Origin of the sequence: Persicitalea jodogahamensis, from assembly GCF_014651615.1 — a bacterium.
GTDB classification, from domain to species: Bacteria; Bacteroidota; Bacteroidia; order Cytophagales; family Spirosomataceae; genus Persicitalea; species Persicitalea jodogahamensis.
In genome coordinates this window covers 173,014-230,684 of the sequence record NZ_BMXF01000004.1, presented here as the reverse complement: position 1 = coordinate 230,684, position 57,671 = coordinate 173,014, and the positions used below count along the sequence as shown (strand labels likewise).

At 50.1% G+C, this 57,671-nt stretch carries 48 protein-coding genes (2 of these 48 only partly in view); 13 read left to right on the top strand and 35 right to left on the bottom strand.

What is annotated here, in order from left to right; all coding sequences use genetic code 11:
- The 5 genes from IE117_RS19315 to IE117_RS19295 form a co-directional block, all read right to left on the bottom strand.
- Window positions 1-275: the start of an NAD(P)/FAD-dependent oxidoreductase gene (locus IE117_RS19315; RefSeq protein WP_189566207.1), read on the bottom strand. Its footprint begins 1,084 nt before the window's first position; only the first 275 of its 1,359 coding nucleotides appear in the window; the start codon lies at window positions 273-275; the stop codon falls past the left edge of the window.
- Window positions 276-416: 141 nt separating this feature from the next.
- Complete coding sequence (locus IE117_RS19310) at window positions 417-818, bottom strand: OsmC family protein (RefSeq protein ID WP_189566205.1); 402 nt, start codon at window positions 816-818, stop codon at window positions 417-419.
- A gap of 93 nt (window positions 819-911) precedes the next feature.
- Window positions 912-1,934 carry an AI-2E family transporter gene (locus tag IE117_RS19305; protein WP_189566203.1) on the bottom strand — a complete coding sequence of 341 codons (1,023 nt, stop codon included), beginning with the start codon at window positions 1,932-1,934 and terminating at the stop codon, window positions 912-914.
- Between the two features lie 65 nt (window positions 1,935-1,999).
- A complete protein-coding gene (locus IE117_RS19300) occupies window positions 2,000-3,454 on the bottom strand; it encodes a DUF5723 family protein (protein WP_189566201.1) in 1,455 nt (484 codons plus the stop codon).
- Window positions 3,455-3,513: 59 nt separating this feature from the next.
- Window positions 3,514-4,269 (bottom strand): OmpA family protein, encoded by a 756-nt coding sequence (locus IE117_RS19295; RefSeq protein WP_189566199.1) that lies wholly within the window; start codon window positions 4,267-4,269, stop codon window positions 3,514-3,516.
- Window positions 4,270-4,473: 204 nt separating this feature from the next.
- Between IE117_RS19295 and IE117_RS19290 the strand changes: the two genes are divergently transcribed.
- Window positions 4,474-4,635, top strand: a complete 162-nt coding sequence (locus IE117_RS19290) for a DUF1328 domain-containing protein (RefSeq protein WP_189566197.1) — start codon at window positions 4,474-4,476, stop codon at window positions 4,633-4,635.
- Between the two features lie 115 nt (window positions 4,636-4,750).
- Here the strand turns inward: IE117_RS19290 and guaA are convergent, their stop codons facing one another.
- The 3 genes from guaA to IE117_RS19275 form a co-directional block, all read right to left on the bottom strand.
- A complete protein-coding gene (guaA, locus tag IE117_RS19285) occupies window positions 4,751-6,280 on the bottom strand; it encodes a glutamine-hydrolyzing GMP synthase (protein WP_189566195.1) in 1,530 nt (509 codons plus the stop codon).
- A gap of 145 nt (window positions 6,281-6,425) precedes the next feature.
- On the bottom strand, window positions 6,426-7,811 hold the full coding sequence (locus tag IE117_RS19280; protein WP_189566193.1) for a Gfo/Idh/MocA family oxidoreductase: 1,386 nt from the start codon (window positions 7,809-7,811) through the stop codon (window positions 6,426-6,428).
- Window positions 7,812-7,840: 29 nt separating this feature from the next.
- Window positions 7,841-9,133 (bottom strand): M16 family metallopeptidase, encoded by a 1,293-nt coding sequence (locus IE117_RS19275; protein WP_189566191.1) that lies wholly within the window; start codon window positions 9,131-9,133, stop codon window positions 7,841-7,843.
- A gap of 82 nt (window positions 9,134-9,215) precedes the next feature.
- Here IE117_RS19275 and IE117_RS19270 point away from each other — a divergent pair, with 82 nt between their 5' ends.
- The 3 genes from IE117_RS19270 to IE117_RS19260 all read left to right on the top strand — a co-directional run bounded on the left by IE117_RS19270 (window position 9,216) and on the right by IE117_RS19260 (window position 12,717).
- A complete protein-coding gene (locus IE117_RS19270) occupies window positions 9,216-10,211 on the top strand; it encodes a glycosyltransferase family 9 protein (RefSeq protein ID WP_189566189.1) in 996 nt (331 codons plus the stop codon).
- A 105-nt stretch (window positions 10,212-10,316) separates the two neighbouring features.
- On the top strand, window positions 10,317-10,844 hold the full coding sequence (locus IE117_RS19265; RefSeq protein WP_189566187.1) for a GNAT family N-acetyltransferase: 528 nt from the start codon (window positions 10,317-10,319) through the stop codon (window positions 10,842-10,844).
- A gap of 307 nt (window positions 10,845-11,151) precedes the next feature.
- Complete coding sequence (locus tag IE117_RS19260; RefSeq protein ID WP_189566184.1) at window positions 11,152-12,717, top strand: GH3 family acyl-acid amido synthetase; 1,566 nt, start codon at window positions 11,152-11,154, stop codon at window positions 12,715-12,717.
- A 31-nt stretch (window positions 12,718-12,748) separates the two neighbouring features.
- On the opposite strand, the gene IE117_RS19255 is transcribed toward IE117_RS19260, so the two are convergent.
- The 18 genes from IE117_RS19255 to IE117_RS19170 all read right to left on the bottom strand — a co-directional run bounded on the left by IE117_RS19255 (window position 12,749) and on the right by IE117_RS19170 (window position 31,165).
- Window positions 12,749-13,351: a hypothetical protein gene (locus IE117_RS19255; protein WP_229581166.1), complete on the bottom strand. Its 603-nt coding sequence runs from the start codon at window positions 13,349-13,351 to the stop codon at window positions 12,749-12,751.
- 43 nt (window positions 13,352-13,394) lie between these two features.
- The gene (locus tag IE117_RS19250) at window positions 13,395-14,423 is read right to left on the bottom strand and encodes a Gfo/Idh/MocA family protein (protein ID WP_189566182.1); all 1,029 of its coding nucleotides are present in this window, start codon (window positions 14,421-14,423) and stop codon (window positions 13,395-13,397) included.
- The gene (locus IE117_RS19245; RefSeq protein WP_189566181.1) at window positions 14,420-15,703 is read right to left on the bottom strand and encodes a four-carbon acid sugar kinase family protein; all 1,284 of its coding nucleotides are present in this window, start codon (window positions 15,701-15,703) and stop codon (window positions 14,420-14,422) included. Before IE117_RS19245 ends, IE117_RS19250 begins: the two co-directional genes overlap by 4 nt.
- The gene (locus IE117_RS19240; RefSeq protein ID WP_189566179.1) at window positions 15,700-16,329 is read right to left on the bottom strand and encodes a cyclase family protein; all 630 of its coding nucleotides are present in this window, start codon (window positions 16,327-16,329) and stop codon (window positions 15,700-15,702) included. The genes IE117_RS19245 and IE117_RS19240 overlap by 4 nt, the downstream gene beginning before the upstream one ends.
- Window positions 16,330-16,336: 7 nt before the next feature.
- Complete coding sequence (locus IE117_RS19235; RefSeq protein WP_189566177.1) at window positions 16,337-17,395, bottom strand: isocitrate/isopropylmalate dehydrogenase family protein; 1,059 nt, start codon at window positions 17,393-17,395, stop codon at window positions 16,337-16,339.
- Between the two features lie 51 nt (window positions 17,396-17,446).
- Entirely contained in the window at window positions 17,447-18,700 is a 1,254-nt protein-coding gene (locus IE117_RS19230; protein ID WP_189566174.1) for an MFS transporter, read from the bottom strand.
- Between the two features lie 128 nt (window positions 18,701-18,828).
- Window positions 18,829-19,926, bottom strand: a complete 1,098-nt coding sequence (locus tag IE117_RS19225) for a hypothetical protein (protein WP_229581164.1) — start codon at window positions 19,924-19,926, stop codon at window positions 18,829-18,831.
- Between the two features lie 157 nt (window positions 19,927-20,083).
- A complete protein-coding gene (locus tag IE117_RS19220) occupies window positions 20,084-20,998 on the bottom strand; it encodes a VOC family protein (protein ID WP_189566172.1) in 915 nt (304 codons plus the stop codon).
- A 29-nt stretch (window positions 20,999-21,027) separates the two neighbouring features.
- A complete protein-coding gene (locus IE117_RS19215) occupies window positions 21,028-21,462 on the bottom strand; it encodes a DoxX family protein (RefSeq protein WP_189566170.1) in 435 nt (144 codons plus the stop codon).
- A 92-nt stretch (window positions 21,463-21,554) separates the two neighbouring features.
- Window positions 21,555-22,154, bottom strand: coding sequence for a Crp/Fnr family transcriptional regulator (locus IE117_RS19210; RefSeq protein WP_189566168.1), 600 nt, complete (start codon window positions 22,152-22,154; stop codon window positions 21,555-21,557).
- Window positions 22,155-22,184: 30 nt separating this feature from the next.
- Window positions 22,185-23,336, bottom strand: a complete 1,152-nt coding sequence (locus IE117_RS19205) for a glycoside hydrolase family 5 protein (RefSeq protein WP_189566166.1) — start codon at window positions 23,334-23,336, stop codon at window positions 22,185-22,187.
- A gap of 106 nt (window positions 23,337-23,442) precedes the next feature.
- The gene (locus tag IE117_RS19200) at window positions 23,443-25,188 is read right to left on the bottom strand and encodes an FG-GAP-like repeat-containing protein (RefSeq protein WP_189566163.1); all 1,746 of its coding nucleotides are present in this window, start codon (window positions 25,186-25,188) and stop codon (window positions 23,443-23,445) included.
- Window positions 25,189-25,222: 34 nt separating this feature from the next.
- Complete coding sequence (locus IE117_RS19195; protein WP_189566161.1) at window positions 25,223-25,813, bottom strand: HD domain-containing protein; 591 nt, start codon at window positions 25,811-25,813, stop codon at window positions 25,223-25,225.
- Between the two features lie 26 nt (window positions 25,814-25,839).
- Window positions 25,840-26,604, bottom strand: a complete 765-nt coding sequence (map, locus tag IE117_RS19190; RefSeq protein ID WP_189566159.1) for a type I methionyl aminopeptidase — start codon at window positions 26,602-26,604, stop codon at window positions 25,840-25,842.
- Between the two features lie 179 nt (window positions 26,605-26,783).
- A complete protein-coding gene (locus IE117_RS19185) occupies window positions 26,784-27,383 on the bottom strand; it encodes a hypothetical protein (protein ID WP_189566157.1) in 600 nt (199 codons plus the stop codon).
- Window positions 27,380-28,219 (bottom strand): DUF4365 domain-containing protein, encoded by an 840-nt coding sequence (locus tag IE117_RS19180; protein ID WP_189566155.1) that lies wholly within the window; start codon window positions 28,217-28,219, stop codon window positions 27,380-27,382. The genes IE117_RS19185 and IE117_RS19180 overlap by 4 nt, the downstream gene beginning before the upstream one ends.
- Window positions 28,220-28,435: 216 nt before the next feature.
- Window positions 28,436-28,846: a hypothetical protein gene (locus IE117_RS19175; protein ID WP_229581161.1), complete on the bottom strand. Its 411-nt coding sequence runs from the start codon at window positions 28,844-28,846 to the stop codon at window positions 28,436-28,438.
- A gap of 105 nt (window positions 28,847-28,951) precedes the next feature.
- A complete protein-coding gene (locus IE117_RS19170; protein ID WP_189566151.1) occupies window positions 28,952-31,165 on the bottom strand; it encodes a S9 family peptidase in 2,214 nt (737 codons plus the stop codon).
- A gap of 51 nt (window positions 31,166-31,216) precedes the next feature.
- On the opposite strand from IE117_RS19170, the gene IE117_RS19165 reads away from it, so the two are divergent.
- The 9 genes from IE117_RS19165 to IE117_RS19125 all read left to right on the top strand — a co-directional run bounded on the left by IE117_RS19165 (window position 31,217) and on the right by IE117_RS19125 (window position 41,378).
- Window positions 31,217-31,708, top strand: coding sequence for a CinA family protein (locus IE117_RS19165; RefSeq protein ID WP_189566149.1), 492 nt, complete (start codon window positions 31,217-31,219; stop codon window positions 31,706-31,708).
- 120 nt (window positions 31,709-31,828) lie between these two features.
- Window positions 31,829-32,281: a RidA family protein gene (locus tag IE117_RS19160; protein WP_189566144.1), complete on the top strand. Its 453-nt coding sequence runs from the start codon at window positions 31,829-31,831 to the stop codon at window positions 32,279-32,281.
- Window positions 32,282-32,446: 165 nt separating this feature from the next.
- Window positions 32,447-33,694, top strand: a complete 1,248-nt coding sequence (locus tag IE117_RS19155; RefSeq protein ID WP_189566143.1) for an efflux RND transporter periplasmic adaptor subunit — start codon at window positions 32,447-32,449, stop codon at window positions 33,692-33,694.
- A gap of 92 nt (window positions 33,695-33,786) precedes the next feature.
- Window positions 33,787-35,190, top strand: a complete 1,404-nt coding sequence (locus tag IE117_RS19150; protein ID WP_229581237.1) for a TolC family protein — start codon at window positions 33,787-33,789, stop codon at window positions 35,188-35,190.
- Window positions 35,191-35,326: 136 nt separating this feature from the next.
- Window positions 35,327-35,989, top strand: coding sequence for an ABC transporter ATP-binding protein (locus IE117_RS19145; protein ID WP_189566142.1), 663 nt, complete (start codon window positions 35,327-35,329; stop codon window positions 35,987-35,989).
- Window positions 35,990-36,039: 50 nt separating this feature from the next.
- Entirely contained in the window at window positions 36,040-37,281 is a 1,242-nt protein-coding gene (locus tag IE117_RS19140) for an ABC transporter permease (RefSeq protein ID WP_189566141.1), read from the top strand.
- A 65-nt stretch (window positions 37,282-37,346) separates the two neighbouring features.
- On the top strand, window positions 37,347-38,534 hold the full coding sequence (locus IE117_RS19135) for an ABC transporter permease (protein WP_189566140.1): 1,188 nt from the start codon (window positions 37,347-37,349) through the stop codon (window positions 38,532-38,534).
- A gap of 100 nt (window positions 38,535-38,634) precedes the next feature.
- Entirely contained in the window at window positions 38,635-40,032 is a 1,398-nt protein-coding gene (locus IE117_RS19130; RefSeq protein WP_189566139.1) for a sigma-54-dependent transcriptional regulator, read from the top strand.
- Window positions 40,029-41,378 carry a sensor histidine kinase gene (locus IE117_RS19125; protein ID WP_189566137.1) on the top strand — a complete coding sequence of 450 codons (1,350 nt, stop codon included), beginning with the start codon at window positions 40,029-40,031 and terminating at the stop codon, window positions 41,376-41,378. Before IE117_RS19130 ends, IE117_RS19125 begins: the two co-directional genes overlap by 4 nt.
- Before the next feature lie 75 nt (window positions 41,379-41,453).
- Here the strand turns inward: IE117_RS19125 and IE117_RS19120 are convergent, their stop codons facing one another.
- The 9 genes from IE117_RS19120 to IE117_RS19080 all read right to left on the bottom strand — a co-directional run.
- On the bottom strand, window positions 41,454-42,914 hold the full coding sequence (locus IE117_RS19120; protein ID WP_189566135.1) for a sulfatase family protein: 1,461 nt from the start codon (window positions 42,912-42,914) through the stop codon (window positions 41,454-41,456).
- Between the two features lie 185 nt (window positions 42,915-43,099).
- Complete coding sequence (locus IE117_RS19115; RefSeq protein WP_189566133.1) at window positions 43,100-44,578, bottom strand: RagB/SusD family nutrient uptake outer membrane protein; 1,479 nt, start codon at window positions 44,576-44,578, stop codon at window positions 43,100-43,102.
- Between the two features lie 37 nt (window positions 44,579-44,615).
- Window positions 44,616-48,095 carry a TonB-dependent receptor gene (locus IE117_RS19110; protein WP_229581159.1) on the bottom strand — a complete coding sequence of 1,160 codons (3,480 nt, stop codon included), beginning with the start codon at window positions 48,093-48,095 and terminating at the stop codon, window positions 44,616-44,618.
- A gap of 96 nt (window positions 48,096-48,191) precedes the next feature.
- Window positions 48,192-49,307, bottom strand: a complete 1,116-nt coding sequence (locus IE117_RS19105) for a FecR family protein (RefSeq protein ID WP_189566132.1) — start codon at window positions 49,305-49,307, stop codon at window positions 48,192-48,194.
- A 41-nt stretch (window positions 49,308-49,348) separates the two neighbouring features.
- On the bottom strand, window positions 49,349-49,945 hold the full coding sequence (locus tag IE117_RS19100; protein ID WP_189566131.1) for an RNA polymerase sigma factor: 597 nt from the start codon (window positions 49,943-49,945) through the stop codon (window positions 49,349-49,351).
- 143 nt (window positions 49,946-50,088) lie between these two features.
- Window positions 50,089-52,014, bottom strand: a complete 1,926-nt coding sequence (locus tag IE117_RS19095; protein WP_189566130.1) for a heparinase II/III domain-containing protein — start codon at window positions 52,012-52,014, stop codon at window positions 50,089-50,091.
- A gap of 40 nt (window positions 52,015-52,054) precedes the next feature.
- Window positions 52,055-53,983: a heparinase II/III domain-containing protein gene (locus IE117_RS19090; RefSeq protein ID WP_189566129.1), complete on the bottom strand. Its 1,929-nt coding sequence runs from the start codon at window positions 53,981-53,983 to the stop codon at window positions 52,055-52,057.
- A gap of 8 nt (window positions 53,984-53,991) precedes the next feature.
- Complete coding sequence (locus IE117_RS19085) at window positions 53,992-55,878, bottom strand: heparinase II/III domain-containing protein (protein WP_189566128.1); 1,887 nt, start codon at window positions 55,876-55,878, stop codon at window positions 53,992-53,994.
- Window positions 55,879-56,026: 148 nt separating this feature from the next.
- A protein-coding gene (locus IE117_RS19080; RefSeq protein ID WP_189566127.1) for a RagB/SusD family nutrient uptake outer membrane protein crosses the window boundary here: on the bottom strand, window positions 56,027-57,671 show its 3' portion. The gene runs 134 nt beyond the window's last position; the window shows 1,645 of its 1,779 coding nt (coding positions 135-1,779); its start codon lies beyond the right edge, outside the window — the gene reads right to left on this strand; it ends in the stop codon at window positions 56,027-56,029.

Here is a 57,671-nt window from a genome sequence, read left to right as displayed (position 1 = left end):
CCTTCGTCGAGGGTGATGGATTTGTTATCAAAGTCAAAGTGGCTTACCCATGCCTGGCGGAGTTCAATGCGGTTTTTCTCCCAAAAATAGTCCTCGTAAGGTTTGGTGTGTTCGTACTTCATGTGACCCATGTAAATGTACATGAGGGCCGTACGGGAGAAAAAATGTTCAGTCTCAGAAGAAATTACGGTTATCCGGTCGTCGGAATGCTTGCGAATATGCCGGGCGGCGGTGATACCGCTGATGCCGTTACCTAAAATGACTATATGCCTCATTGAATTTGTTCAGGATTCCATTCAGTTCGTCCAGATCAATTTGCCCCAGGCAGACTTGAAGTACCTGCCTGCGTCACTCTAATCTATTGGCTTTTCAGAAAAAGTAATTCACCGATTGCAGCCACACCCCAATCCCTCCGCCTAAATTTCGTAAAGAGCACTTTCAATATCGATCGGATGAGTTAATAAGCGGTGTGCGGGACAATTGTTTGCGATTTGAAGAAGCCGGTCGCATTGCTCGCTATCCAGTTTGCCCCTAACCTTGATCCGCCTTGTGATGACTGGTGTTTGCCCTTTTTCGATGGCCAGCTCAAGCCTGACATCAATGTCGTCTACCTCCCAGCCTTTGCGCTGTGCGTACATTTTCAGGGTGACACTGGTACATGCCCCCAATCCGCCAAGAATCAATTCGTAAGGGGTGAGCCCCTGGTCTTTCCCACCGAGTTCTTCGGGTTCGTCAGCCAGTACCTCATGCCGTCGGGCTTGCAGGGAAACAACGTAGTCTTCTTCACCCAGTACGGCAAATAAGGTAGTAATGCTCATAAAATCGGAGGTTGGATTCCTGAAATGTACGGATTTGACCCGTATCAAACAATCCCGCCAAATCAAATACGGCAAATTTTACACCCAGGTTGCTTAACTGTCCTCCCCCATGAGATCGACCATCGGTTGAGTATGGGGAGACAGCTTGAAGGCTACTCTGATGATACCAGTCAGGGGTAAGGCGATGATTGCGCCACCTATCCCCCAGACTGCCCCAAACACTATGATCGAGACGATGCTGAACATTGGATTGAGGCCCACTGCGTTGCCTACTAAAAATGGAGAAAGTGCATAATTTTCGATGATCTGAGCAAGAGTCATTACCCCGACCACTATCAGAAATGAGGACGGATCACCCGATAACATGGCCAGAATTGCCGCCAGACCGCCGCCGATGATGTTGCCTATATAGGGCAGAAAAGAAAATAGTGCGGCAATAACTGCCAGCAGAATGCTGTACTTAATTCCGCCGATCAGGAACCCGATGGCGTATACCACCGCTAGCGCGGAAATGTCTTTCAGCATACCCCACACATACATGCTTGCGGTGTCGCGTGCCTCGTAGATCAGTTTGTGCGCTTTTTGTTTTTTATCGGGATCAACACTACGGACAATGAATTTCTCTATTTCGGTGCGATGCGACAGCAACAACACGAAATAAACAAACATCAAAATAAAGTTAGTGATCGTACTAGTAAACGAACCGAAAAACGCAGCTGCGTAAGTACCCATCCGGCTTGCAACCTGGCTTACCTTTTCGGTTTGCTCTTTGGGAGTCACCCCAAATTTTTGGTTAACGAAACTTTGGGCCTTATCAAAAATATCCATAGCCTTTTGCTCCATCCGGGGCAAATCTTCCGACATCAGGCTCATCTGAAAATACAGCAAACCGGCCATTCCAGCGAAGAAAAGAATCAGTATCAGCGTGCTCACCATGACAGCCCAGCCTTTGCCAAGGCCTTTGTCCATCAGCCAGTCCATCACCGGACTGAACACCATCGCCAAAACTATGGACACAAAGAAGGTAACCAGAAATGTTTTGCCCAGAAACATGGCTGCCGGAACGCCAATGAGCACAATAATCCAGCGGGAGAAGGTAGCGATATTTTCTTTCATATAGTTTTTTTAGTCCTGGGGAGTTGGACTGTAAAAACCATGCCGTAAATTGACATAAGGGCTGTTTATCGCTGGTTTTTCTTATTCAGCGCAATACTCAACCCACCGTAAACATCCACACCCTGAGCCTTGAACCGGCCGTTTCTGGAAAATACCCCCAACAGATTGTCAGAACCAAGCACAAAGGGTCCGGCGCGCAGCCCGGCTCCTACCGCCCAGCCCCCGTTCTGCCGGATGATCGGAAAAGCCAAACCAACCTGTTCTGACTCAAACCGGGGCGTTACAGCGAGCAACCCTGTTTGTCTGAACTGTGGGGTCGACGACCTTTCCAGTCCCTGAATCACCGTAGTGTTAACATAGATGTTTTTCATGAGCCGGAAGTCGGCTCCCAGGTTGAAAGCAGCGGGCGTGGCAATTGTAAACTGTCCGGAATTATCCGCCTCCGTCAAACCAAACTCATTTTCCAACACCCGACCGAAAGCATTCAGTTGATTTTCGCCCTCGCGCGGTGAGCTGTAGCCCCGCCACTCCTCTTCTGTGATTTGCCGGTTGGCAGCATCGATCTGGTAGTTCTTGACCTTCGCCCCCTGGTACTTGATGAGCCCAATGTCCGTTACTGACGCGCTCAGGCGCATCCGTGGCATTCCTTCTCCCCCGTCCAAAAGCTCAAGCACCAGGCCCGCATCCCATCCCCAGCCCTTACCGCTGGAATTTCGGCCAAAGATCCATCCCGGCGACAGGAACGAGGCCCGGGAGGCATCGGTGTATCCCATTGTCGCTGCGAAGCGATCGATCTGCATGTAGGCGCTATTGACTTTGGTGGAGTCAGGAAGCACACGGTAGTTTAGCTCCTGATTTTCCACATAACCGCCCGCGTACCCAAAGTACCTTTTCACCGTAAAGCCTCCCTTCAATCGGATGGCGTCTGTCTCAGCAAGTACCTGCCCGAGCGATGCCGCCCATTCTGAGTAGGCCTGACTGGTAAGATTGAACTTGTTCTCGGATTGCGAGGCAAAAAGAGCCAATATCCCAAAGTCTTCCAAACTTTGCGCATTGGCTAACCCCAGGCGGGCAATGGCCATCAGGCGTTCGGAGGCGTCAGTAACCTGAACCCCGCTACGCACCCTCGTCATTAAGGCCAGGTTGGTTCGGTCGCCGAGCCGGAATGATACGGCGGGACCACGCAATTCGCCGGAAAGGGTTCCGTTTTTGGGTTTTCCGTTTCGGATTTCCACCAGATCGTACGGGTCAAGGGGTCGGTCGTTTTTCTGCCGCAACAAGTCGAACATTGAAAATGGCGCGGCGTACCGCACATAGTTGTTGTCCAGATGGATACCGCCTGACAAAATATGCAGTTGGGTGGAAAACCGGTTATCCGCCACAAAGGCCGGATTTTGGTAGACCGAATAAAAACCACCGTTATACTGCGAGGACAAGCCCAAAAACTTTTGCGCGAGGGTAGTTTCTGAATCGAAGAGGCATGCTATTCCAGCAAAAACCAGGATGGGAAGCTTTTTCATATGTATGGTTTATTCGGACAACGACCCAGTTTTTGACACTGGATTCTGTTTTGTGTGTATTAATTTTCCAACACCTGGAATTCCACCCGCCGGTTCAGCGATTTGTTTCCTTCGGTGTCATTAGGGGCAACCGGCTTTTCCTGACCATAGCCGCGATGGCGTAATCGACTCGATGCGATATCTTTCCGCAGTAAATACGAGTAAATGACCTTCGCCCGGTTTTCGGACAAGTACTGATTTAATCTTGGGTCTCCGACATTATCGGTATGTCCGGCAATTTCAATTTTCAGCCTGGGGTTATCGCGAAGCGTTCTATAAAGTTTCTGTAGTTGTTCGTACGACTCAGGCCGGAGCTCATATTTGCTCTGATCAAAATAAATTTTATCCAGCCTGATGACATCGTTGACTTTTAAGTCTGTGAAAACGGAATCCATTCGCTTTTCGAGCAGCGCCGTGTACTGATAAAACCCGCAGGTGTCGCAGGAAACCAAGAGCACCTCCTCGATTGTGTAATAGTCTTTCGACGCAGTCTCAACGGTTACGGTATCGGAATGGTACATTTTCACATTGAAATCCGGTGCCCCGCTACGGTTGGCCCCCTGAAATTTTTCATTGGCTATGTGCAGGTATACTTCAAAATCAGCGGGTACTTCACGGCCTGTTTTATCGTCCACAGCGCGTAAGGTGAATAAAGTAACAGGTTTTGAAGGGGAGACGACCTGACCGTACGCTTTTTGTATTACCAGGAATGTGAAAAGTAAGAAACTAAACGAGGGTAGTTGCATGGGTCGGTAGTTGATGCGGCATTCCGACATTTAACGATTTTATGAATTAATAATTTATCGAGCCTTGATTAATTATCGCCAAATTGTAGAAATAAATACTCACGTTTCGATATTCTACGGGATTTAGAGGAGTGTGGCTGATATAATATTTCCTCAACACCCGGAATCGGTGCACTGGAATGGGCTTTTACGTCCATAACCTAGTTCCCCATTTTTAACTAACCCCTGTAAGTCATGCTCAAATGGTCAATTATTCTCTTAGTCGTAGCGATTATCGCCGGTGTTCTTGGATTCGGTGGAATTGCAGCCGGTGCTGCTGAAATCGCCAAGATTCTATTCTACATATTCATAGTACTCTTCGTTCTCAGCCTGATTTTTGGAAGATCGAGATTGTAGCCCAGAATGTACTTTTCAAGAAAAAAGCCGGGAGGAGGTGCATGCACCTCCTCCCGGCTTTTTTCTTGTACAACTACCTTGAATTGTCTTTCTGCGTCATGAAGGTTTCAGTGCCTTACTCCCATTCAATCGTAGCGGGCGGCTTGGATGAAATATCGTAGACAACGCGGTTAACGCCTTTGACCTTATTAATGATGTCGTTGGAGATTTCTGCCAGAAAATCATAAGGTAAATGTGCCCAGTCCGCAGTCATACCATCTACGGAAGTCACAGCCCGGAGGGCCACTACCCGCTCATAAGTGCGTTCGTCGCCCATTACCCCAACGCTTTGGATAGGAAGGAGCATGGTTCCGGCTTGCCACACTTCGTTGTATAATCCATGCTTTTTCAGTCCTTCAATAAATATGGAATCCACCTCCTGCAAAATGGCCACCCGCTCCGCGGTAACATCGCCCAGAATTCTGATGGCCAGACCGGGCCCCGGGAACGGGTGACGTCCGAGGATGCTGCCGGGCAGGCCAAGGGTCTTGCCTACTTCCCGCACTTCGTCTTTGAATAAAGTGTTCAGCGGTTCCACCACTTTCAAATTCATGAAGTCGGGCAAGCCACCCACGTTGTGGTGAGACTTGATAGTAGCAGAAGGGCCCTTCACCGAGACCGACTCGATCACATCAGGGTAGATAGTCCCCTGCCCCAGCCATTTGACGTCCTGAATTAAATGTGCCTCCTGATCAAAAACCTCGATGAAAGTTCGGCCAATGGCCTTGCGCTTGTCTTCCGGGTCTTCGAGTCCTTTCAAAGCGGTGTAGAACTGCTGTACAGCATCCACACCTTTGATATTCAGACCCATGTCCTGATAAGAATGCAGGACTTCCTCGAATTCGTTTTTACGCAGCAGGCCGTTATCCACGAAAATACAGTACAGCTGCTCGCCGATGGCGCGGTGCACCAGCGTGGCGGCGACGGTAGAATCCACCCCGCCCGAAAGCGCCATAACTACCTTATCGTCGCCTATTTTAGTTTGGAGCGCCTGAATGGTGGATTCCACAAACGACTCGGTGGTCCAATCCTGCTTACAACCACAGATTCCAACCACAAAGTTGTGCAGCAACTTCTTGCCCTCGGTCGAGTGGGTCACCTCAGGGTGGAACTGAATGCCGTAGGTGAGCTCGTCAGCAATTTTGAATGCCGCCACCTCCACTGAGGGGGTCGAAGCGATTACACGAAAATTGTCCGGTATGCGTTTGATGGTGTCGGCATGAGACATCCATACCTGAGAGGTCTCAGATATTCCGGCCAACAGGGAGGAGTCCTCATCGACGATTTCAAGTCGAGCGCGGCCGTACTCGCGGTTTTCGGATGGCATTACGTCACCGCCCATCATTTGGGCCATGAGCTGCGCGCCGTAGCACACTCCCAGCACGGGTACCTTATGCCGAAACTGATCGAGGTCGATTCGTGGTGCGTCGAGATCACGCACCGAGCATGGGCTGCCTGATAATATGACGCCCTTGGTACTCGATGTGATTTCGGGAATATGATTAAAGGGATGGATTTCGCAATACACATCGAGCTCGCGAACACGGCGGGCGATGAGTTGGGTATACTGCGAACCAAAGTCAAGGATGAGGATTCTTTCGGTCATGGTCGTTTTTTGGAAACCGCGAAGTTAGGTAGAAGCGACAAAGCCACAAAACCGCAACGCGACAAAGTTCCAGAGTACCTGACCGGCGATTAACATTGCATGGGGACGGCGTACGCCCAAAAGAGCCAAACGCAGCACCGGAAACTCATTTTCTCCTCTTCATGGCCACGGGGTCCCAATACACTGTTTTCTGGTCAAAGTAGCTCTCGTTGCATGCCAGTACGGGAGCAGCAGCGCGAAACGCAAACACAGGATCCTCGATGGTTCCCTGACTACCCTTGCGCATATTTTCAAAGAAATTGGCAAAGTGGTTGGCGTGCTCGTCCTCCTTATCGGGTTTCGAGAATTTCACTTCCTTCACAGGTTCCGCCTTACGTGTCTCAGGGGGGTACTTTGCGTCGTAATTCTTTACGAACTCTTTCTGAGTCTCTTCGGGAAAGGTGAAATAACTGTCGTAGTTGCCATAGCCGGGCGCTTCGGGTAGTTTTTTCTTTGTCAGGATGATCCCCTGATTGTCGAATTCGATCTGGCCTTCGGTCCCTATGATCCGGGTATTGTTCTTGATGGCCCCGGCATTGGCAAAATTAACCCGCAGCACCATCTGGAACTTCTCATGAATATCCGTTTTTGGATATTCAAGAATGGAAACAAGCACATCCGGAACATCACGCCCGTCCTTCCAGTAGCTCAGCTCACCCGACGAAAATATTCGTTGCGGCCCCATTGACCCCGTCACGTAGTGAACCCCCGTGATCAGGTGGACAAATAAGTCTCCCGCCACGCCGGTGCCATAGTCGCGGTAGTTCCGCCAGCGAAAAAACCTTTTGGCGTCGAAGGGTACTTTGGGCGCATCGCCCAAAAAGCGATCCCAATCGCAGGTTTCAGGCGAGGCATCAGGGGGAATCGAGTAGTTCCAGGCACCAATGGCGCCAAAACGGTCATTATTAGATTCCACGTAATTGATTTCGCCGATGTCGCCCGCCGCAATCATTTTTTTTGCCTCTTCGTAGGCTGCGCTACTGATCCGCTGACTACCCACCTGCATCGTTTTACCCGATTTTTTCCAAGCATCGATGACCGACAACCCCTCATCGATATGATGGACCATTGGTTTTTCGCAGTAGACGTGTTTTCCGGCTTTCAGGGCGGCCTTTGTGATGTGATCGTGCCAGTGGTCAGGCGTCACGATCAGCACGGCGTCGATATCCGGACGGGCCAGAATTTCCCGGTAATCGCGGGTCGTGATTATTTCCTTCCCAAACGTTTCTTTGACCCGCTGAAGACGTCCGTCGTACAGGTCGGCGACGGCCACCAGTTCGGCGTCAGGCGCTGACCGCAGGGCAGCCTGGGTATCAAAATTTCCCTGAATCCCCATGCCGATCGTGGCAATACGAATCTTATCGTTCGGACTCACCTTTTTCAGATTCTTGATGTAGGAATAGGTCGGCCGGGCCTGCGCCATACCACCCACAGCCAATAGGGCGGACGCTGCCGTTGCATTTTTCAGGAAAGTTCTGCGGTCTGGTTTCATAACGTTCGGGAATTAAAAATTTAGCAAAATCATGCTTCAGGCAGGAAAGTCAGGTAGCTAAAATCTTTCTCGTCAAACATCTCGACTGCCATTTCCTGCAATTGCTTGGCTTCAAGATTCTGAATTTCGTTAAAAATCGCTGGCAATGTCTCCACTCGTCCGGTATCGAGCAGGCTTTTAGCCATCATGAGCATAAAACTGTTGTTGCTCTCCTCCGACATGGCGAGTTGTCCCATAAGCTGTACCTTGGCCCGGTGCAGTTGCGTGGGTGTGAGCGGCTGCTCTCGCAAGCGCCTCAATTCCTTGTGAATGAGATTTATACTCCGATCCAATTGCCTTGGTTCGGTCCCAAAATAGATTCCCAGATAACCTGCATCGAGATAGGCCATATAGCTGGCGTCAATGGAATACACGAATCCATAGCGCTCCCGCAGCGACATATTGAAGCGGGAATTCATTCCCGGCCCTCCCAGCAGATTGACAAGGGCAAAAAACGGTAGTTTACGCTCGTCGGTGAGCGGGTAGGCCGGCCGGCCCATTGCGCATTGCGCCTGGGTCAGGGACCGCTCCACTTTTTGCTGAACCGGTTGGTACGACAGAGGCGGGTGGCGTAACCGGGTACTTTCCTGACGAGGTACTTCGCCAAGGTACCTTTCGGCCAGTTTGACCACTTTGGCGAAAGGCAGACGGCTCACGGACGATACGATGACGCGTTCCGTGTCCAGATTTTCCAGAATGAATGCGCGCAAATCTTCTCTGGTAAATCGATTCACCGTTTCCTGATTGCCGAGGATGTTAAATCCCAGGGCGTGGTCAGGAAAAAGCAGGGCATCGAAGTCGTCCTGAATGGCATCTTCGGGAGAGTCGTAGTACATCGACATCTCTTCCAGAATCACATTCCGCTCACGTTCAATCTGTTTCTCCGGAAAGATAGAGTGAAACGAGATATCGGCCAGTAGTTCCAGTGCTTTGTCGAAATGGGCGTCAAGTACCGAGGCGTGGAAGCAAATCTTCTCTTTGGTCGTGTACGCGTTCAACTCACCGCCTACGGTTTCAAGCCGGTTGATAATATGGTGGGAACGTCGTTTTTCGGTGCCCTTAAAAGCCATATGCTCCCAAAAATGAGCCAGCCCCTGCTGATCGGGGCGCTCATCCCGGCTTCCTATGTCGAACATTATTCCGCAATGCGCAATTTGCGTGTGCAGTACCTGCTTGTGCGCAACCCGAATGCCATTGGGCAGTATATGCAGCTGGTATTCCTCCTGCAGTTTGGGCAGATTTGCTTCGGTAGTCCTTCGATTGCGGGTGATGGTTTCTTTCATTTAGAATTAACACAAAAACCTACCGGATAATTTTCGGTAGTACGAACAAAATTACGGATTTTTGCCAGATACCCCCTTCCCGATGCCAACCCGTAAAATCCTCATTATCCAAACGGCCTTCCTGGGTGATGCCATTCTGGCGACCTCCCTTTTGGAGAGTTTGCACCGCGCATGGCCTGAGGCCCACCTGGATTTGCTTGTGCGCAAAGGGCATGAGGCCCTGTTCGATGGGCATCCGTACCTACATGAAGTCCTGACATGGAATAAAAAAGAAAACCGATACCGCAACCTCTGGGCGCTTTTAGGAGGCATACGCGAGCGGAGGTATGATCGGGTGATTACTTTGCAACGCTTTGCTTCCACCGGACTCCTGACCGCACTTTCAGGGGCAGAACATCGTATGGGTTTTAAGAAAAATCCATTCTCTTTTACGTTTACCCACGCCCAAAAACACATTTTGCAAGCCGGAACGCATGAGGTAGAACGTAATTTCTCACTAATAGAAGAATGGATAGCGGGAAATTTGCAAAAACCCCGCCTCTACCCTACTCCTGCCGATTACGCCAGGGTGAAGGCCTACCAAAACGTCCCCTACATTTGCGTTGCCCCGGCTTCGGTATGGTTCACCAAGCAGTATCCGGCAGAACGATGGATAGAACTACTTCAAAACTTGCCTTCCCGGTTTGCAGTCCGGATGCTGGGCAGTCCGGCGGATTTTGACTTGGGGCAAAAACTTATTGAAACGTCGGGCCTGAATGAGCGGGCGCTCAACTTATGCGGCCAATTATCGTTTCTGGAATCGGCCGCCTTGATGCAGGGCGCTGCCATGAATTACGTCAACGACTCGGCGCCCATGCACATGGCCTCGGCCCTGAATGCTCCGGTCTGCGCGGTCTATTGCTCCACAGTGCCTGCTTTCGGCTTTGGCCCGCTGTCAGATGAGTCTTTTGTCGTCGAAAGGAAAGGAAACCTGAGTTGTCGCCCCTGCGGCCTGCACGGCCACCGTGCCTGCCCGGAAGGGCATTTCCGTTGCGCCCTCGAGATAAAAACATCTCAGCTGACAGGCATAATTCAGTAAAACTAGTGTATCGGTTGATTTCTGCCGGCACACACCACGTTCGGTGTTCTTCGCCCCGGAAATCGCCAATCAGCCGGCTGGTATTTAATTCGAAAAATTACACCCATGAACTACATCCTGGAAACCGAGCGACTCAGATTGCGGGAGTATGCTTTGAGCGATTCACCGTTTATCCTCGAACTACTGAATACCGCCAGCTGGCTGGAATTTATCGGCGACCGCAATGTAAGGTCAGAAACCCAAGCCGTTGATTACCTGAACAATGGGCCATTGAACAGCTACCGGTCGCACGGTTTTGGGTTGTGGCTGGTGGAGAAAAAGACCGACGGTCATGCCATTGGCTCTTGTGGTCTTCTCAAACGCGAAAACCTGGATTACCCAGACATTGGTTATGCTTTTCTACCAGAACACACCGGATACGGATTTGCCTACGAAATAGCCAGTGAGGTATTGACTTATGGTTTCGATAAACTTAACCTTCCAAAAATTCACGGCATCTGCAAATCCAATAACAATCGTTCCATCAATCTATTGGAGAAATTAGGGTTGCATTTCGAGAGCCATTACTGTTTGCCTGATACCACTGAAAAGTCTGTTTTGTACACTTTGAAAAACGATGAAATGGATAGATAACTACTTTTTGCGTCAGGGAGAATCCAACCGAAGTTCTCTGCTTGTTTGACACAGCCAAAGTGGATGGCAAGCAACCGGATCATCCAGTGTAGCTGGCCGGAAAACGAATGTTATGTACCTTGCCGATCAACCTGTACAAGGGATTATCCATTGAACCAATTGAGGCCATTTTGCAAGTGGCAATTCAGCTTTAAATTGATTGAATAAAAATACTACGCTGCCCATCCAATTGAAATTTAATTGGGTGGGCATACTTTTTTCATCCCAAAAAAAATATCAATTGTCAATGCTAATTACCCAAACATAAATGTCCCTATTAGGAAGTTTCATCAAAAAGGCCGTCGATCTCGGCGAAGCCCTCACTGCGTACGACTCGCCCGTCGAAGAGCAGGAAAAAGTTCTCCGCCATTTGCTGGAAAAAGCAAAAGATACGGCCTTCGGCAAACACTATAATTTTGAGTCAATTCTGAAAAGCGATAACCTTTTCCAGACTTTTGCCGAGCGGGTGCCCTCGCACGATTACGATAAAATAAACAAGAACTGGTGGCACCGCACCCTGGCTGGTGAAGCCGATGTTGCCTGGCCCGGCAAACCCAATTACTTCGCCGTGAGCTCGGGCACCACAAGTACCAGCAAACACATCCCGGTGACCGACGACATGCTGGCGGCGATTCGCCGGGCAGGCATCGGCCAGGTACTTGCGTTATCGGAATACGATCTGCCGCCGGAGTTTTTTGAGAAGGAAATTTTGATGTTGGGTTCCAGCACTGACCTGAAAAAAGTGGACGACCACCTGGAAGGTGAAATCAGCGGGATCAGCGCCAGCAATATTCCCGGCTGGTTTGAATTCTACTACAAACCGGGAAAAGAAATTTCGGCCATACAGGATTGGGATGCACGGGTAGAACGCATCGCGCAGGAAGCACCCAACTGGGATATCGGCAGCCTCTCGGGTATCCCGTCGTGGATTGAGCTCATGCTCAAGAAAGTGATTGAATACCACGGCCTGAATACTATTCACGAGATCTGGCCCAATCTGCGCGTATACACCTCAGGTGGTGTTGCTCTGGCCCCGTACGTCGAAAGCCTGAATAAACTGATGGCTCATCCGCTCATTTACATCGACACTTACCTGGCATCCGAAGGATTCCTGGCCTTCCAGTCCCGTCCCGAGACTAAGGCCATGAAGCTGGTGCTCAACAACGGGATCTACTTTGAGTTTGTACCGTTTCAGGATCGTTTCATGGCCGAAGACGGCACAGTAAGGCCGGACGCCCCGGTCCTGAACAGCATGGAAGTTACCGAGGGCGTTGACTACGTGTTGCTGATTTCAACCGTTTCGGGTGCCTGGCGCTATATGATTGGCGATACGGTTCAGTTTACCGATGTCTCGCGTGGTGAGATCATCATCAGCGGCCGCACGAAGTTTTACCTCAATGTGGTGGGCGAACAGCTTCCGGTCAATAAAATGGCTCAGGCCGTGCAAAAGTTGGCCGAGAAAAAAGGAATCTCAATCAAAGAATTCACCGTGGCCGCGGTACGCCGGGAAGATGGCGAATACATCAACCGCTGGTACCTTGGTGCAGATGGAGAAACCGCCGACTCATCGGATGCTGCCGCGATTCTTGACGAGGTCTTGCGGGAATCCAATAAAAACTACGATGTGGCCCGCACCAAAGCGCTGAAAGGCGTGGAAGCCGAGATCATTTCCTGTGATCTTTTCACCCGGTGGAACGAACGGACCAAGAAAAAAGGCGGACAGGTAAAGATGCCGAATGTAATGAAGGAAGAGGATTTTCTGGAATTTGAGCGTTTTATTGAAGGGGAGTCGGCATTGGGCGGTCAGCAATCTGCCCTTTCAGGCAAGTTGTAAAATCCTTCAAGGCCGTTGGCTGATAGCAAAGTCACAATTTTGCCTTATACTCATCTATCAGCATTAGCGTTTCTTCCGGCGACACATAGAGTCGCCGGATTTTTTCTTTGTAGCGGTTTGGCAAATGGGCGTGGTCGAGGATGAAATTCTTGGTGGCCACGATCTTATCTCCCAGACCGTGGCTGATTGCAAACAGATCGGCGGTGCGCTCGGCCTGCATCAGGTAACGTCTGGAAAACAAATAGCCCAGCCCAAATTTGGCCATTTCCCAGATTGAGCGGTCAAGGTAATCCATGACATGACCCAGCTCATGCCCAATCCAACCAATAAGTACCTCCCGGGGTATCTTTTCGATGGGAAGTGCGTGGGTTTCGTCTTTGAAGTACCTGCTTATTTTAATCACATACCCCCGCTTCGCCCTTGTGTTCAGAAGTGTCCCAATTGCGGGCTGTGCCAGCATTACCGATTTTTTTATTGACGGATCGAGTATGCGAAATTCAATTGGCGTGGCTAGCAGTTCGGGGTAGTAGGACAACGAAAGCAGAATTTCCTCTTTCAACAGATCGGGTATGATTTTATTTTGCCCGAATCGTTCCAAGGTTGAGCCTGAGTCCTTTATTTCATTATTCATCATGGATAAAAATTTCGGATTCCTGTCCAGAAAGTACCTACTATTTTCAGGCCATGTGAATCACTTTTTGATTCGAACTGGACTCGTAAATTGCTTCCTGAACAATTATATTTTTCAAGTATTCCCGGCCGGACGTTTCAAACTCCAAGCCACTGAGCATACACCCGGTAAAGTGTGTCTGAGTAGTGAACACGCAATCTCCCGCAAAGTTGTGGTTTTGGTGCACGTAGTTGTGTGACTTTTCAGATTCACCAAGCAGTTGAAGGGTCAAACCACCATCATTGTACAGCCGGATTGAGCCCCCGGAACCTTCCAGCAAAAATTCTCCAAAAGTGTACCGGGCATTCACAGATTTGCTTTCGTTGTACCGGTTGGCATCGTACACACCGCTTGCGCCTGATTCAAAAGTGAAGAAAACCATGCCGTCATCTTCGCCCTCGATGTCTTTATTCAATTTTCTCAACCTGGCGTATACCGTTTCGACTTCTCCGGCCAGGAAACGAAAAGTGTCGATAAAGTGAATGCCCGTTTCGTAGATCAGCAACCTGGGCATGGTGCGGAAATAAGGCTGCCGTGCCAGGTAGGCATCCGGCTGCCAACCGTCTCCCATGCGCATCCGGAAATTGAGACTGAATAACTCCCCGATTGACTGGTCGTCCAGTAGTTTTTTGATTTCGCGGTGCCAGGGCTGAAAGCGAAAATTTTCGTGTACCATCAGGCGGACGCCCTTGGCCTCACAATAATTCACCAGTTCTTCGGCTTCCTGGTAAGTGGGAGCAAGCGGCTTCTGAACGATAATATTCACGCCCAGGTCGGCCGCTATTTTGCAGAATGTAAGGTGCGTGGCAGGAGGCGTAATGATGTCCACAAAATCGGGCCTTTCGATCCGTAGCATTTCCGCGAATTCCGGATATACATTGTGGATTCCGAATTTGGTAGCCACGGCTTTGGCAACAGATGTGTCGGTGTCGGCAAGAGCCACAATCTCTACCTCCGGTATGCGCTGCCAGGCTTCATAATGAAACTGCGCAAAGTAGCCCGCACCCACACAAACGCCTTTCAGTACTTTTGTCATCTCAGCTTTTCATAGATTTCCCGCAAAGTACCTTCATCGCCCACGTTGCCGGGGAAGACGACGTACGATAAGCCGGGGAATTTGGCTTCGTCGCCCAATTTCCATACCGGTATTCCAGCGGCGATTTGCCCTGATACCATCGCACGCTTGACGCCCAAGCCTTTCGTCGCCAGATCGCTGGAAGTGATCCCCCCTTTGGCGATGAAAAATTTGGGAGGTTCGGTCAGGTTTTGCACAAGTTTTATCAACCCTGCTGACACCAGAACGCTGATGGCAAGACTATCCTTTTCATCGGCCCCCGCCACCAAGGTTCTGCTGGTAAAGAGTACCACATCCTGATTATCAGCCAATAATTCATTAAGTTTTTCGGAAACAGCTGTCAGGTAATCGTCCTGCCTCAAAAACGCTTCGACTTCAAATTCAACCCTCGCGATCCCCGAATCGAGTAGTCTTTTCAGCTGCGTCGTAGTTTTTGGAACGTGGGAACCCACGACGATAACCCCACCCGTTTGGGAGGCATCTGCCAGCACTTCGCTTCTCGTCAGATACGCTTTCTCGGAAATTCGTCCGAAACTCGCCACAAAAGAGGCCGCCGTGCGGAAAATCATTTTCCGTTTTGCAGCCATTGCGGCTCCTGAGAATTTAGCAAGATGCCCATCGGTCAATGCATTGACGATTAGTACTTTATTGGCTTTGTTCAATCTTGCCAGAATCTCCGCTTCGGGTTCGTTGTCCAGGTGTTCGATCGAAATAGAATCCACCTCGAAAGCCGGGATTCGGCCTTTTGTCTTTTCCTCGACCCAGTCTTTGAGATTGGAATTGCCATAGCCGAAAGTCTTATCCTGCGCATAGGGTGTTTCGGCGGCCGGAATCCAGGTATCACCTTCTTTCAGATAGTGGATGTCGTCTTTTGTGAAACGGTTGCCCGCAAAAAAGGCGGGCAGTAAAATGGTCAGGTAGTCATCGCCCCAGCCAAGCCCTTCGGCCAATGCGTCGACTTCGGTGGGAAAATGCCCCCTCAAAGTGGAATCGCTGCGGCTAATGAGCCAACACTCTTGATTCAGGCTTTTAATGGTTTTTCCAATCTGACTAGCCAGTTGCTCAGCCTCTTCGGGATGTAAGGCCCGCGAATTGGTCAGGATGTAGAAAAGCGGGGTTCGCTGCGAAAATTCTTGACGCAGGACGTCTTCACTCCATTCCGTCAGTACCGGAATTCCGTGGACTGTCTGGGTGCCGGTCGGGTCGTCGTCAAGAACGATTATGGGTTTGTATTGACTCATTCTTCGATGGCGATTACCCGGCAGGGAGCCCCGTCGCCGCCTTTGATTTTTAGCGGGAGGGCAATCAGTTTGACTGAGAGACCCGAAATTTTGTCGAGATCGCACAGTCCTTCTACAATGATTACTTTCCCCAACAGAATTTTATGGATCAGCGTGACTTCCGCCATGTTGTTTACGTCGGCCACCGAAGGAGGCTCCACACCCAGAATTTTGACCCGATTGTCAACGCACCAAACCGCAAGTTCCTCGCTGATTCTGGGCAAGGCATTACGGTAGGCGTCGGTGCCCAACCTTTTGTACCAGTTGGTTTTGAACAGCAAACTATCACCCTGCCGGAAGAATGGAGCGATCCCGCGAAGGTCTTCAACGGTAATGAGGTACTTTTCTTCACAATCGGCAACATTGACCACCCAGGCCCGGTCGGCCATGAAATCCTCCGGCCGGAACTGATCGATGGAAAAATCGCTCACTCCAAAGTGGAGCGGTGCGTCCATGTGGGTTCCCGCGTGCGAATAGATCTGCAGCGCACTGGCATTCCAGCCGTCTGTGTCCAGCTTTCGGGCCGGAGCAGAACTGAACCCGGCAATCGTTTCCGAATAGGGTAGCGTGAGGTCGACAATTTTCATGTACCAATCAACCCTTCAAATTTTCAATAATGGCCTGTGCCACTTCGGTAGTGGAGTTTTTTCCGCCTGCATCGCCCGTCAGGATACCCTGCGCGGTGGTGGCGTTGATCGCCTTCACGATGGCCTCGGCAGCGGCTGTCTCGCCGATATGTTCCAGCATGATAGCCCCCGACCAGATTTGCCCGATGGGGTTAGCGATGCCTTTACCCGCGATATCAGGCGCCGAACCGTGAATGGGTTCAAACATGGAAGGAAAGTTCTTCTCCGGATTGATATTACCGCTTGGCCCAAAGCCCAGACTACCCATAATGGCTCCGCCAAGGTCCGAGAGAATATCGCCCAACATATTGGTGGTAAGCACGACATCGAATAGCTCAGGCCGGAGAACGAAATTGGCCGTGGCGGCGTCGATGTACATCTTGCCATACTGCACGTCGGGATAATGCTCGGCCACTTCGGCGATCACCCTATCCCAGTAGGCCAGCGTATTGATCATCGTGTTGGACTTGGTCACGTTGGTTACCTTCTTGCGACGTTTTTGCGCCAGTTTGAAAGCATAGTGCGCGATGCGCTCGATCCCTGGACGGGTGAACAGGCTGGTGTCGGTTGCAAATCCGTAAGGTTCATCGGGGTACATCTGCCGGCCATTCTGCACAAATTCGCCCTCATTGTTTTCCCTGATTACCACAAAATCAATATCCTTCTGAGTTTTGGTGCGTAGTGGGCTGTCGATGCCATCCAGCAGTTTCACCGGGCGGTAGTTGACGTACTGCTTGAACGCCGTGCGTACTTTATTGGTGAATAGTTTGAAGGGAAGTGTGTCGTCTACGGCGGGTAGGCCCACGGCTCCGAACAATATCCCATCGAAATTTTTTAAATCCTCCAAGCCGGTTTCGGCCATGAAATCGCCGTGTTCCAGGTAGTAGCCCGCCCCATAGGCATACTCGGTGGTGTCAAGATCAAAGCCAAATTTTTCAGCGGCGGCTTTGAGTACTTCAACGCCCATTGGGACGATTTCGTGACCAATGCCGTCACCGTTTACTACGGCAATTTTGTAAGAAGTCATTTTTTAGGAATGATGAATTATGAGTGAAAAAGATTGAGTGGGTAGATTGAGTTAAATCTTGGTCAAAAGTATTTTCTCTGTGGGTTTTATGCCGAACCAGCAAAGGATTCCAAATAGGTTTAGTGCCACACCAATGTAAAAAAACGGTTCATCGGAGCCGAACCAAGCCTGCAAGTAAGGAAATGAAAGGGCGGTAAAGAAAGCGCCCAAATTACCAAACATATTCATTGCGCCCGACACGGTGCCCGAGAATATACCGCCGATGTCGGAGCACGCCGCCCAGGATGGGCTGAGCGTCATGTCAGCCCCAAGTACCGCCAGGGCCAGGAAGAAGGTGGCCATACCCGCGGTTTCGCTACCGATACTGAAAAACAATCCGATGGCTGCCAGCAGAAATCCAAGACCCGCCGTGAAGGTGCGGGATCGGCCGAAGTACCCACGCCGATACAGGCCATCGACCAGGCCGCCCGCCAGAATATTGCCGACTGCGCCAAAAACGAGCGGCAGCGAACTGTAAAATGCCGCTTCGACGGGTTGGAGCTGAAAACGAGCCATCAAGTGGGGAAAAAGCCAGGTCAGGCAGAAGAAAAACGTAAAGTTGCTGGCAAAGTACTGCCCCATCAATAGCAGTACGTTACGGTCACTCAACATTCTGGCAATCGGGAGGCTTTGTCCGCTGACTCTTTCCTGCGGTTGCCGGTGCGTGAGAATGTAGGTCTGCTCCTGTGATGAAATGGAAGCAAGCTGAGTGGGTTCATCACGAAAATAAAAGTACCAGACCAGGGCCCAACCAAAGCCAACTACCCCCAGCGTAGCAAAACTCCACTGCCAGCCGATGGCAACGATAAGCCAGGCTACCCCCGGCAGGGCAAGGGCGGCGCCAATGCGGCCCGCCGAGAAATTAATGCCATTGACCATACCCCGCTCCTGCACCGGAATCCAGGAAAACACGGTTCGGTTAATACTGGGATAAGCCCCCGCCTCCCCTGCCCCGAACAAAAAGCGGATGATGAGCATGCTGGCAAAATTCCAGGCCAGGCCCGTAAAGAAGGTAAACGCCGACCAAAAACTGACAATCAGCGTCAGCGTTTTTCGAGGGCCGATGCGGTCGGCCAGCATCCCGGAGGGTACCTGAAACAATGCGTATCCCAGCGAAAAAATAGAAAGTACCCAGCCCATCTGTTTGTCACTGAGCGATAACGACGCGGAAACTTCCGGCTTGGCAACCGAAATCAGAATACGGTCTACGTAGAGCAACATGGCCAGTAAAAAGGTACCGACAACGACCCAGTAGCGTTTTGGCATATTGGAATTAGGAATGGCTTTTCCTGAAAAGCATGTTCCTGACGGTCCTTACTTGTCACGATAGCCTGAGCGCAGGTTTTTAGCCACTTTCTGTAAAGCACTCTTCGAAATCCGCCCCAGCAGTACGCTTACTTCACACCGGTTATTTGCTTGATTTTGTTGAAGAAAGCCTTTTTATTCTCAGAGTTTATGCCCCAGTCGACCGGGATGCTCTGGTACCCTTCTTTCAAGTCCGTTATTCCTTTCTTCCGGTAGTCGAAGTAGCCCCAGGAGATATAGTTTTGGAGGGCAAGAGCCAAATGGCTCGAATCACTGTCGAAATCAAAATTGTCATCTTCATTGATCACAATAGGCATTTCCCGGTTCCCGACGGCTTTTTTCACCTTCGCGATGTGCTCTATGTACTTCTGTGTATCGCGAAGGGCATTGGCATGAAAGAGGACGAAATCCGCTGAATTGAGCACGTTTTGGGTCGGGGGGATCTGAGCAGGGAAGCTGGTACTTACCAGATAACGGTATCCATTCCGCTCGATGCCTTTTACCAAATCGATAAGTTCATGAACTCTCTGGTAAAGCAGTATTTCGTGATCGTACTGTTTGATCTGGCCCAGGGTCTCGTTGTTGATTTCGATCAGCACATGGCGATAGCCCTTGTCAAAAAGCCAGTGGGTCATGTTCCGGGTTGCGGCTATGATGGCCGCTTCATCCCGCAGCCGCTGATCCTGCCCAAAATAAAACAAACCGAGGATGACGACCATGCCCAGATCGTCCGCCTTGCGAAGGATCCTGTCCAGCCGCCGCATGTAGCCTGTGTGCAGGGTTCCGTCAGGATTGTAGCCAGGGTTCTGAAAATCAAAATTGCCGTAGCCGAACGGACTTCCTCCCTGCATGTTGACCGTTATGGCATTCAGACCGTAGCTTTTCCAGAGCGGCATGGCTGCCAGAAACTCATCGGTGTTGCGTTCAGCGTCCCATTTTTTGGTGTCAGGATAAGCAAACGTATCGGCACTTGCCGCGCTCAGGTTGTCAAATACCCCCTGCACCATGCGCGAATTCATGAGTAATCCCTCGATTTTGTTTCCCTGCCAGAAACGGCCTTCGTAGGTGGGTTTTCCGTTGAGGTAGAATTGATTGCCGTTAATGCTGACGGTAGTCTTTTGAGCATTGGCACTGAGGCCAACCAGCACCCAGATCATGGCGAAGGAAACGGAATAGTTGAATTTCATAAATAAGGGAAGTAGCCAAAAATGATCAAAAAAGGCACTTCACCAAGCTTTTATACCTACCCGGTCCTTATTATCCCCTGTTCTTTTTCTGAGACAGATTCAATGATTGTGGTCGTTAGAGCATCCCTATCTGAAAATCAATCATCAAATGCTCTGGCTATCGGTGGGTCATCACAATCAGATTTCCCGTTGGGTCTGATACCCGGAAGCTATCACCTGTTTCACCGCCTCCCCCCAGATTTTTAACAGCTTCCAGCATTTTGGCTTTTGACGCAAACTCGATGTTGAAATATTCCATGCCGGCATTTTCGCCGGGAGCGAGCGGTTTGTTCACCCCATGCCACGAATTCAAGGCGATCCGATGTTGAAAAGCGCCGCCTGCGCCAAGATCCGCATACTTGTACTCAGGCAGGTAGTTGAATTCCACAAACCCCAGCTGCTTATAGAATGCGTCCAGCTTTTCCAAGTCGTACGCGTACAGATGAAGGTGGCCTATTCTGGTTTCTTCTGACATCTGCCTGCTCAAATCTCTATCGGGTAAATATTTAAGGACGGCATCGACATCCAGAGACTCAGAAGCAGCACGGATGGTTCCATCTGCGTCTTCTACCCTTAAACCGTGTTCAGTCTTTATTTTTTTGAAGCGTTCAGGCGTCTCCAATGTAAACTCCACCGTAATACCATCGGGGTCTTTCAGATAAACCGCCCGGGACATCGTATGGTCAACCGGAGCACAGGGGTAGTTGTTAGCCAGCAAGCGGTAGAGCATTCTGGCAAACTCCTGCCGGTTTGGGGCGTGTACGGCAAAATGGTAAAGCCCGCTGTACCCCTGCTGGTAAGGAAAGGTGGCCGTCTGACTTACCACGACCAACGTTTTATCCTCCGTGCCAAATTCTGCCGTTTCGTTGGTGGAATGCCTCAACCTCATTCCAACAATCCTGGTCCAGAACTCAGTCGCTTTCTTAAGGGAAGTATTTCTCAGGTGAACAGCCCCGAAAGAGGCCAATTCACCTGAGTTCAATGCATGGCTGGTACCAGGCACAGCGTTTTCTGTTGATAAAACCTCCTCCATCGAATCGATTTTTTGTGATCCAGTAGTGATTACTTTCCCAGCTGACTGCTAAATCCAGCCTTCGGTAGTATGGGCGCCTTCACCATCCTGCCCCAGGCAATGAAGCCGGCAATGGCCGCAATGGCGAAATTCATGCCGATAACGGACGTTTCTCCACGGGAAATATGGAAAAAAGTGGCTAATACCATGACCAGGGCAAGGCCGATGGCTGCATACGATGTCAGGAAAGGTTTGATTCTCAGCAGGGAAGGAAGCAGTAATCCTACGGCCCCCAATAATTCACTGATGCCGATGAACCTTACCAACCATTCCGGAAACTCTGATGCCCAGGGCAACGTCTCCGACAGTTCGGAAATTGGAAGGAAAAGTTTGTTTGCTCCTGCCATCAGAAATAAGGCTGCCAATAGCCCTTGTGCTACCCACAAGGCGATATTTAAAGCTTTGGATGTGTTTTGATTTGCCATGAATACAATGTTTTAATTAATACTACGGCAAAAGTACAAGGTGCAGCAGGCGGCCTGCAATGAGGTATGATAAGAAATTCCGTTGATCCATGTCAACGTTGTTTCTTCGGGAAGGCGGCATGTTTAGCGCGAATACGGCTCAGGGTTTCTTTGGTCATCCCAAGATAGGAAGCAATCATGTGCTGAGGGAATCTCTGCAGAAACTCGGGATAAGTTTCTTCTAAATTGACCAGCCGCTCTTCGGCTGAAAGCGCTTTCGCGTGATGCACCCTTTTCAATAATTGATATGAATTTCTCTCCGTCAGTTTTCTGCTCACCTCCTTTAGAAAAGGCAGTGAGTCAATTTTTTCAAAAAAATCTTCCCTGGTAAATACCAGCAATTCACCATCTTCACAGGCATCGATGAAATAAGGGGAAGGGGTGCCATCTGCAAAGCTTTCCCTGTCTGCCACCCACCAGTTCTCTAGAAATAAATTCAGAATGCTCTCTTTACCAGATTCATCAATCGTGTACTGCCTGAAAGCCCCTTTGGTCACAAAACCTACCATTTGACAAACCTCGCCTTCCTGCAAAAAAAACATATGCTTCCGCATTCTTTTTACAGTAAATATCTCGCGAAGAGAAATTATCTCCGATTCTGTCAAAGGCTTATCGAGATGCTTATTGAAAAAGGCAATTAATGTATCGTACATTATTCGGTTAGTTATCTTATGACGTACTCCTCAGTACTTCATCAATAAATCCAGCAACTTGCGATCCAGTTTGTGTCCGTGCCAATCTTCATAGGCCACATCCTCACGTCCCGAATCCAACATACCAAAACTACCCCTGAATTCCCACAAAGCGTAGCCGATTCCGTTACTTTTCAACACATCCAGCACATCCTCAAACCAGGCCAGGAACACCGCGTGGGGCGTTTTATTGTAACAGCCGCACTCCCCGCAATGTACCCCTACGCCCTGTTTGGTGAGGGCGATCCAGGGTTCGTACTGCGCTTCCAGCATCGCGCGGCTCAGGTACTTGTCCCCCACCTGCCCGGGCCACTTGGGTTCGGGCAAATTGTCCATTTCCTTAAATACCCAGGGAGCTTTGTAATGGGAAATAATGCCCGGGTTATAACCCCGGCAACTTTGGGCAATGTTCAGGTCCGTGATTTCGGGAATGACGTTGCTGCCTACATTGTTTCCGTCCGCAATCACAAAATGATCGGGATTGTGCGCCCGTATGGCGCGGGAAGCTTCGAGCGCCATTTTCCGGTAGAGATCGCCCGGAATCGGACCACGTTTGGAGTGCTGATCGTTCATGTCCTCGCGGGTGCAGGGTTCGTTCAGCAGGTCGAAGCTTATTTTTTTGGCGGAAGTCTGGGCAAAGCGTTTGGCCCAGAAAGACCAGTGGTACACAAAATCCTCCATCGCCTGGGCATCCTGCCACAGATTGTACGGCTCTTCAAATCCCGCATTGACACAAAAGCCCGGCGCCCGGTGCAGATTCAGGCTCACATGCAGGCCGTGCTTATGGGCCAGGTACACCAGCTGCTCGATCCGGTCAGTGGCTTGCGTGTCGATGGCCCGGACCTCCGGGATTGCGATGGGTCGGCTCCGGTCGAATTTTACGTAGGAAGGATAGGCCATGGGAAGCCTGATGAAATCAAAGCCCCAACCGGCCATCCATTTCAGGTGTTCTTCAGTGGTAGCTGGACGACCTTTTCCAGGATCAGGGGAGAAAAAATCCAGCAGATTGAACCCTTTCCAGCGCGGCATCGGATTTCTGAGCGGCTGCGCCGCAGCAGTTGAAAGCAGACTGGAAGTGGAAAGCAGGCCGGCCGTAAGCGAGGCCGATTGCAGCAAAAAATCGCGACGGGTCGGGTGGGTCATTGGAGCAGTTTTCAGAAAACGGTATGGTTGGAGAAGACCTTTCTCTGGCGCAATCTACTATAAATCTTCCTGCAAAATGGAGCCTTCCCCACCAGGCCGAACCAAATCAATAATGGGTATGGTTTACAACCGTATTTTTCAAATACAGCGTATCTTTCTTACGGTCTTTGCCGCTATCAATAGCCGTGGCGCTACCGTATACCCGCAAAAAGCCGTTGCTTAAAGTGATCACTTCTTCGGCACCCCGGCCCGAGAAGTCGAACATGTGGAAGACCGGATCCGGAAAGTAGAGTTCGCCCTTGCCCCGGTTGTTAAGGCGGAATTTGTACCAAAAGAGTTCTTCCTTGCCATCGCCCCGCCAGTCACCTTTCACAAAGTCAGGGTTTCCGTTGATGGGCTGCCCCGGCCATTTGCTCAGTAAACTACCCTGGCGATCGAACCAATAGAGCTGACCGGACAGGTAGGGCTCACCGATCTGACGGTTGCCATAAACCCGACCACCCGCAACTACCTGCGGAGCGGGCGTATTTTTCAGGAAACTACCCACTTGTATTTGTTGGGTATGCTCGGCAACCTGCTGCCAGATGATTTTCCCGGTCATGGCTTCGTAAATAAAAATCCCGGTTTCGCTGTTGGCCGTCACGATATCCAGCTTCCCATCTCCGTTTACATCGCCAAACTTGTAGCTATCCGCATGATCGTGGTTGTCGGGCAGCAGATCGAAACGATTCCAGATCTCTTTTCCTTGGGCGTCGAGCAGCAACGAACCCACCAGCACTTCGTCGATGCCATCGTTGTTCAAATCTACCGGGTAGATGTAGTGCCCGAGGTTGTCCTTCTTCCGATGTTCGGTGTGCATCCACAACTGTTTTAAATCGGCGTCGTAAGTACTTACCGTCATGGTACCGCCGTAATCAGTAAAGACGGCCAGTTCGTTGGGAGCGTTTTTGGTCAATTTGGCAATGGCCAGGCGAAAGTTGTTGTACACATGCGGCAGAGGGCTGGTAGGCCAGTTGGTTTGCTTTTTTACGCGGCCGGTTTGCCCATCCGCCATCACCAGCATTTCTTTTCCTTCCGTCAAGCGCCAGTGCACGACCTCGGCCTTGCCATCACCGTCAAAATCCCAGAGTACCCCCGGCGCTTCAAACTCCGACCGCTCCTTAGTGTATTCTTCCGGGGCTTGCCATTGCCAGAGTTCCTGACCATTATTATCAAAAACATGCGCCGAGAAATCGGGTTCCAGCACCAGAAAGTCGGTTTTTCCGTCACCATTCACGTCTCCAAATTTCACTGCGTTGGAACGGGGGATTATATACTCTTTCAGCAGTTTGACGTCCGGGTTCAGTTGCAGGGTTAACACGCTTTCTTCATCAAGGGTAGTTGCCTCGCTCAACACCAGCACATCGAACACCGCCCCCGGCTGGATGCGGGTGATTTTCACGTAATTCAGTCCTTGGTGCAAATGGAAAGTACCCCCTGCCTTCCACCCCCAGGGCGCGCTCCCAAACACGGTGTCCGTTACTTTGTCGTTTACAGCTACTTTAAAAGCACCCTTATCACCGCCGCTTCGCACAAAAAGATGATAAGTACCTTCCTTCGCCGCGTCCACCCGTGTCATCAGGTTGGTGGCCGAGTTGAGTTTGATACCGGTGTTGTTAAACAGCCAGGGCACCCGCTGTTCGGCAGCCGTGGTGATTACATTTCCTTTGGGTACTTCGTCCAGAAATGAAGAAGCCGGAACCGGCAACAGGTTCTGTGCACCTGAATGGGTTGAAAAGAATAGGAAGTACAGGCAGAATGCAAGGGCTTTTTTTATAGGGCAAATGGCAGGGAGTCGAACAATGAAGCGCATATTTTAGGGACCACTCCTTCCGCCGGTATCCAGCTTATTTCTTCAAAATACCTTTTTCCACACTGTCGTTAATCAAATTTTCGGCGTAGTTCCAAATCGAGGTCGACCCGTGCTTAATTGCCTTCTTCTTGTCATACACCTTCTGATAAGGCACACCAAATTCTGCCCAGGTACCTCCATTGTTTGACGTGTTTTGCAGCAAGGGCTCAAGTCGATCCATCGACTTCGCAAACTTTGCCTCATCGGTACTACCCTCTTCGAATTCTTCCCAAATGGCAATGAATTCCTCAGCTTGTTCTGTTGGCAAAAGGCCGAAAATCCGTTTGGCGGCCAAAAGTTCCTCTTCGGTGTTTGTGTGGTTTTTCGAGGTGTCGTACATAAACGTATCGCCGGCATCTATCTCGACAATGTCGTGGATCAGTACCATTTTCAAAACCTTCAACACGTCGATCGGCTTGTCCGAATGCTCCGCCAGAACGATGGTCATCATGGCCAGATGCCAACTGTGTTCGGCGTCGTTTTCGGGTCGATCGCTGTTGAATAATTTAGTTTTGCGTTGAATGTATTTTAACTTGTCAATCTCCTTGATGAAAGCTACTTGTTTTAATAGGTTGTCAGTTGACATTAATTTTAAATTTTTGAGAAAACTCTTCAATTCCAAATCTCATTCATTTCGGTCAATATGATTGGCTTCCCGTCAGTAACCACAATTGTGTGTTCGTGCTGGGCCATAAACCCACCTTTATTTCCAACCATAGTCCAGCCATCTTTCAGCGTTTCAGCGTATGTTGAAGCGGTGGTAATAAATGTTTCAATAGCGACCACCGAATTCTTCTTGAATCGTGTCAGATTATACCGGTCCCGGAAATTCGCTACTTCACCGGGTTCTTCGTGAAGGCTTCGGCCTACGCCATGTCCGGTTAGGTTCTTCACTACTTTGTAGCCACGTTTCCTGCTTTCCTTTTCTATAATATGCCCTATGTCCGAAATGCGGACTCCCCCTTTAATATTAAATATTGCTTTGTGCAAAATTTCTTTTGAAGCGTCTACTAGTTTTTGATGCTGGTGAATGTCCCGCCCAAGCACAAAAGAACTACCGTTGTCCGACCAAAAGCCGTCAAGCTCGGCTGACACATCGATATTGACCAAGTCACCTTCTTCCAGTATTCTGGCGTCAGACGGGATACCGTGGCAAAATTCGTGGTTTACGCTGATACACGTCCAACCAGGAAAGCCATAGGTCAGATACGGGGCTGATTTTGCGCCGAAATCAGAAAGTATTTCAGCTCCGTAGTCGTCCAATTGTTTGGTTGTCATGCCGGGCTGAGCGTAGTCTCGCATTTCCTTTAAAGTACAGGCCACTGCTTCGCTCGCCCTCTTCATTCCAACCAGTTCCTCTTCTGTTCGTATTGACATATAGGTTTTATGTAAGCTTGGTTTTGGTTTTATAAAATCGCCTTGGATTGGCTGCTAACTTTTACGTTTGGTCAGGTTTGAATTATTTATTTGAATAATCAATGTTTGATTTTCTTGTTCGTTCGCGTTACAAACGCGAGTGGATGCAACGCCCGATCACAGATCTGGGTTAGCGGGGATTAGTAGGGGTATGGTCTAATATAAAAAAATGGCAAATCCCAACTTTCATTATTAAAGTAAATACTTTCCCATTCATTACCTGCCTCAAATTCTAATTCACAATATTCTCCATAACAAACATCAGCGTTGAGTATTTTCATCATAGAAATGACAGCTATTGGATATAATACCGTTTCGTCAAAGTCATATGCTAATTCAATTATATTTTCCGCATCATTATATAAATCAATAAATGACTTAAAAACTCTCCATGACTCTTCTTTACTTTCATCTAAATGTTTGGTACGCCCAATCTCTTCTTTAATTTCCTTATATAGTGTCCGCCAGTACAATTCTAATTCACGTTGTATAACGGGGATAAATTCAGACCTTTCTATAAACCCATCAATACAAATCTCAGACCAAATATTCTTATTCGTTTCAGAACAAATTTCATCATAACTGCAATTATCAATATAACTTTTTAATTGATAGGTAAGGCTTTCATAACAACTAATTTCAAAAATACCGTTTTTACTTTTAAAATGAACCAATGAATCGATTGCCTGTGCTTCATATTGGCCTCTTAAAAGATTACTATAAAGCTCGAAAGATTTCAAAAAAAACAATATCTTGGCACACCCTTATCTTTATTATTATAATTAAAGATATACTCTTGTACATTCTCAATATTACCACCAACAATTGATTTAATTTCTTCCCCCAATTTATTAAAATATTTTTTATTTATATTAGTTGAATCAAAAAGTGAGAAAATATATTTTTCAAGTTCAATTAATGAATAATAATATTGAGATTCCCAACTTAAAAATGACTTCCCTTCATCCCACTCACCCTCTTTCGGGCGATAAAATAACTCTTGTGTGACTATATATTCTTTGTATATAAGGTTTATAAAAACACCATCTTTTCCTTCATTAAAATTAGTAAAGTAGATAATTAGTTTACTAGTTTTGTTTTGAATGGATTCATTATAGAATGTTTTTGGTAACTTATATTTAAATTTAAATAAAGTGTTAACCAATAGATACTTTGAGTTTTCATTCAAGATATTATTAAGTGGAATATCAAGTTTCCAATTTTTAATAGTTTTTGATATAAAATCATGATTGTATTCTTGCCAATATATTATTTCAGTATTGTTATCTTGAAGCACAATAAATAAAGGGTAGTTCTCACTTATAGCGTTCCAATAATGATAGTGTCTTTCTGAGAAATAAAATGTCAAGAAGTTCCTTTTCTTTTGAAAATTACTTTCTCCACCTTTAATCTGTAATGCAAAGATTTTAATTTTACCATTCTCATCTATAGGTGTTTCTACCAAGGCATCTACCCCCAAATCAACAATAGGTTGCTCGCGAAAAATCCAGCCACAATCTGTAAAGAATTTTGCTGTATCATATATTGCTTTCCTTTCGGTCCTAAAATGGTTCAATTGTCACTTTTTAGTTAATTGAAGTTTTTTTTTATAATGGCAAAAAAATAATGCATATAAGAATAGTTATTCCAACAACCCTCTTTCTACAATCCTGTCTTGAATTACATTGCGTCTGCAATGTAACCCACTTTAAATAATATAATGATCTCTAATTTATAAATTTCCAACTACTTTCCCTCAAACAAAAATTACTCAGCCCTATTAGATAATTTCTCACATAAACATAATATCTGAGTTTGGCATTTTTTTTATTTTTTCTCTCTTCTTTAATATTTTACTTATCTCATCGGATAGTCTATCAAAGTTTTCAGCATCATTATTCCTCTCCTTTGTATCACAAAAAGTAGTATTCTTTGATTTCATGTACTTCGAATTAACTGTCATTTCTATTGTAGTATCAAAGAATGGAAATCCAGTGTCACTTTTCGTTGCACACCTGAATTCAGGCGGAAAAGTTGAAAACTTTATTTGTTCTGAAAAACGATATATCGACTCTAACTCTTTCTTATTTAAATAAGCAGTAATTACCGAATCGCCATAAGTGTACCTTTCAGAGTATTTCCCCGTTTCAGAATCATAGCTTGTCGTGGACCAAATTATTTTAAAAGCAAAATCATCAGGCATCTTATCTCCCCTTTGACTTTGACATCCAGAGAAAGTATATATCGACAACAGCAATAGCTTACAATAAAGTACTTTCATCATAACAATGTCCTGGGAATCATAAACCTACAAATTCTCGTCCAAAAACTTCGTCATCATCCGATACAAATGATAGCGCGTATTGCCGCCGCGCAGGGCGTGGGCGCGGTTGGGGTAGTAGAAGGTTTCAAACTCCCGGTTGGCCTCCACCAGCGCGTTCACAAATTCTACCGAGTTCTGGAAATGTACGTTGTCGTCGCCGGTGCCGTGGATGAGCAGGAACTTGCCTTTGAGTTGGGCGGCATGGGTGAGCGGTGAGTTGTCGTCGTAGCCCGAGGGGTTGTCCTGCGGGCGTTTGAGGTAGCGCTCGGTGTAGATGGTATCGTAAAAGCGCCAGGTCGTGACGGGCGCCACGGCGATGCCCGCCTTGAAATAGTCGGCCCCGACGGTCATGCAGAGCGAGGTCATGTAGCCGCCGTAGCTCCATCCCCAGATTCCGATGCGGTCTTTGTCCACGTAGGGCAGCGTGCCGAGGTACTTGGCACCTTCGATCTGATCCTGCGTTTCGAGTTTGCCGAGTTGCGCGTAAGTCGCCGTACGGAATTCCTTGCCCCGCGCCCCGGTGCCCCGGTTGTCGATGGACACGATGATGTAGCCCTTGTCGGCCAGGGTTTGGTGCCAGAGGTAGTCGCGGCTTTCCCAACTATCCACGACCGTTTGCGAACCCGGCCCGCCGTACACAAACATCAACACGGGGTACTTTTTGTTGGGATCGAGAGTGGCGGGCTTGATCATCCAGCCATTCAGCGACACGCTTTCGGAAGTCGTAAACTGAAAAAATTCCGGCTTTACGGTACGGTACTCGGCGAGTTTCCGGAAAAGATCCTGATTCGTTTCCAGCGTCCTGACCACCGTGGCCGCGGGAGCCTGCCGCAGCGTCACCGTCGGTACGGACTGCGCCGAACTGTTGTATTCAAGGTAGTACTTGTAATCGGGGCTGAGCAAAATGCGGTTGATCCCGCGCTTGTCGGACATCCGCACCGGGACCGGAGCCTGGTACCGGCGACGGCGACGCTTGGGCGCGCTGATGTCCTGGCGATACAGGTGACGTTCCAGAGGCGAGACGTCGGTGGACGTGTAGTAGATGGTTTGGGTCGCTTCGTCGATGCCCAGGAATTCGGCCACTTCCCAGCCGCCGGAAGTCAGTTGGCGGTCGAGGGTACCATCCATGTTATAGAGATATAGGTGCTTGAAGCCGCTACGCTCGCTGGAAAAGATAAATTCCTCCCCGTTGGCCAGGTAGGTAAGATCGTCGGTAAAAATAAGATCTACGTACGTGTCGCTTTCCTCAGTCAGAATCAGGGTAGTTTGTCCGGTCGTGGCATTGGCGTGCAGCAGATCGAGGCGGTTTTGCAGCCGGTTCATGCGCCGGATCGAGAGCAGGTTCGGATTTTTGGTCCACTCGATGCGGGGAATGTACTGATCCGCTTCGGGGCCAATGTCCATTTTGGTCGTTTTCTGGTTGGCCAAAGCGTACACCAGAATTTGCACCATAGCGTTGGCTTCCCCCGCTTTGGGGTACTTGAACTTATAATCCTGCGGATAAAGCCCTTTCCACATCTGCATATTGTACTCCGTCACCGCGCTTTCGTCGAAGCGCCAGAAGGCAATGCGCTGCCCGTCTGGCGACCAGGCGAACGCCTGCGAAAGCGAGAATTCCTCCTCGTAGACCCAGTCACCGGCACCGTTGATAATGTCGTTGAACTTGCCGTCGGTCGTGACGGCGGTTTCAGTTTGGGTGGCCAGGTCGGTCAGGTACAAATTATTTTCCCGCACGAAAGCCACTTTGGTACCATCGGGCGAGAACGTAGCAAACTGCTGCTTCCCGTTTTTCGACAGCTTTACGAGGGATTTTGCGGCTAAATCATACACGTAGTACTCCGCTTTGGAACTACGGCGGTAGATGGGTTCTTCCTCAGTAGTCAGGAGTAGTTTGCGTTCGTCGGGACTGAGTTGATAGCCTTCAATGGTAATTTTGTCGGAACCAGCCGCGACGGTAGCGGTACTTTGGTCAAAAAGCGTTTCGACCGCCTCGCCCGTGGCGATGCTGTACTTGACGACCTGACCCGGTTGCAGCGAGGTGTAAAAGCCGCCCTGCTTCATCCAGTTGACACCGGTGACGGTTTTGGCGGTGAAGGTATTGGCTTTGGTGCCGTAGATTTCTTCGAGCGTAATGGCGCGTTGCTGGGCGTGGACGAGGGTAGTAGTCAAGAGAAAAAGAATGAAGAGTGTTTTTTTCATTACTGGCAAAGTTTTTTATAAAAAGCCCAAATTAACTAAAATCCATATCCCATGCCATCCCATAATGTTATAGAACTTGCCCATTACATGAGGGAACAAGGTTTGACCATTTCCTTTGCAGAAAGCGCCTCCACCGGACGATTCGTCGACGAGTTCACGCGCGTGCCCGATTGTGGTAGTAGTGTACTCGGCAGCATCGTGTGTTACGACGAAAGCGTAAAGACAAATTTGTTGAAAGTACCCCGTGAGGCCATCGAGCAGTATACGGCCGAGTCGCCGGAAGTGACGCAATTACTTGCCGACCAGCTCAAAAAACTGATTCCGGCGAATATCATGATAGCAGTCACCGGACTGGCCTCGCCCGGCGGCAGCGAAACGCCCGAAAAGCCAGTGGGGACCATGTTTGTTCACGGTTTTATTGGCGACAATGCGTTCAGCAAGCGTTGGCATTTTACCGGCGAGCCGGATGACATCATCGCCCAGACCATTCATACCACGGCGAATTTTATACTGAACGAATTGAAAAATAACCCTAAACTTTAAACCGGTTAGCCGAAAGCCGTATAATTTATTTTGCGATTCGTTTGTTTGTCAACTACTCTAAATTTACCTTAACCCCAATTTATCAACCACTCCTTTTTAACCCTTCCAGACAATCAAACAATGACGTTTCAGCGCAGATCGACTCTCAAAAAATTATTCGCCTCCGTGGCCGGGGCCATCGGATTCGGTACCATGGCTAAATCGGAACCAACGCCTCCCCAAAAGGAAGTGGGTAAGGTAGTTTTGAATCAGGAAGTACCCTTGTACTCCAGCCACACCAAATTCAACAACATGGTGTTTGTAGCGGGCAAGATCGCCCGCATTGAGGGCGACATCACCGCCCATACCAAGTACGTGCTGGACGAAATAGAAAAGGAACTGATCAAAGCGGGTTCATCGATGGACAAAGTACTAAAAGCAACCGTTCTGCTGAATAGCCTCGATGATTATAAAGCGATGAATGAAGCATACCAGGGACGCTTCGGCGACAAGCCCCCTTGCCGCACTACCATGGCCGTTGGGGGCATTCCGGGCGGATCGCTGATCGAGATCGACTGCATCGCGTATATCTAGTTGCGTTCCCAAGTGTTCGTTTTGACACAAGCCGTGCGATATCGCACGGCTTTTTTTATTTAATATTTTTATAAAATTCTAATCTTCAACCACTTACTCAATGGCACAATGTTGTGATTATTTGAGAGCAATTAGCCATGAATATCTCTCAAACTACCACTTTAAATGGATCGCGAATTACCTGCCGACCAAATCAATAAATCCCGCAACCGAAAATGGGCGATTGGCATAGCCGCGGTGCTCCTGCTGGCCGCTTTGGTGTATGTCTTCAAGAAATCCATCAGTAGTTCCATCGAGGCGTCGCGGATCAGAATCGGGACAGTACAAAAAGGGGACGTCGAAAACACACTGGATGCCACGGGCGAGGTCATCCCGGCCTACGAGCAAATCATCACCAGCCCCATCCGGGCGACCATCCGCAAAGTACTTCTCACGCCCGGCACCCGAGTAGAACCGGGCCAGGCGATTGTGGACCTGGATAAATCACTGACCCAGATCGAATTTGAGCGCTACGAAGATCAACTGGCTTTAAAGAAAAACAGCATCGATCAACTGCGCATGCGGCTGGACAAAAACCTCTACGACGCCGAAATCAGCGATAAGATCAAACTCCTCAATATCAACAAACTGAAAGCCGATCTGGACGACGCCCGGCGGCTGGCCAAAGTTGGCGGCGGTACCGTCGAAGACATCACCCGAGCCGAAAACGCCCTGAAAATAGCGCAACTCGAAAAGCAGCAACTCGAAAATGATCTTGCCTACAACCGCAAATCAATGGGGGCCAGTCTGCGGGAAACGGAGTTGGGCGCGCAAATCGAAAGCAAGAACCTTAAAGAACTGCAACATAAACTACGCATGGCCGATATCGTCGCCGACCGCAAAGGGGTACTTACCTGGGTCAACGAAAACATCGGCTCCTCGGTAAACGAAGGGGAAATGCTGGCCAAAGTGGCCGACCTGGGTAGTTTCCGGGTTGAAGGTTCGTGCCCCGACGTGTACGCCGAACAGGTGAAGGTTGGGCTGCCGGTGATCGTCAAGGTGAACGATTCTACCCTGCGCGGCATCATCACCCAGGTAAAGCCTGCCGTGAAAGATGGGGTAGTCGGTTTCACGGTCCAACTGGACAACGCCCAGTCCGAGATGCTGCGGCCCAACATGAAAGTGGAGCTCTACCTGGTGACCAACCGAAGTACCAACACCCTACGGGTCGCCAACGGCCCGACCTTCAGTGGCAAGCGGAAGCAGTTTGTCTATGTACTTTCCGGCACTACGGCCCACCGCCGGGAGGTAGAAGTCGGTTTATCAAATTTTGATTTTGTGGAGATTAAGAGCGGTCTTTCTGCCGGAGATAAAGTGATTCTGACGGACATGAATGAGTACGAGCACCTGGAAGAAATCGTGATAAAGAAATGAGCGCAAACATGAATTTCGATACCCGATCAGTAAGTACCAGGTATTTAGGATTTTTTCCGGCTCTGGTTTGGGTACTTCTTGGCTTTTCCTCCATGAAGGTTTTTGGTCAAAATCAGCATTATACATTGGAAGAGGTAGTAGCTTTAGCTCGATACCAATCCCTGGCCAGCAAGCAGGCCGCCACCCAAAAGAAAACGAGTTTCTGGCAGTACCGCTCGTTTGTGGCCAACTACAAGCCTCAGCTTAGCCTGAATGGGACTTTACCTGGTTTCACGCGTTCGTTCGTCGAGGTAGTCCAGCCGGATGGCACGGTAGCATTTCAGTCGGTAGCCAACAACAATTCGTCCCTGAATCTTGCCCTTAGCCAGAACATTGCCCTCACGGGTGGGACCGTTTTCGTCCAACAGCAAATACAAAGGTTTGACGATTTTGCCCGCGACAATACGCGCTACAATGGTATTCCGTTTGCGGTGGGTATCATGCAACCACTCTTCCGCTTCAACGCCATGAAGTGGGAGCGGCAGATCGAACCCTTAAAATTTCAGGAGAGCAATCAGCAGTACATGGCCGATCTCGAAGGGGTCGCGCTCGATGCTACCGGGTTGTACTTTGATTTACTGATTGCCCAGGTCAACCTCCAGATCGCCGAAAAAAACCGGAGCAACAACGACACGCTCTACCAGATTGCGTTGCATAAGCTGGATTTGGGAAAGATTTCTCAAAACGACCTGCTCCAACTCCAGATAGGCGTGCTGACCGCCCAAAAAGACCTTGCTGCCGCCGAGCAGGCAGCGGCAGTGGCAACGTTACGGCTGAAAATGTTCCTCAGCTCACGCGATGAGCGCGAACTCGAATTAGCAATACCCCAGGAAAACGGGGCTTTTGAAATCGACCCGCAACGCGCGCTGGACGAAGCCTTCGCCAATCGTGCCGATGCCATCGGCTACCGCCGCCGACTCTTGGAGGCCGAGAGGGAATCACAACGCGCCCGTCAGGAAAATGGTCTGAACGCTTCGCTGGAAGCTACCTTCGGTCTTTCCAATCAGGGTGCCCGACCTGGCGATATCTACGTCGATCCACAAGACCGGCAGTTTGTTCAGTTGCAATTCACACTACCTATCCTGACCTGGGGCCGCAACAAAGCCCGCACCGAAATTGCGAAGGCCAACCAGGAATTTGCCCAGCAGTCGGTGGAGCAGGATCGGCTCACCTTCGAGCAGGAAATTTTTACCCAGGTAACCTTATTGCAAATGCTGCAAAAACAGGTGAAGCTCACCAAACTTACCGACAGTATCGCCGCCAACCGTTACCAAATCGCCCAGGATCGATTTATCCTCGGCAACCTCAGCGTCACCGACCTCGGCATCGCTACCCAAGAAAAGGACCGCGCCCGCCGGGATTATATTCTGGCGCTAAGAAACTACTGGGAAGCCTATTACAGTCTGCGGCTGCTGACCCTGTATGATTTTGAAAGAAGAGTTAAACTTGGGAGTTAAAAGGTTAAGCGGTTAATGGTCAAGCGGTATTTTCAGCTGTCCTGCTCCATTTAGCACGTCCATCATTTCTTTTGAAGTCCCGATATCGTTTAACCTTTTAACCATTAACCATTTTACCATTTTACCCAAAAATCTAATGTTACAATTAACGAACATCGACAAAACCTACCGTACCAGCTCGGTTGAAACGCTGGCGCTGAACAACATTAACCTTAATGTCAAAAAGGGTGAATTTATTTCCGTGATGGGTCCATCCGGCTGCGGGAAAAGTACCCTACTGAATATCATGGGTTTGCTGGACGAGCCTACGGGCGGTGAGATTTCCATCGACGGCAGTCGGGTTGCCAACTACCACGATAAGGAACTGGCCCGCCTTCGCAACGAGAAGTTGGGTTTCATTTTCCAGAGTTTTCACCTGATTAATGACCTCTCCGTGCTGGACAACGTGGAGATTCCCCTACTCTACCGCAAAACTTCCGCCAAAGTACGCCGCGAACTGGCGCAGGAAGCACTGGAAAAAGTAGGGTTGAGCAACCGTATGAAGCATTTTCCCAAGCAACTTTCGGGTGGTCAGAAGCAGCGCGTCGCGATCGCCCGCGCCATTGTGGGACGGCCCGAAATTATCCTTGCCGACGAACCGACGGGGAACCTCGACAGCGTGATGGGTAACGAAATTCTGGACATCCTGCAAAAACTCAACGACGACGGGGCGACCATTGTGATGGTCACACACGACGACGCGATGGCCCAGCGCACCCACCGACTCGTTCGTCTTTTCGACGGCACCCAGGTACTTTGAGTCGCAGAATCGCGTAAGTCCATCGTCAACTATCAACTACCAATATAGCCATGATCTCAAACTACCTCAAACTTACCTGGAAGGTACTGCTGCGGCATCCTTTCTATACTTTCATCACGTTGTTCGGCATCACGCTGACGTTGACCGTGCTGATGGTGCTCACTTCTTTTCTGGACCACTTGCTGGGAACGCATTATCCCGAAACCAAGCGCGACCGGTCGCTGTACATTACCCGCCTGGTGCAAAAGGACACTACGCATCAGGGCCGAAACATGGGGCCGATGAGCTTTGCTTTTTTGAAAGACTACGTCAAGTCTCTCAAAACACCCGAAAATGTCGGCATCGCGACCATTTTCGGTTTTGCCAATACGTACGTCAACGGTAAGCGGATCAAGCTCAACACTAAGTATACCGACGCCGATTTCTGGCGGGTTACCGAGTTTGACTTTGTGGACGGCAAGCCCTATACCGAACGGAACATCGATAATGGTGATCATGTGGCGGTGATTACGGATGACCTGCGCAGGCAGTACTTCGAAGACGATGAAGCTTCGGTCGTTGGAAAATTTATTGATATTGAATCCATTAAATACCGCGTCATTGGCGTAGTGAAGGGTAGTCCCGTTACCCGCCCCTACACCTACGGCGATGTGTATTTCCCGTATACTGCGCCAAAAAGCAACTATCAGGATAAAGGTTTTCGGGGAAGGTACCTGGCCATCGTACTGGCCAAAGACAAGCGGGACTTTCCGGCTATCAGGACCGAATACGCCAGCAACGTGGGCAAAATACCCCTACCCCAAACCGATGGCGGATTCACGTTCCATGAAATGACGACAGAGGCCAATCCCTACCTCGAAGACTTTGCCAGTGTGTTTCTGGACGGCTCCCGAACCACCATTGTATATTCCATCATCGGCTTTCTGATGCTGATGCTCATGGGACTGCCCGCCATCAACCTGGTCAATGTCAACGTGAGCCGGATCATGGAACGGGCCTCCGAAATTGGGGTACGCAAGGCTTTTGGCGCGCCCGCCAAAGCACTGCTCTGGCAGTTTATTATCGAAAATATTTTTATCACACTCATCGGCGGGATGTTTGCGCTGTCGCTGTCCTTTTTAATCATACAGCTGATCAACAACAGCGGCTGGATTCCCTACGCCGACCTCACCATCAACTTTTCGGTTTTCGCGGCCAGCATCGCGGTCTGCCTGGTATTCGGTCTGTTGTCGGGGGTACTTCCTGCCTACCGAATGTCCAAACTCAAAATCGTGGATGCCCTAAAATCCTGATCCCAGGGATTCAACATTCATAACCGCGGGGGCGGACCCCTCATCATTTATCATTCCAATTAGCCATGCTCCGTCATCTTCTCAAACTCATCTGGAATAAAAAGGGCAGCCACTCGCTGCTTATCATCGAAATATGGGCTTCCTTCATGGTACTTTTCGGGGTACTTTCGCTCATCGTCTACAACCTCAACAACTACCTCGAACCCATTGGGTTCGAATACAAAAACGTGTGGGTGGTGGATTTGAACAACAATCAGGACACGACCGCCATTGCCGAAAAAACCACTCAGATCATGCAGCGCATCCGCTCCTATCCGCAGGTAGCATCCGCTTCGCGCATGAGCAGTAATACGCCTTTTTCGGCGAACACCATGAACAATAGTACCAACTACCAGAAAATCTCATCCATGGCCGATGACTACTACACCGACGAGGAATTCAGCAAAACGCTGGACCTGCCCTTAACGGCCGGACGTTGGTACCTTCCCGAAGACCGGGTTTCCAAATCTACCCCGGTGGTGATCAATAAGAAATTGCAGGAGAAGCTGTTCGGAGACGAAAACCCGCTGGGCAAGGTACTTGGTAATAATGATTCAGAGAGCGAAGGCAATCAGAAAACAACCTTTCGGGTAGTGGGTGTGGTCGATAAATTCAAAGCCAAGGGTGAGTTCATGCTGGACAATCCCGCTATTTTCAAACTAATGGACAAAAATGATAAATGGAATAAGCTAGTTCTGATCAAAACCAAAGCAGGGACCGACGCTACATTTGAAGAAAGACTGGTCAAAGACATCGCTGCCATGGCCCCCGGTTGGGGCATTGAAGTGAGCTACCTCACCGAATCACGAAAAAACCGCCACAACCTCACACTGGTTCCGGTCATTATTTTCCTGATCATCAGCGGCTTCCTTCTGACGAACGTCGCCCTGGGCTTGTTCGGAATCCTTAATCTGGGCATTGCCCGCCGTCGCAGCGAAATTGGCCTCCGCCGCGCGATGGGCGCCACAGAAGGAAGCGTCACGGCGCAGTTTTTGGGCGAAATGTGGGTTTTAGCGGCATTCAGTGTTATTTTAGGACTACTTTTTGCCGTCCAATTCCCCATAATGAATGTATTCGACATTGCGGCTGGCGTATACCTGACGGCCATCGCCGCGGCCATCGTCGTCATTTTTGTGATTGTCACGCTCTGCGCCTGGTACCCCAGTCGTCAGGCAGCGCGGGTTCAACCAGCATTGGCCCTTCACGAAGAATAGGTTAAAGATTTGCGGACTGCATTCGAAATCTGTTAAAAAACGCAGAACGCAGCTTGACCATTAACCCTTAACCCCAAAAACTACCTCATCCCTCCACCCAATGATTCTCATTATTGATGACGATGCCGCTATACGAACCTCGCTGACGCTTCTCTTTAAAACGGAAGGTTTTTGGGTGAAAAGCGCGTCATCCGCCACGGAAGCCATGAGAATTCTGGGGGAAGAAACGCCGGAAATAATTTTACTGGATCTGAATTTTTCCATCGAGACATCGGGTGTAGAGGGGATGCAGCTATTGCGGGAGATCAGGGTACTTCACCCCCACGTCCCGGTTATTATCATTACGGGCTGGGGTACCATAGACCTGGCGGTGGAGGGCATGAAACTGGGAGCGAGCGATTTTATTACCAAGCCCTGGCAAAATCAGCACCTGTTACAATCCGTCGAAACAGCGCTGGAACTGTATACTCAGCGTTTGGCAGCCCAACCCAGCGAAAAACCTTTGCCTGCCAGTCGACGAAAGCTGGAAGCGCAATTTAACTTCGACAATATCGTGGGCCAGGACGCCCAATTGCTGGAAATTCTGGAAACGGTAGGCCGGGTAGCTCCAACGAATGCGCCGATTCTGATAACCGGTGAGAGCGGAACGGGCAAAGAACTCATCGCCGAGGCCATTCACCTCAACAGCAAGCGAAAAAAGCATCCGTTTGTAAAAGTTAATTTGGGAGGCATCTCTTCCACGTTATTTGAAAGCGAATTGTTCGGCCACGTGCGCGGGGCTTTCACCGATGCCAAAACCGACCGCGCCGGCCGGTTCGAGATGGCAGACCGGGGGACGATTTTTCTGGATGAAATCGGCGAACTGGATTTGGCCAGCCAGGTAAAATTGTTGCGGGTGTTGCAGGAACGCACCTTCGAGGCACTGGGCAGCAGCAAGAGCCGGACGGTGGATGTCCGGGTAATTTGCGCGACCAACCGCCACCTGGAAGACATGGTGGCGAAGGGTACTTTTCGGGAAGATCTTTTTTACCGCATCAACCTCATCTCCATTCACTTGCCTGCCCTGCGGGAACGCCCCGGAGACATTCCGTTACTGGCGGAGTACTTTGTCAAAAACCTTAAAGAAATCTACCAAAGACCCAATCTCCGGCTAAGCCCGGCTGCTACCCGATGGATGAAGTCGCTGGTAGTGCCGGGAAATATCCGACAGCTGAAAAATATTGTCGAGCGGACGGTTTTGCTTTCTACCAATGAGGTACTTGAAATAGAAGACTTCCAGCGAAATATCAATCCAGCACCCAAATCTGTGTCGCAGAATAAATTACCCGAAGTCGGCACGATTACGCTCGAAGAAATGGAAGAACAGATGATCCGCCGGGCGATGGATTTTCACCAGAACCATGTGTCGAAAGTCGCTCGCTCACTAGGCATCACGCGCTTTGCGCTGTACCGCCGGCTCGAAAAGTACGGAATCACCTATGAGTCGGACGACGTATGAAGTTTTCCACCCGCACCACCTACATCGCTTATATTTCAGTACTACACGTCGTGCTGATTTTTCTGGTTTACAGACTCCTCTTTGAAGATAAACTGCTCTTCATCGCTTCCGAAGTATTTCTTCTGATCTCCATTGGCGTTTCCATCCAGCTTTACCAAAATTTCCTGCGTCCCAATGAATTTATAAAATCGGGGATCGAGGCCATTAAGGAGAAAGACTTTACGATCAAGTTTGTGCCGACGGGCAAGGGCGAAATCGACGTGCTGATCGAGGTTTACAATTTGATGATCGACCAATTGCGGGAAGAACGAACCAAGCAGCAGGCGCAACATTTTTTCCTTGAAAAACTGATTGCCGCCTCCCCCACCGCCATCATCATTCTGGACTTTGACGATTGCATTGCTTCTGTCAATTCCCGGGCAGTTTCCGTTTTTAAGCTGGATATCAAGAAAATAAACGGACAAAAACTCAATGATACGGGCATTCCGTTTTTAAGGAAATTGCATGAAATAAAAAATGGCGAGTCGAAAATTGTCAAGGCGGACGGCGTCCAAAAGTTCAAAGTACAGCGCTCCCATTTTATGGATCAGGGATTCCGACGGTCGTTTTTGTTGATCGAAGAGCTTACCAGTGAACTACTGGAACAGGAAAAAAATGCGTACGGTAAGGTAATCCGCATGATGGCCCACGAAGTGAACAATACCCTCGGCGCCACGGATTCGATTTTACAAACTACCCGGAAAAGTCTGGCCGCATCGGCGGACCGCGCAACGGCGGACCGCGCATCGGCGGACCGCATAAAGTCTAACTTCCCCGAAGATTTTTCCGACCTGCGGGATGCCTTGAAAGTAGCGTCCGATCGCAATCGTCGCCTGACGCGCTTCATGCGGAATTTCGCGGACGTTGTGAGACTGCCTCCTCCCGGTGTGGATGAATTCGACCTGAACCGGCTGGTCGAAAATGTGGTAGTTTTCCTGCAATCTACCGCCCGGCAGAGCGGAATTTCCCTGAAAATAATAAAAAACGAACCTCTGGTCGTAAAAGCAGATTCCGGACAACTGGAACAGGTCTTGATCAACGTAATCCAGAATGCACTTGAAGCCTGCGAAGCCGGGAACGAGGTTCAGGTACTTATTGATGACAATTTAATTATCAGAAATAATGGCAAGCCCATTTTACCCCAGGAAGCACAGCAGCTTTTCAATCCTTTTTACAGCAGCAAGCCCGATGGGCAGGGAATCGGCCTGACCCTCAGCCGGGAAATTCTGCTGAATCACGGATTTCAGTTTTCACTAAAAACGAACGAAGACGGTTGGACGGAGTTTGTGATCGATTGTAACCTATGACTTCCTCAAAAAATTTCGAAACAGAAAAGAAAAGCTATCCTGTGGTTCTCACGATGAAGCCTTGACGACTCGCCGTTAATCTTCCACAAGCGGTTTCCCTTCATAATTCATATCACGATAAGGTACGGTTTCGGTTTCGTCAATCACGTAATTCCATTTCTTAACGTATTCCAAACCAGGTAGAAACTTGTCGTTACGCTCTCGCAGCAATTTGCTGAGACGCCCGTCCAGACTAGCTTGTAAACCTTTGTGCTCAGAATTCCCCACCAGATTATTCAACTGAAAAGGGTCTTTTTCGTTGTCGAACAACTGCCATGGGCCGTTTAGGTCGCGGGTGTAGGTGTATCGCTGCGTCACGATGCCCCGGTATTCCTTGCCGCCCCGGCTGCGCGGCCATTGACCGAAAGGTTGTACGCAGGAAATGAGCGTTTCCGTCACTCCGCTTTTTTGCTTTCCCCGAAGCACTTCGGAATAATCAATACCCTCCATTGATCTAGGCGCAGCCACATTGCTTAACCCGAGCAGGGTGGGCATAATATCAGGTGTGTTCAGCAGGATGTCGGAGACACTTCCCTTTGTGCCAAAAGCCTTGGGATAATGCATCAAAAACGGCACCCGGATGCTTTCATTATAGGGCTGCTGTTTGTTCCACCAGCCGTGCGAGCCGAGCAGATCGCCGTGGTCAGCAGTAAAAACAAAGATGGTATTCTCTTCAATTTTCGTGTCAGTGAGTGCTTTCCAAATCTCTCCCACGTTGTCGTCAATCGCGGCCATGTGGGCGTAGTAGCCGCGCAGGGTTTCGATGGCTTTCTCGCGCTTGCCGGCGGGTACGTTTTCGCGGAGAATGATTTTCTTATCTTCAAACATTTTCCGGTATTTCTCGGGAGCTGTTTGGTAGGGGTCATGCGGCGCGCCCATCGAAACGAAGAGCACGAATGGTTCGTCTTGGTAGGCATGTTTCCTTATGTAGGTAATGGCATCCGACGACTGCTCGGTCACGTCATAGCCATCCCAAACCTTCCTTTCAGGATCATTGCCGATGTAATATTCCGAGTGGTTGTAGTTGTGGGTGCATTCCAACGCTTTCCAGTACTCAAAACCCTGATGTCGAGTGGCCGGGATATAGCTGCGGCGGCCGTGGCCGTCAATGTGCCATTTGCCGATAAAGCCCGTATCGTACCCATTCTGCGCGTAGACTTTCCCCAATGTAACGGCATTGGTATCCAGAAGTACGTCATTCATAAATACCCCGTGGGTGAGCGGATACTGACCCGACATCAAAGAGGCCCGGTGCGGCGAACAGACGGGCATTCCCGAAACGGCATTCCTAACGTTCAAACTCACCCCGGCCAACCGGTCGATGTTGGGCGTGTGGGCATTGGGGTCGCCTGCATAGCCACCTGCCTGCGCCCGCCACTGATCCACCAGAATATACACAATGTTGGGTTTCTTGTCGGCAATACTTACTGAGCGCGGTTTAAAATCGCACAGGAAAAATACCGCGCAAATCAGAAATATATTTTTACAAACTTTCATGGAGATATGATTTTATGAAGGCTGCTCTGACAAGTCGGAGCAGCCTTCTTCATTTATACTATTTTTGAGAGGATGAATTTCGCAGCCTGAGTATTTCCCATCGGTTTCTGCCCGGAATCAAAAGGTCTGGCACTGCGCTTTTTTACTCCAAAATGATACGGGTTTATATTCAAAAGACGGACTATTCAATATCCCGGATTCTGGGTTAGCTTATTCACCAGCACTTCATTGGCCGGAATCGGCGCCAAAAGTTTGTTGGGCGTAATATTGTAGGCCCCCTCGTACAGGTAGGGCTTCATAGCGATTTCCCGTTTGCCATGAGCGGTCATCACTTCAATGGCCTTTCCCGTACGCTTCAAATCATACCAGCGGTGGTTCTCGAAACACAGCTCAACCTGTCGCTCTTTGGCAATCAGGTTTTGCAAAGAAACCTTGTCCGTGGCCGAGATGGGCGTGGTGAGCTTTGCGCGGTTGCGCACCATCTGCACCAATGGAATTGCTTCGCTAGTTTTGCCCTGCTCATTAAGTACTTCGGCTTGCATGAGAAGCACATCGGAGTAGCGCAGGATGGGAAAGTTATCGCCGGCGCGGTTGTCAGGTGCCGCGATGGGCGGCTTGTACTTATTGCAGTAAGGCACAGGTCGTACTTTGTTGTCCCAATCCAGACCATTCCAATAACCAATCGAAACTGCCTTGCGGGCATCGCCTGGTTCGAACGCATTGATGAGGTCGTCGGTTGGCTGGTTCCAGCCGGCACCCACTATATTGATATTGGGGCGGAGCGTCACCGCCCCACCAGAGGTGTGCGGGGCAAACATAAAAATGAATTGATTGGCCACCTCAGCGCTGGCCTCCGAATACTGCATTGCGAAAATAGTTTCCTTATAATCTTTCTGTGCAGGATTGAACACATCTGCGTAATTAGCCAGCAGCTGGTACTTTCCGGAGTTGATCACTGCTGCCAGCGCCTGCTGCGCCTCGGGGTACTTTTTCAGGGTCAGCTGAACTTTGCCCAGCATGCCCTGCGCTGCCCATTCGTTGGCGCGTCCGGTTTCGTCCACGTCACGGGCTTTGGCAAAATGGGCGATTGATTCTGTCAGATCTTTGACAATCTGGGCGTAAACCTGCTCCTCGGTGGAGCGCTTGATCCCTACCGCCTCCTGAGAGCTGATCGGCGAAGTGACGAGCGGAACCCCACCAAACTGCCGCACCAGATTGAAATAATACACTGCCCGCAGGAAAAGCGCTTCCCCCGCGCTGCGGTCCTTATACGACTCCTGGGAAAAAACTACCCCTTCGCGATCGAGTTCGCTCAACAGCTTGTTACAACGGGTGATACCGTTGTAGGATTGATCCCAGAATGCTTCATAAGCGGCGTTGTCGGATCCCAGAATGAATTGGTCGATTACGCCCCGCGAAGCTTCGCCGGTGCGGATGTTGTTCTGGTGGGTCGAGTTATCCGAGCTTAGCTCGGCCAGCACCCAATGCTGGTTCTTCTCGTAGTTGCGCATGGGCACATAGCACCCATTGGCCAGCAGAATGAATTCAGTTTCCGTTTTGTAAAAGTTTCCTTCGTTCAGGGAGTCCTGGGGGTATATCTCCAGAAACTTGTCCGAACAGGAGGTAAGAAATGCGATGAGAAGTAGGAAGGGTATCTTTTTCATGAAATGGGATTTTTAAGGATCAACAAATGGCCATCATTTAAAATGTCACGCTCACGCCAACCGACGAGGTCCGCGACAACGGGTAGGACGAAATATCGAAACCCGGCGAGAGCGTATTGTTGATGTTCCGCGACTGTGCTTCGGGATTTGCCCCTTCGTACTTGGTAAACATGGCCAGATTTTGGATCGTGGCGTAGATTCGGGCCGAGCGAATGAAGCCTGTCTTACGCATCAGGTCGTCGGGCAGGGAATAGCCGATATTGACGTTGGCGATGCGCAGGAACGAAGCGTCCTCAACCCACAGCGAGTTGACACGGTGCCCCCAGCTTGGCGTCAGCTTCGGCACACCGGAAAGCATTCCATTGCCGGGATCTTCGGTACTCCGCCACCGGTCCACCCAGGCGGCACGAACGTTGAAGAAGCCCTGCAGATTGTCTATCGACTGGCGCAGACCGTTCATTACCTGACCGCCCTGCTGTCCGGTGATGATCACGCCCAGCGTGAAGCGCTTATACGAGAGGTTATTGGACAAGCCGAAGGTGAAGTTTGGCTGAGGATTACCGATGATCGCATAATCAAGTACGTCGCTCACGATACCATCGCCATTTACGTCGCGGTACTTTGGGTTCCCTTCGTACACCTGCGGTGTTTTGACGATGTCGGGATTTTCGATGTCGGCCTTGCTGTAAACCCCATCGTTGATAAAGCCATAAAATTGCCCGATGGGCTTGCCGACTACGCTGATGTGCGTCGGATTGCCATCATTACTACCTGACAAAATCCGGTCGCTGTTGTCGTTGAGCGAAAGCACTATATTGCGATTGAAGGCGATGTTGGCATTCACGTCCCACCGCAGCGGGCCTGATATCGGGCTGCCCCCCAGAGAAATCTCGATCCCCCGGTTGCGGACATTTCCCTTGTTGACGATCTGGGAGTTAAAGCCGGTAATGGCCGGGATGACATCGTTGAGCAGCATGTTCCGGCTTTTACGGTTGTAGAAATCCACGGTCAGCAGCAGATTGCTTTTAAAAAGTTCGATATCCACCCCGGCATCAACCTGACTGGACTCTTCCCAGGTGAGAAAGGGGTTGGCTAGACCCACAAATGAAGCCGTCACTAGGTTATTGGCAAAAACGTAAGAGCCTGCATTGATAGCGGCAAGGTGGGAGTAGTTACCAATGTTGTTGTTGCCACTTGTACCGAAACTCGCCCGTAGTTTCAGTGAACTGATCAATCTGTTGTCTTTCAGAAAATCCTCTTCCGATACCCGCCAGGCTCCGGCAATGGATGGGAAGGTAGCATAGCGGTTATTCGCCCCGAAACGCGAGGAGCCATCGGAACGGATGGTGGCAGTCAGCAAATATTTATCCTGAAAGCCGTAGTTGATGCGGCCCAGATACGAGATGATGCTCCACTCATTGATGTTCTGATCCCAGGTACTGATGGTCTGGGCAGCGTTGATGGTTTGAATCAGATCGTTGGCGTACGGACTGGCGCCAATAACAAGGCTGTTGTTGGTACTTTTCTGGGTTGTATAGCCCGCCAGTACATTGATCCGGTGGTTGCCAAATGCTTTGTTATACGTAAGGGTATTCTCAATCAGCCAGTTGAAGCTTTCGCCCCGGTTGTTTGATGCCTGGCCGGTTCCTGCCACAGGTGGGCGATTGGAGCCACCGATCGTGCTGGGTATGAATTGTGAAAACTTAGATGTCGACCAAATGGTGTTCAGGGAAGTCCGCGCTACGAGCTCAGGCAGAATACGCCATTCCAGGAATGCTGAGCCCAGATTTTGAAATTGGGTCTGATTCTGAGAGGTTTCGCGCAGGACGAAGAGCGGGTTGGCGAAGCTCCACGCTGAGTGATACTTGCTTTGTGGTGAGCGCACATAGGGCAGTAGATTTCCGTTTTCATCATAGGGAGACACCACAGGATTAGCCCAGTTGGCCACTCCAATCACGTCTTCCCGGTTGGAGTTGGTGTTTGTGCGGTTTTGCTTGATGAATGTTGGCTGAATTGTCGCCCCGACGGTAATCGCTTTCCCGATTCCGGTTTCTGTACTCAGCTTACCACTGTAACGTTCCACACCCGTGTATTGCAATACTCCATCCTGTTTAAAGTACCCCAGGCTAAAATCCATGCGAGAATCCTCCGAACCTTTCTGAACGCTTACGTTGTAATCATGGATGGGGGCGTCGCGCAGCAACAGGTCGTACCAGTCAGTCCCCTTGCCCTGCAATTGATCCAGGTCGCGGTATTCCGCGGGATAATCGTCCAGGGTCGCTTCCCGGTTCTCGGCCCGGCGCACGGCAATATCGATTTTGTTACGCTGGTACTCGGCAAAATCCCGGGCTCCCATCAAATCGGGGCGTCCCTTCTGGGGTACGGTCTGCACGCCAGTCATGGCCGAAATAGTCACATTCGTTTTGTTGAACGCTCCTTTCTTGGTCGTAATGATAATCACGCCGTTGGCACCCCGCGAACCGTAAATAGCTGTGGAAGACGCATCTTTCAGAATATTGATGCTTTCAATATCATTGGGGTTGATGAGCATCAGGGGGTTCAGGTTCTGATTCAATCCCGCCGAGTAAGGCATTCCGTCAACGACATAAAGTGGCTCGTTGCCCGCACCCAGTGAACCGCTACCGCGAATCCTGACCGAAGTACCCCCACCCGGTGAACCTGAGGGCTGGGTGATTTGCACACCGGCCACCTGGCCAATCATCTTCTGGTCGAGGGTGGCTACGGGCAGATCTTTAATCACATCCTGATTTATCGTCGCCACCGCACCCGTTACATCTTTGGCCTTCTGGGTACCATACCCGACTACCACCACTTCGTTCAATGCCTTGTTTTCGGGCAGCATCGTTATCTGCAGATTAGTCTGACTGCCCAGCAAAATTTCCTGACTGCCCAGCAAAATTTCCTGACTGGCGTAGCCCACAAAACTGAACACCAAGGTAGTTGCCTGGCCATCGGGCGTATCCAGCTCGAATTTCCCATCGGTATTGGTCGTCGTGCCCCGGGTAGTTCCTTTGATCACCACACTTACCCCGGGCAGTCCGCCTCCGGTTTCGTCCTTCACCGTCCCGCTAACCAGTTGCTTCGGCGCAACCACAGGCATATTAAAAAGGCTTGAGGAAGCTTTCTGGGAAGCAGCAGGCTTGGCTGAAAGTATGATTTTCCGTCCGACCAGCTCGTAATTGATCTTCATCGGGGTTAGCAAGTTTTCCAAAACTTCCCCCAGTGTGGCATTTGTTTTCTGGATAGACACCTTTTGTGATGAGCTAATCACCTGAGAGCTGTACACAAACCGCACTTCGGTTGATTTCTCGATGTCGGTCAACACCTGTTTTATCTCTCTGTTTTCTGCCTGCAGACTAAGGCGGCGACTGAGATACTCCTGTGCGTCGGTGGGATGGGCGTACGAAACCCCCATCAACAGAAACAGGATGACACTTTGCGCAAAAGAGAATTTCATCAATTTGAGCAGGACTTGCCCGGTAGTTATTTTTTTCATGTAGGAAAGTATAGGTTAAAGGATTTAGATTCTGATTTCTACGTATGTGCCTGGTGGCTGGCAATTGGGATACAACCCCGGATTTGCATCCACTTTTCACTTACACCCTCTCCCGCTTAGTACAATTTGCCCATCCACAATTTCATAGGAGGCAGAAACGGTTTTGCAGAGTAGGTCCAATTTTTCGTAGAGCGTTTCATTGGACAGCGTAGCGGTAATCCGGCAATTTTGAATGGCTGATTCATCGAACTGAATGGGCACTCCGTATTGCTCCTCCAGCCCTTTCAGGATGTTCGGCAGTGGCGTTTCGTCAAAGCGGATTTCTGACTCAAACAAATGGTCTTTACGCTTTAGCGGAATTGGATTTGCCACCAGGGTTTTGGTAAGCTGATGCAAATCTTTTTCAAAAATAGCGGCCTGGTTAGCCGTGAGGATCAACCCATTGACCTCACGGCTGCCCGCCACCCGATCTGGCTCAGAACGTGATACCGACACTTTGCCCGAAATAACCTGAACGGAGAATTTGTGATCGGCGTCGAAGGCCCGCACTACAAATTGGGTTCCAAGTACCTTGGTGATCATTTCGCCCGTCACGACCAGAAAAGGACGGTCTTGACGCTGAACGGAGAAACTGGCTTCGCCGGTGAGGTACACGATACGTGCCGAGTCGGCAAAGCTGGCCGGATAGCTCAACCGACTATTGGGGCTTAGGACAACCTCAGAGTCATCGGCCAACCTGATGTGCAGAGGTTCAGCGGTCGGATTGTTGGTTTCGACAAGGGTTGGGGAAAACGTGTTTGCGATTGCGGCCAGCTCTTTCTCTGCGCGCCTGTCCGTGAGAATGTACCAGGCCAATCCGGCAACGATAAGCACAAGCGCAGCTGCGGCAAAACGTGTCCATGACCATCGCCCTGCCCAGCGTTTATGTTCGGTGGGCGGAGTTGTTTCCTGAAATTCCCGGACCGTTTCAGCTTCCGCGGCTCGGAGGAATTGCTGTACTTCCTGGCGGATTTCTTTCCCGGTAAGTGTTTCATCAATGGGCCGGCTCGCTCTGATCACAAGCTCGGCCTGGTGCATGGCGGCTTTCTTGCCCGGATTGTTTTGCAGGAAAGCCGGCCAAAATGTTTCTTCCAGGCTCCGGCCTTGTACCCAATCCCGGAAACTTTCGTCACGTATGAAGTCCTCGGCAGTAAATTCTTGGTAGTTTTTCATAGCATTCGCATAAATTCCTTTGCAGGATGATACCGCTTCGGTCAGAATATACCCTGCCAACAGAGTATGCCCAGCATTGCGGTTACCCAATGTTTGCGAAGTGTACCCAATGATTTCTGTAAGAGGTTATACACAGACTGCCGTCCCAGCTGCATGACTTCGGCGATTTGCTCGAAGCTGAGGTTTTGGTGGAAACGCAGGTAGATAAGCTCTTTCTGGCGGGGCGGCAGCTGGTTCATCACCTGTTCCAGCTTACGAAGCTGATAGACTTCGTGCTCTTCTTCAATGAGCCGGAGATCCGCCGAGAACTCTACGGAGAAAGCATACTCCTCAGTCAGGGAATTGTAAAGTTTGTTTTCCTTTTTGGAGAGTTCGCGCAGAATGCGGCTCTTAAGTACGACCAGCAAGTAGGAACGTACATTTTCGACCGAGGCAATGGTCTCCTGCATTTTCCAAAGGCTAAGAAAGATATCCTGGATGCAGTCCTTGACAAACTCCCGCTCACTGTGCATCCGCATCCCCCAGTTAAAAAGGTCGGGATAGAAGCGTTCCATGAGCGTCGCCAGGGCTTCAATGTCGCCCGACCGAAAATCTCGCCAAAGTCTTTGTGCTTCCTCTGTAGATAGCCGTCCGCTCATCACTGATTCTTTTTAAAAAGATGAGCGGGTGCCAGAGAAAACTTAACCTAGTTATTTGAAATTTTTTTTGAAAAAATAAAAGGAAAGACTGATTCTCAGTAAAAGGAGTAAGTGTGTGAAAAGCCTTTCCGTGGGCTTCCCGCTTATTTTGAAATCACAAATTGCACCTTACCCTTTGCTTTTAAGTCCTTACTGGACAGCACTATCCGCTGAACCGGACGATTATCCCATTTGGTTTTGAAACTGCGGTATTCCATTCCTTCGGTGGAAGGCAGGTCTTTGGAAGCCACCCATTTTTTGTCATCGTACCGCAGCGTGACCGTTTGGCCGCCGGGAGTAGTTAGTAATACGCGCCCACCGGCTTGTAAATTGACGTCGCAGACGGTCATGAAGGCTTGTTGCAATGTTGTGGGGCGTTCTTTCAAAGTGTACTCGTCCGAAATCTCAACCTGATTTTTGACTCGGTTTAGCGTCACATTTCGGTTCCAGGCCGTGACACCAGCTTCGGCCGGGTAAGCAGCGGCGATATTCATCGTCAGTTTTGCCTCCTGGGCGTCAATCTTGTTACTGACCTGGCTGGCCCCAAATTCGCGACCCGCTTTTTGACCGATACCGTTGATAATAGGTAAGTTATGGTAGTTGGATTGCGTGAACCAAAGCTCGTAGCGCTGGGCGGAGAAGGTGCGGGCGGTGTAGTTGCCACGCCCGGCGTCGATAATGACGGGTTCGCCGTTCAGGTAAAGCAAAAAATCGCCGACATCATTGTGGTTGTGACTTTCGGCATTGTGCCCGCCATGCGTGGCCAGAAAAAAGCCATTACCCGAGCGTGCCGTCATAACCTGAATATCTGACATCCAGGCATCTTTGACTTTGTCGTACGAATCTGCCGGCTTTTCGATTTTGCTGGCAGTGAGCAAGTTCTCGACGAGGCGAAATCGATGAAATCCTTGCAGTTTGATCGAAGACTCAGGAAACAGACCGTAGGCCCAGCTCCCCATTCCCACCATTCGGTCATCGTTGAGGGCCTTTCCAAACCGGTAGAGCAGCAGTCCGTCCGGCCGTAGTTTAGGGTCGGCATCGGCAAAGTTGACAAAGTAATAGCCATCGACATGGACTTTGTAAAAATAAGCGCCCATGTTTTTTATCAATTGATTGTCGTAAATATTCACCTTACCCTTGGTTGCCTCGTCCAGCATTTCCAGGCAATCATACACGCTGGCCCCGGCGGCAGTCCAGTAGCTGGGCCCTTCGTCGCAACCGCCGTCCTCCCCCAGGCTGTTCAGGTAGATATCGAGTCCTGACATGGCTTTGTGGATCATTTCGGCACGGCGGGTGCCGTCTTTTTCGAGCATCAGGGTGGTGGCGATCCAGTTGGACATGATCCAGGGATTCCAGTTATTCACTCTTTGACCCGGCTTATTCCAGCCGTACTCATTTCCGTGGTCGATCATCGGAAACAGGAATCTAACGTTCGACTCGTGGTAGATTCTTTTTCTTACGAGTGGGTTAATCTTGTCGAGCTGTGCCCCGGCAAAATAATCAGCCAGCGCCAGGGTTGTAGCGGTTTCCGCGGTGAACAGATCGACCACCGGATTTTCGACATCAGGCAGGCCTGTCCCCTTTATATGCGCGGGAACGCCCCAATAACTTTCCTCACAAATAGACCACACCCCGTTCAAAATAGCTTCTACGAAACGGCCTTTGCCTTCTACGCTTTCGGCCACGGCCAGTTCCAGTAACACATTGCGCTTATCGAATGAAATACCCGAATGACGTTCCCGATCGCCCGAGCGGACAAAATCCATTGATATCGAGGCCGAAATAGGCTTGAACTCATAATCCAGATTCCCCTCGGCGGTTTTTATAACATTTTGCAGGATAGAATCAGGTACAGCAGCCTTCCATTCGGCGGGGGTTCGCGGATAGGGTTTCCACTGGTCGTGCAAAGTCACGGATTGCTTTATTTCTGCCAGGGAGTATTTCTGGGCCAGAATATTACGGGGCGTAACTTGCGCGATAGCCTGACTAAAACAAGCGAGCAGGATGAATGATATGGCGTATTTTTTCATGATAGGGAGGTAGTTGATACAACTCGGTGAACTATGATAATTATTGCCGCTCAATGGTATACTCAAACTTATCCTTTGCCTTCAAATCCTTGTTTGTCAACAGGATTCGCTGCACCCGTCGTCCGTCCCACTTGGTCTGAAAGCTGCTGTATTCCATTCCCTCATTGGAAGGAAAGTCGCTGGCCACGCTCCACTTTTTGGGGTCGTAGCGCAGGCTGAACTTCTGGTTTTTCGGCGTAGTGATACGAATTTCACCAGCCGTCCCCCAGTCGACATCGGCGATGGTTATAAATGCCTGCTGCAGGGATTGGGGCTTGGTTTTCATGGTATAGTTGTCACTAATTTCGACCCGGTGTTTGCCTCGATTAAGGGCCACCGTCCGTTCCCAATTCACCAGTCCAGCTTCGGCCGGGTAAGCAGCAGCGATATTCATGGAAAGCCGGGCAGACTGATCGTTGATTGTACTCTCTGCTTTAGATGCACCAAATTCCCGTCCCGGACTCTGACCCAATCCGTTGATGATCGGCAAGTTGTGGTAGTTTGACTGCGTGAACCACAGTTCGTAGCGCTGGGGAGAAAAGGTACGAGCAGTGTAGTTGCCCCGACCAGCGTCAATTATCACAGGTTCTCCGTTGGAGTAAAGCAAAAAATCACCGACATCGTTATGATTATGGCTTTCGGCGTTGTGCCCTCCGTGCGTGGCCAGGAATAGGCCTGAGTTATCACGTGCAGTCATCACTTCAATATCTTCGAACCACGCATCGCGTACTTTCCCATAAGCCGGTAAAGTTTCGCCAATCTGTTTGACAGACATCATGCTCTCGATTTTTCGGGGGCGCTGGTGCCCGGCCATATTCAATTCCTCACCGGGAAATGCACCGAAAGCCCATTTTCCCATTTCAATCATTTTTTCATCATTCAAGGCTTTGCCAAAACGGTACAGGAAAAGTCCCTGAGGAACGCGGGTCGGGTCGGCATCCGCGAAGTTGACGAAGTAATCGCTGTCGATGTGTACTTTGTAGATGTAGGCGCCCATTTTTCTTATGAGCGGATGGTCGAATATCTGCACCTGCTGATTCGTCGCCGCCCCCACTAGTTCGAGGCAGTCATACACACTCCCTCCCGCAGCAAACCAATAGCTTGGCCCTTCATCGCAACCACCATCCTCTCCCAACCCGTTCAGGTACAGGTCCAGACCCAGCATGGCCTGGTGGATCATTTCGGCCCGCCGCGCTTCGTCTTTTTCCAGCGTGAGCGTCAACGAAATCCAGTTGGAGATAATCCAGGGATTCCAGTTATTGACGGGCCGGGTTTTACTCATCCAGCTGTACTCGTCCGCAGTATGCAGCATCGGCTCAAAGATGCGGTGGTTGGTTTCGTAATAGATTCGCTTACGTATCAACGGGTTGATTTTATCGAGTTTGTCGCCGACGAAATAATCGACCAGGCCCAGCAGGGCCGCAGTTTCGGCGCTTACCAGCTCCACCACCGGGCGCTGTACATCGGGCAGGCCGGTGCGGCTAATATGCGCCGGGACGCCCCAAAAGCTTTCCTCGCAAATGGACCATACGCCATTGAAAATGGCCTCGGTAAAACGCCCTTTATCTTCAATACTTTCGGCCACCACCAGCACAAAAAGTACGTCCCGCTTCGGGTAGGCGACACCCCGATGCCTCTCCCGGTCACCCGAACGAACGAAGTCCAGCGAAACGGTGGCGGACACAGGGGGAAACTCATAATCGAGATGGGATTCGGCGGTGGCTATTACTTTCCGCAGCAGGGAGTCGGGCACGGCGGCCTGCCACTCAGCCGGGGTAGTTGGGTAAGGGTGGTAGTTTTGGTGGGATATAAGCGATTTTTTCACCTGATCCAAAGTGTACTTCTGAGCCAGGATATTGCGCGGGGTTACCTGTGCCCAGGCAGAAAACAGTAGTAGGGAAGCTAAAAAAGTGAAGAGTCCTTTTTTCATCAAGTAGTTTATTTTTGCCCCCAATCAGACAGCGGCTTATCGAATGTCTTGCTATCTACGACGACATTTTGGGGCAAAAGGCTTACCTGCAAAGTCTCCGATGCGCCTGCCGGTACCGTGTATTCGAAACCGACCAGCACTGTACCTTCGTTGGTGGTGTCGTAGTCGGTCGTGGGGGCAGTGCTCCACTTTTGCAGTTTGACCTGGGCCGGATGGTCCACACGCAGTGTCAGCCTTTTGCCATCTTTGTTCAATATCGCGACATTATCGTCTTGAATTTCAACACCTTCGGGAGCCAGCATCACCCATCGCACCGTGGCACTGTTGGCGGTTGCCTTCATCTCATCACGAACTACCACGAAAGCGTCATCCACAATGGCTATGCCGCGACGAGCAGCGGCAAGTTGTCCTTTATAGAGATCCGTTATATCCGATATTCCGTGCTTAAGCGCGTCACTCTCGCCCGAGTCATCTATTTTGGCATAGCCATCCACGCGCTGTAACTGGCCGTTGACCGTAAGTGTGTTGTGGATGAAATTATTGTAGCGTTTGATGGTCCAGCGCTGAGCGTCCTGTTCTTTCCCCCATATGTCCATCCCCAACTTTTCGAGTGAATGGTAGTTTTGGCTGCCTAGGTCAATGGCCCACCGCACGCCGTCGGCGTCCATGACGAATGAACCGATGTCCATGTGCGCGTGGGGGGCAGAAGGTGAACCGGCCTTGAATCCCACAAAAATGGCATCCGGCCTAGTCCAGGAACTCCGCATGAGGGTCACGGGGCTTTTACCCTGTCCGACCCAAACCTTTTTAGAAGGTGGCGTGATTTTGTCGAATTCGACGCCCGCGCCGAGGAGCATCAGCAATGGGAATACGCGATTATCAGCGGAGCGTGATAGATCGCCTTTCTGCAAATAGGCTTTTTCGACCCAGAGAAGTGACGGGTCATTGCTTTTTTTGGCGAAATAAAACACCGCCGGACTTAATTTTCCGTGGCCGCCGCCTGCATCACTATAATTGAATGGATACCTTGAGGTTCCAATCATGTTTTCGTAGTACCCGGCGGTCTCCATGAAACCCGGTCGATTGGAAAGACCATAATCGGTGCCGAATGCTTTTTCAAGGGCCGTAAGAAACAAGACATTGAAGGTGGTGCCGTAATTCCAGTAGCCGTACCCTTCGGGATAAGCGCCGTTTGGAGCGTAGTCCTCCATGGGTAGTTTGATGGAGTTGACAGCGCGTTTGATTAGCTGTTTTGCCAAGTCAGGATGATCTTCGTAAACAGCCAGTGCCCCGAACGTAATGCCCGCATTGCAGACCTGATTCCAGTTATTGGACCGTTGCAGCCAACTGTTGTAACGTTTGTCCTGCGATGTTTTCAGTCCTTTTTCCACGATTGCCCGGCTTATCTTTTCCCGGGATGGCGCAGAGAGTTTAGCATAGGTCCAGTCGTAGCCGATAGCCATGGCCATGGTCATTTCGCCTACATCGAGGTAGTGACTGGGGTTCCAGTCTTTGAATTCGGCAATGGCAAGCATTTCCTTTTCTGCCCGATGGGCGTACTTTTCATCGTTGGTGAGTCGGTACGCATAGCTCAGGTTAAAAATACGCTGCAGTGCCTCCCGGGACTTACCCAGCAGGCGACGTCCTTCCAGAACCCGTTCGATGGGTGGCAATGGAATGGTCTTATCCGACTCGACCAGAATAGCCTGGTGAACGTTCCGCCAAATCGGATCCGAAGCTATCGTTTTCAGAATTCCCTGTTCCTCACCCTCCATCATCAATACGCGCGGATGTTGCGCGGGGGGATCTGGTATTGTTTGGGCAGTAACAGAAGGTATACAAAGCAGCATCAAGCCGAATAGCCAGAAGCTACTCGCATTTTTCAGACATTTCATAGAGGATGGGATTGTGACTATAAAAAGTAAAGCCGCCCCATGAGCATTTCTAATGCAAACGGGGCGGCTTTTCTAGGGTACAGTGGTGAGGAGCCATAAAAACCATTCTCCCATTACGTACCTGATCGCACAATCCAAATTGACGTTATCACCAACCTGGATTTTGCTTGATAGCCGGATTTTGGGCCAGCGAATTGAGCGGAATTGGCCAGAGGTAGTGTTTACTTTCGTCAAAAACGGGAACTGCCCAGTCGGTACCTTTATAGACATTGATATATTCCTTGCCTGAAACGGGATCGATGGAGGTCTGCATGGTCGTACCCTTAAAGCGCGCCTGCGCGTCGGCGCTCCAGCGGATGCCCATCGTCGGGATTTCCAGCTTCTTTCCCTGTTTCCATCGTTTCAGATCGTCGTAACGCAGTCCTTCCATGAACATCTCGATGCGACGCTCGCGGCGGATCTCGGCGATGAGCGGCGAGATTCCATCCTTGGTGTAACGAGGATCCACCGGAATACTACCCAGCACCATATGTGGCATTTTGACGCGGTCGCGCAGCTTGTTGATCGAGATATCCAGGTCGCCCTGCGTGATAATACCTAATTCGGCCTGGGCCTCGGCATAAATGAGCAGAGCCTCCGCCAAACGCAGCGTAATAGCCGGCGACTCGCCCGTATTGAATGCTTTGCCAATCATATCGTCGGCGTTGTAATGCTTGATGATATGGTAGCCCGTAGTCGTCTGGTAGCCACCACCCGGTACGCCCAGCAAGCGGGGGTAAGTACGCCCGTCACCCAGGTGGTAGTTGTACTTTTTCGTATCGGCTGGATGGAGCACCGTCTGCCGAAGGCGCGGGTCACGGTTCTCAAATACGTCCTCGAACTTCTCGTCGCCCTTATACAGCGGCGAGAGAGAAATGGGCAACCCATCAGTGCAAAGGTAGTCCTCTACCAAGCTTTTCGTCGCGCCTCCAGTATAGCTAAAGTAGGACTGAACGTGGTTGGTGATAATCCCCAATTTATACTTTCGCCAAGAAATTACCTCCGGGTTACCTGTCAGATCGAGGATGCGGTGGTAGGCGTTGTAGTCGGAGTTTGGGTTTCCGGTGTTGTACAGACGGTAGGGACCTTTTTCCATGAGTTCCTTGGCAGCTTTGGCGGCTTCTTCCAGCCACATTTTCGACTCACCCGCTCCGTGATACTTGTTGAAAGTACCTTCGTAGAGACACACGCGAGCCTTCACCAGCAGAGCCCCCCAGCGGTTGATACGGCCTGGTGCATTGCCGTCGCCCCAGTTGGCGGGTAGTTTTTCTACGGCAAAGTTCAGGTCGGCCAGTATTTTTTGCATGGCCTCCTTGCGGGGCATACGGGCAGCATAGAGTTCCTCTGAATCTACGCTCAACTCCCGCTCGACGTAAGGCACATCGCCATACTTGGCTACTTTCTCGGCGTAGAACCAGCCCCGGAAAAGGCGTGCTTCCCCGATGTACTTATCCTTGGTAGCCTGGGGAATGGCGGCTTTGTTGTAGTTGGCCATGCCCACATTGATGGTTCGGACGAAGTTCCAGCCCTGGTACCCAAACCAATCGGGATTGGAGGGGATATTGTGCTTGCCCGCCCGCAACTGTTGAAAGAATACGTGACGAGGCTCGCGGGGTGCCATGTTGTCCGACAATTCATCCTGCTGCCAAATGCTCGAGAAGTGACTGTCGAAACCGTCTTTGTGGCCCATCATGATGGGAATCGCCGTATCGTTCCGCAACAGGTTGTAAAGCGTGGTGTTGTACACAGCTAGG

What these genes read in the sequence shown, in the direction of transcription:
- IE117_RS19265 (WP_189566187.1), top strand. Translation starts at nt 10,317, where the DNA reads ATGAACTACATCCTGGAAACCGAGCGACTCAGATTGCGGGAGTATGCT.
- IE117_RS19175 (WP_229581161.1), bottom strand. Translation starts at nt 28,846, where the DNA reads ATGCCTGATGATTTTGCTTTTAAAATAATTTGGTCCACGACAAGCTAT.
- IE117_RS19090 (WP_189566129.1), bottom strand. Translation starts at nt 53,983, where the DNA reads ATGAAAAAAGGACTCTTCACTTTTTTAGCTTCCCTACTACTGTTTTCT.
- IE117_RS19275 (WP_189566191.1), bottom strand. Translation starts at nt 9,133, where the DNA reads ATGAAAGAAACCATCACCCGCAATCGAAGGACTACCGAAGCAAATCTG.
- IE117_RS19205 (WP_189566166.1), bottom strand. Translation starts at nt 23,336, where the DNA reads ATGACCCACCCGACCCGTCGCGATTTTTTGCTGCAATCGGCCTCGCTT.
- IE117_RS19260 (WP_189566184.1), top strand. Translation starts at nt 11,152, where the DNA reads ATGTCCCTATTAGGAAGTTTCATCAAAAAGGCCGTCGATCTCGGCGAA.
- IE117_RS19105 (WP_189566132.1), bottom strand. Translation starts at nt 49,307, where the DNA reads ATGAAAAACTACCAAGAATTTACTGCCGAGGACTTCATACGTGACGAA.
- IE117_RS19155 (WP_189566143.1), top strand. Translation starts at nt 32,447, where the DNA reads ATGGATCGCGAATTACCTGCCGACCAAATCAATAAATCCCGCAACCGA.
- IE117_RS19085 (WP_189566128.1), bottom strand. Translation starts at nt 55,878, where the DNA reads ATGAAATGTCTGAAAAATGCGAGTAGCTTCTGGCTATTCGGCTTGATG.
- IE117_RS19305 (WP_189566203.1), bottom strand. Translation starts at nt 1,934, where the DNA reads ATGAAAGAAAATATCGCTACCTTCTCCCGCTGGATTATTGTGCTCATT.
- IE117_RS19145 (WP_189566142.1), top strand. Translation starts at nt 35,327, where the DNA reads ATGTTACAATTAACGAACATCGACAAAACCTACCGTACCAGCTCGGTT.
- IE117_RS19100 (WP_189566131.1), bottom strand. Translation starts at nt 49,945, where the DNA reads ATGAGCGGACGGCTATCTACAGAGGAAGCACAAAGACTTTGGCGAGAT.
- IE117_RS19135 (WP_189566140.1), top strand. Translation starts at nt 37,347, where the DNA reads ATGCTCCGTCATCTTCTCAAACTCATCTGGAATAAAAAGGGCAGCCAC.
- IE117_RS19220 (WP_189566172.1), bottom strand. Translation starts at nt 20,998, where the DNA reads ATGGAGGAGGTTTTATCAACAGAAAACGCTGTGCCTGGTACCAGCCAT.
- IE117_RS19165 (WP_189566149.1), top strand. Translation starts at nt 31,217, where the DNA reads ATGCCATCCCATAATGTTATAGAACTTGCCCATTACATGAGGGAACAA.
- IE117_RS19110 (WP_229581159.1), bottom strand. Translation starts at nt 48,095, where the DNA reads ATGAAAAAAATAACTACCGGGCAAGTCCTGCTCAAATTGATGAAATTC.
- IE117_RS19200 (WP_189566163.1), bottom strand. Translation starts at nt 25,188, where the DNA reads ATGCGCTTCATTGTTCGACTCCCTGCCATTTGCCCTATAAAAAAAGCC.
- IE117_RS19230 (WP_189566174.1), bottom strand. Translation starts at nt 18,700, where the DNA reads ATGCCAAAACGCTACTGGGTCGTTGTCGGTACCTTTTTACTGGCCATG.
- IE117_RS19095 (WP_189566130.1), bottom strand. Translation starts at nt 52,014, where the DNA reads ATGAAAAAATACGCCATATCATTCATCCTGCTCGCTTGTTTTAGTCAG.
- IE117_RS19150 (WP_229581237.1), top strand. Translation starts at nt 33,787, where the DNA reads ATGAAGGTTTTTGGTCAAAATCAGCATTATACATTGGAAGAGGTAGTA.
- IE117_RS19215 (WP_189566170.1), bottom strand. Translation starts at nt 21,462, where the DNA reads ATGGCAAATCAAAACACATCCAAAGCTTTAAATATCGCCTTGTGGGTA.
- IE117_RS19160 (WP_189566144.1), top strand. Translation starts at nt 31,829, where the DNA reads ATGACGTTTCAGCGCAGATCGACTCTCAAAAAATTATTCGCCTCCGTG.
- IE117_RS19290 (WP_189566197.1), top strand. Translation starts at nt 4,474, where the DNA reads ATGCTCAAATGGTCAATTATTCTCTTAGTCGTAGCGATTATCGCCGGT.
- IE117_RS19225 (WP_229581164.1), bottom strand. Translation starts at nt 19,926, where the DNA reads ATGAAATTCAACTATTCCGTTTCCTTCGCCATGATCTGGGTGCTGGTT.
- IE117_RS19140 (WP_189566141.1), top strand. Translation starts at nt 36,040, where the DNA reads ATGATCTCAAACTACCTCAAACTTACCTGGAAGGTACTGCTGCGGCAT.
- IE117_RS19120 (WP_189566135.1), bottom strand. Translation starts at nt 42,914, where the DNA reads ATGAAAGTTTGTAAAAATATATTTCTGATTTGCGCGGTATTTTTCCTG.
- IE117_RS19270 (WP_189566189.1), top strand. Translation starts at nt 9,216, where the DNA reads ATGCCAACCCGTAAAATCCTCATTATCCAAACGGCCTTCCTGGGTGAT.
- IE117_RS19295 (WP_189566199.1), bottom strand. Translation starts at nt 4,269, where the DNA reads ATGTCGGAATGCCGCATCAACTACCGACCCATGCAACTACCCTCGTTT.
- IE117_RS19280 (WP_189566193.1), bottom strand. Translation starts at nt 7,811, where the DNA reads ATGAAACCAGACCGCAGAACTTTCCTGAAAAATGCAACGGCAGCGTCC.
- guaA (WP_189566195.1), bottom strand. Translation starts at nt 6,280, where the DNA reads ATGACCGAAAGAATCCTCATCCTTGACTTTGGTTCGCAGTATACCCAA.
- IE117_RS19210 (WP_189566168.1), bottom strand. Translation starts at nt 22,154, where the DNA reads ATGTACGATACATTAATTGCCTTTTTCAATAAGCATCTCGATAAGCCT.
- IE117_RS19310 (WP_189566205.1), bottom strand. Translation starts at nt 818, where the DNA reads ATGAGCATTACTACCTTATTTGCCGTACTGGGTGAAGAAGACTACGTT.
- IE117_RS19170 (WP_189566151.1), bottom strand. Translation starts at nt 31,165, where the DNA reads ATGAAAAAAACACTCTTCATTCTTTTTCTCTTGACTACTACCCTCGTC.
- IE117_RS19125 (WP_189566137.1), top strand. Translation starts at nt 40,029, where the DNA reads ATGAAGTTTTCCACCCGCACCACCTACATCGCTTATATTTCAGTACTA.
- IE117_RS19250 (WP_189566182.1), bottom strand. Translation starts at nt 14,423, where the DNA reads ATGACAAAAGTACTGAAAGGCGTTTGTGTGGGTGCGGGCTACTTTGCG.
- IE117_RS19255 (WP_229581166.1), bottom strand. Translation starts at nt 13,351, where the DNA reads ATGATGAATAATGAAATAAAGGACTCAGGCTCAACCTTGGAACGATTC.
- IE117_RS19245 (WP_189566181.1), bottom strand. Translation starts at nt 15,703, where the DNA reads ATGAGTCAATACAAACCCATAATCGTTCTTGACGACGACCCGACCGGC.
- IE117_RS19300 (WP_189566201.1), bottom strand. Translation starts at nt 3,454, where the DNA reads ATGAAAAAGCTTCCCATCCTGGTTTTTGCTGGAATAGCATGCCTCTTC.
- map (WP_189566159.1), bottom strand. Translation starts at nt 26,604, where the DNA reads ATGTCAATACGAACAGAAGAGGAACTGGTTGGAATGAAGAGGGCGAGC.
- IE117_RS19130 (WP_189566139.1), top strand. Translation starts at nt 38,635, where the DNA reads ATGATTCTCATTATTGATGACGATGCCGCTATACGAACCTCGCTGACG.
- IE117_RS19195 (WP_189566161.1), bottom strand. Translation starts at nt 25,813, where the DNA reads ATGTCAACTGACAACCTATTAAAACAAGTAGCTTTCATCAAGGAGATT.
- IE117_RS19115 (WP_189566133.1), bottom strand. Translation starts at nt 44,578, where the DNA reads ATGAAAAAGATACCCTTCCTACTTCTCATCGCATTTCTTACCTCCTGT.
- IE117_RS19235 (WP_189566177.1), bottom strand. Translation starts at nt 17,395, where the DNA reads ATGACTTCTTACAAAATTGCCGTAGTAAACGGTGACGGCATTGGTCAC.
- IE117_RS19240 (WP_189566179.1), bottom strand. Translation starts at nt 16,329, where the DNA reads ATGAAAATTGTCGACCTCACGCTACCCTATTCGGAAACGATTGCCGGG.